The 57,671-nt window shown below is 42.2% G+C and carries 41 protein-coding genes (1 of these 41 cut by a window edge); 17 read left to right on the top strand and 24 right to left on the bottom strand.

The window, feature by feature from the left end; genetic code table 11:
* Positions 1-97: 97 nt before the first annotated feature.
* Entirely contained in the window at positions 98-1,495 is a 1,398-nt protein-coding gene (gene fumC, locus H8B21_RS03750) for a class II fumarate hydratase (RefSeq protein ID WP_190312426.1), read from the top strand.
* A complete protein-coding gene (locus tag H8B21_RS03755; protein WP_190312427.1) occupies positions 1,495-2,028 on the top strand; it encodes a fumarate hydratase in 534 nt (177 codons plus the stop codon). Before fumC ends, H8B21_RS03755 begins: the two co-directional genes overlap by 1 nt.
* A 397-nt stretch (positions 2,029-2,425) precedes the next feature.
* Here H8B21_RS03755 and H8B21_RS03760 read toward each other — a convergent pair whose 3' ends face one another.
* Both H8B21_RS03760 and H8B21_RS03765 read right to left on the bottom strand, forming a co-directional pair.
* Positions 2,426-3,535 carry a toxic anion resistance protein gene (locus H8B21_RS03760; RefSeq protein ID WP_190312428.1) on the bottom strand — a complete coding sequence of 370 codons (1,110 nt, stop codon included), beginning with the start codon at positions 3,533-3,535 and terminating at the stop codon, positions 2,426-2,428.
* Between the two features lie 3 nt (positions 3,536-3,538).
* A complete protein-coding gene (locus H8B21_RS03765; RefSeq protein WP_190312429.1) occupies positions 3,539-4,327 on the bottom strand; it encodes a hypothetical protein in 789 nt (262 codons plus the stop codon).
* Between the two features lie 165 nt (positions 4,328-4,492).
* Here H8B21_RS03765 and H8B21_RS03770 point away from each other — a divergent pair, with 165 nt between their 5' ends.
* Together H8B21_RS03770 and H8B21_RS03775 are read left to right on the top strand one after the other, a co-directional pair.
* Complete coding sequence (locus H8B21_RS03770; RefSeq protein WP_190312430.1) at positions 4,493-4,741, top strand: DUF6364 family protein; 249 nt, start codon at positions 4,493-4,495, stop codon at positions 4,739-4,741.
* Positions 4,741-5,157 carry a PIN domain-containing protein gene (locus tag H8B21_RS03775; RefSeq protein WP_190312431.1) on the top strand — a complete coding sequence of 139 codons (417 nt, stop codon included), beginning with the start codon at positions 4,741-4,743 and terminating at the stop codon, positions 5,155-5,157. The genes H8B21_RS03770 and H8B21_RS03775 overlap by 1 nt, the downstream gene beginning before the upstream one ends.
* Here H8B21_RS03775 and H8B21_RS03780 read toward each other — a convergent pair.
* From H8B21_RS03780 to pepT, 4 genes are all read right to left on the bottom strand, one after another.
* Positions 5,150-6,325 carry an MFS transporter gene (locus tag H8B21_RS03780; RefSeq protein ID WP_223814817.1) on the bottom strand — a complete coding sequence of 392 codons (1,176 nt, stop codon included), beginning with the start codon at positions 6,323-6,325 and terminating at the stop codon, positions 5,150-5,152. The genes H8B21_RS03775 and H8B21_RS03780 overlap by 8 nt on opposite strands.
* Before the next feature lie 98 nt (positions 6,326-6,423).
* Positions 6,424-6,900 carry a copper resistance protein NlpE gene (locus H8B21_RS03785; protein WP_190312433.1) on the bottom strand — a complete coding sequence of 159 codons (477 nt, stop codon included), beginning with the start codon at positions 6,898-6,900 and terminating at the stop codon, positions 6,424-6,426.
* A gap of 65 nt (positions 6,901-6,965) precedes the next feature.
* Positions 6,966-7,544, bottom strand: coding sequence for a nitroreductase family protein (locus H8B21_RS03790; protein WP_190312434.1), 579 nt, complete (start codon positions 7,542-7,544; stop codon positions 6,966-6,968).
* 17 nt (positions 7,545-7,561) lie between these two features.
* Positions 7,562-8,830, bottom strand: a complete 1,269-nt coding sequence (gene pepT, locus H8B21_RS03795; RefSeq protein WP_190312435.1) for a peptidase T — start codon at positions 8,828-8,830, stop codon at positions 7,562-7,564.
* 79 nt (positions 8,831-8,909) lie between these two features.
* Here pepT and H8B21_RS03800 point away from each other — a divergent pair, with 79 nt between their 5' ends.
* Genes H8B21_RS03800 through H8B21_RS03810 form a run of 3 tightly spaced genes read left to right on the top strand, consistent with a single transcriptional unit; the run spans position 8,910 to position 12,750 of the window.
* Positions 8,910-10,373, top strand: a complete 1,464-nt coding sequence (locus tag H8B21_RS03800) for a WG repeat-containing protein (protein WP_190312436.1) — start codon at positions 8,910-8,912, stop codon at positions 10,371-10,373.
* Between the two features lie 14 nt (positions 10,374-10,387).
* Complete coding sequence (locus H8B21_RS03805; protein ID WP_190312437.1) at positions 10,388-10,882, top strand: hypothetical protein; 495 nt, start codon at positions 10,388-10,390, stop codon at positions 10,880-10,882.
* Positions 10,883-10,887: 5 nt separating this feature from the next.
* The gene (locus tag H8B21_RS03810) at positions 10,888-12,750 is read left to right on the top strand and encodes a M1 family metallopeptidase (protein WP_190312438.1); all 1,863 of its coding nucleotides are present in this window, start codon (positions 10,888-10,890) and stop codon (positions 12,748-12,750) included.
* Between the two features lie 55 nt (positions 12,751-12,805).
* On the opposite strand, the gene H8B21_RS03815 is transcribed toward H8B21_RS03810, so the two are convergent.
* Both H8B21_RS03815 and H8B21_RS03820 read right to left on the bottom strand, forming a co-directional pair.
* Positions 12,806-13,711: an endonuclease/exonuclease/phosphatase family protein gene (locus H8B21_RS03815; protein WP_190312439.1), complete on the bottom strand. Its 906-nt coding sequence runs from the start codon at positions 13,709-13,711 to the stop codon at positions 12,806-12,808.
* A 36-nt stretch (positions 13,712-13,747) separates the two neighbouring features.
* Positions 13,748-14,842 carry an IPT/TIG domain-containing protein gene (locus H8B21_RS03820; RefSeq protein ID WP_190312440.1) on the bottom strand — a complete coding sequence of 365 codons (1,095 nt, stop codon included), beginning with the start codon at positions 14,840-14,842 and terminating at the stop codon, positions 13,748-13,750.
* Between the two features lie 638 nt (positions 14,843-15,480).
* Here H8B21_RS03820 and H8B21_RS03825 point away from each other — a divergent pair.
* From H8B21_RS03825 to hemW, 4 genes are all read left to right on the top strand, one after another.
* Positions 15,481-18,561: a SusC/RagA family TonB-linked outer membrane protein gene (locus tag H8B21_RS03825; protein ID WP_190312441.1), complete on the top strand. Its 3,081-nt coding sequence runs from the start codon at positions 15,481-15,483 to the stop codon at positions 18,559-18,561.
* An 11-nt stretch (positions 18,562-18,572) separates the two neighbouring features.
* Positions 18,573-20,246 (top strand): RagB/SusD family nutrient uptake outer membrane protein, encoded by a 1,674-nt coding sequence (locus H8B21_RS03830; protein ID WP_190312442.1) that lies wholly within the window; start codon positions 18,573-18,575, stop codon positions 20,244-20,246.
* Between the two features lie 195 nt (positions 20,247-20,441).
* Positions 20,442-21,467 carry a GntR family transcriptional regulator gene (locus H8B21_RS03835; RefSeq protein ID WP_190312443.1) on the top strand — a complete coding sequence of 342 codons (1,026 nt, stop codon included), beginning with the start codon at positions 20,442-20,444 and terminating at the stop codon, positions 21,465-21,467.
* 10 nt (positions 21,468-21,477) lie between these two features.
* Positions 21,478-22,605 carry a radical SAM family heme chaperone HemW gene (hemW, locus tag H8B21_RS03840; protein WP_190312444.1) on the top strand — a complete coding sequence of 376 codons (1,128 nt, stop codon included), beginning with the start codon at positions 21,478-21,480 and terminating at the stop codon, positions 22,603-22,605.
* Here the strand turns inward: hemW and H8B21_RS03845 are convergent.
* Entirely contained in the window at positions 22,599-23,855 is a 1,257-nt protein-coding gene (locus H8B21_RS03845) for a 3-deoxy-D-manno-octulosonic acid transferase (RefSeq protein ID WP_190312445.1), read from the bottom strand. The two genes, hemW and H8B21_RS03845, sit on opposite strands and share 7 nt — an antisense overlap.
* Before the next feature lie 62 nt (positions 23,856-23,917).
* Here H8B21_RS03845 and H8B21_RS03850 point away from each other — a divergent pair, with 62 nt between their 5' ends.
* Complete coding sequence (locus H8B21_RS03850) at positions 23,918-24,913, top strand: UDP-glucuronic acid decarboxylase family protein (protein WP_190312446.1); 996 nt, start codon at positions 23,918-23,920, stop codon at positions 24,911-24,913.
* Positions 24,910-25,938 (top strand): UDP-glucose 4-epimerase GalE, encoded by a 1,029-nt coding sequence (galE, locus tag H8B21_RS03855; protein WP_190312447.1) that lies wholly within the window; start codon positions 24,910-24,912, stop codon positions 25,936-25,938. The genes H8B21_RS03850 and galE overlap by 4 nt, the downstream gene beginning before the upstream one ends.
* A 279-nt stretch (positions 25,939-26,217) precedes the next feature.
* Here galE and H8B21_RS03860 read toward each other — a convergent pair whose 3' ends face one another.
* The 3 genes from H8B21_RS03860 to H8B21_RS03870 form a co-directional block, all read right to left on the bottom strand.
* Positions 26,218-27,141, bottom strand: a complete 924-nt coding sequence (locus H8B21_RS03860; protein ID WP_190312448.1) for an Rpn family recombination-promoting nuclease/putative transposase — start codon at positions 27,139-27,141, stop codon at positions 26,218-26,220.
* 131 nt (positions 27,142-27,272) lie between these two features.
* A complete protein-coding gene (locus H8B21_RS03865; protein ID WP_317170367.1) occupies positions 27,273-27,569 on the bottom strand; it encodes a DUF983 domain-containing protein in 297 nt (98 codons plus the stop codon).
* Between the two features lie 132 nt (positions 27,570-27,701).
* The gene (locus H8B21_RS03870) at positions 27,702-28,556 is read right to left on the bottom strand and encodes a helix-turn-helix domain-containing protein (RefSeq protein ID WP_190312450.1); all 855 of its coding nucleotides are present in this window, start codon (positions 28,554-28,556) and stop codon (positions 27,702-27,704) included.
* 118 nt (positions 28,557-28,674) lie between these two features.
* Between H8B21_RS03870 and H8B21_RS03875 the strand changes: the two genes are divergently transcribed.
* The 3 genes from H8B21_RS03875 (at position 28,675) to H8B21_RS03885 (ending at position 33,849) form a co-directional block, all read left to right on the top strand.
* Positions 28,675-29,220, top strand: coding sequence for a hypothetical protein (locus H8B21_RS03875; RefSeq protein WP_190312451.1), 546 nt, complete (start codon positions 28,675-28,677; stop codon positions 29,218-29,220).
* A gap of 52 nt (positions 29,221-29,272) precedes the next feature.
* On the top strand, positions 29,273-32,608 hold the full coding sequence (gene mfd, locus H8B21_RS03880; RefSeq protein WP_190312452.1) for a transcription-repair coupling factor: 3,336 nt from the start codon (positions 29,273-29,275) through the stop codon (positions 32,606-32,608).
* Between the two features lie 65 nt (positions 32,609-32,673).
* Positions 32,674-33,849: a trans-sulfuration enzyme family protein gene (locus H8B21_RS03885; RefSeq protein ID WP_190312453.1), complete on the top strand. Its 1,176-nt coding sequence runs from the start codon at positions 32,674-32,676 to the stop codon at positions 33,847-33,849.
* Positions 33,850-33,885: 36 nt separating this feature from the next.
* Here H8B21_RS03885 and H8B21_RS03890 read toward each other — a convergent pair whose 3' ends face one another.
* The 11 genes from H8B21_RS03890 to H8B21_RS03940 all read right to left on the bottom strand — a co-directional run bounded on the left by H8B21_RS03890 (position 33,886) and on the right by H8B21_RS03940 (position 55,999).
* Positions 33,886-36,834, bottom strand: a complete 2,949-nt coding sequence (locus tag H8B21_RS03890) for a glycosyl hydrolase 115 family protein (RefSeq protein WP_190312454.1) — start codon at positions 36,832-36,834, stop codon at positions 33,886-33,888.
* Positions 36,835-36,893: 59 nt separating this feature from the next.
* Entirely contained in the window at positions 36,894-38,678 is a 1,785-nt protein-coding gene (locus H8B21_RS03895) for a RagB/SusD family nutrient uptake outer membrane protein (RefSeq protein ID WP_223814818.1), read from the bottom strand.
* Positions 38,679-38,701: 23 nt separating this feature from the next.
* Positions 38,702-41,803: a SusC/RagA family TonB-linked outer membrane protein gene (locus H8B21_RS03900; protein ID WP_190312456.1), complete on the bottom strand. Its 3,102-nt coding sequence runs from the start codon at positions 41,801-41,803 to the stop codon at positions 38,702-38,704.
* Positions 41,804-41,940: 137 nt separating this feature from the next.
* Complete coding sequence (locus H8B21_RS03905) at positions 41,941-43,416, bottom strand: sulfatase (RefSeq protein ID WP_190312457.1); 1,476 nt, start codon at positions 43,414-43,416, stop codon at positions 41,941-41,943.
* 18 nt (positions 43,417-43,434) lie between these two features.
* Entirely contained in the window at positions 43,435-44,511 is a 1,077-nt protein-coding gene (locus H8B21_RS03910; protein WP_223814819.1) for a glycoside hydrolase family 43 protein, read from the bottom strand.
* A gap of 12 nt (positions 44,512-44,523) precedes the next feature.
* Positions 44,524-45,657: a DUF4998 domain-containing protein gene (locus H8B21_RS03915; RefSeq protein WP_190312458.1), complete on the bottom strand. Its 1,134-nt coding sequence runs from the start codon at positions 45,655-45,657 to the stop codon at positions 44,524-44,526.
* Between the two features lie 12 nt (positions 45,658-45,669).
* Positions 45,670-47,295 carry a DUF4998 domain-containing protein gene (locus H8B21_RS03920; RefSeq protein ID WP_190312459.1) on the bottom strand — a complete coding sequence of 542 codons (1,626 nt, stop codon included), beginning with the start codon at positions 47,293-47,295 and terminating at the stop codon, positions 45,670-45,672.
* A gap of 12 nt (positions 47,296-47,307) precedes the next feature.
* On the bottom strand, positions 47,308-48,495 hold the full coding sequence (locus H8B21_RS03925) for a DUF5000 domain-containing lipoprotein (protein WP_190312460.1): 1,188 nt from the start codon (positions 48,493-48,495) through the stop codon (positions 47,308-47,310).
* 17 nt (positions 48,496-48,512) lie between these two features.
* Entirely contained in the window at positions 48,513-50,420 is a 1,908-nt protein-coding gene (locus H8B21_RS03930; protein ID WP_190312461.1) for a RagB/SusD family nutrient uptake outer membrane protein, read from the bottom strand.
* Positions 50,421-50,429: 9 nt separating this feature from the next.
* The gene (locus H8B21_RS03935; protein ID WP_223814820.1) at positions 50,430-53,636 is read right to left on the bottom strand and encodes a SusC/RagA family TonB-linked outer membrane protein; all 3,207 of its coding nucleotides are present in this window, start codon (positions 53,634-53,636) and stop codon (positions 50,430-50,432) included.
* Between the two features lie 155 nt (positions 53,637-53,791).
* A complete protein-coding gene (locus H8B21_RS03940) occupies positions 53,792-55,999 on the bottom strand; it encodes an alpha-glucuronidase family glycosyl hydrolase (RefSeq protein WP_190312462.1) in 2,208 nt (735 codons plus the stop codon).
* A gap of 210 nt (positions 56,000-56,209) precedes the next feature.
* Between H8B21_RS03940 and H8B21_RS03945 the strand changes: the two genes are divergently transcribed.
* The gene (locus H8B21_RS03945; RefSeq protein WP_190312463.1) at positions 56,210-57,010 is read left to right on the top strand and encodes a response regulator transcription factor; all 801 of its coding nucleotides are present in this window, start codon (positions 56,210-56,212) and stop codon (positions 57,008-57,010) included.
* A 7-nt stretch (positions 57,011-57,017) separates the two neighbouring features.
* Here H8B21_RS03945 and H8B21_RS03950 read toward each other — a convergent pair whose 3' ends face one another.
* Positions 57,018-57,671 carry the 3' portion of a glycoside hydrolase family 43 protein gene (locus H8B21_RS03950; RefSeq protein WP_190312464.1) on the bottom strand. It continues 435 nt past the right edge of the window, so only the last 654 of its 1,089 coding nucleotides appear in the window; the start codon falls outside the window, past its right edge; it ends in the stop codon at positions 57,018-57,020.

A 57,671-nucleotide genomic window follows, 5' to 3' on the forward strand; every position in this document is an offset into this window, starting at 1 on the left:
TCCTATAAGTTTCCTTAACTTTGTGTTGCAATAAGTTAGACAGTTGATTCTAACTGTTTGAATTTTTAATTTTCACTTTTAACTTTCATTTTATACTATGTCATTTAGGATAGAAAAAGATACCATGGGCGAAGTTCAGGTTCCTGCGGATAAATACTGGGGGGCACAAACGGAGCGTTCACGTAACAATTTTAAGATTGGTCCGGCAGCGTCTATGCCGAAAGAGATTATCGAAGGTTTTGCATATCTGAAAAAAGCGGCAGCTTTTGCTAACCATGAGTTAGGTGTTTTATCCATAGAGAAACGTGATGCTATCGGCACTGTCTGCGACGAAATCTTAGCTGGTAAGCTAGACGACCAGTTTCCATTGGTGATTTGGCAAACTGGTTCCGGTACACAATCCAACATGAATGTCAACGAAGTAGTGGCAAATCGCGCGCAGGTATTGGCTGGAGGCAAAATTGGTGAAGGCGAACCCGCCTTAAAAGCTAACGATGACGTCAATAAATCACAATCTTCCAATGATACTTTTCCTACTGGAATGCACATTGCGGCTTATAAAGCAGTAGTAGAAGTAACGATCCCAGGAGTTGAAAAACTACGGGATACACTGCAACGTAAATCCGAAGAATTTATGAACGTAGTCAAGATAGGCCGTACACATTTAATGGATGCTACGCCATTGACACTTGGCCAGGAACTTTCGGGATATGTTGCACAGCTTAATCATGGACTAAAAGCGTTGAAGAACACATTGGCTCATCTGTCCGAATTAGCCTTGGGCGGTACAGCAGTAGGAACGGGGTTGAATACCCCAGAGGGGTATGACGTTGTCGTAGCCAAATACATTGCCGAGTTTACAGGACTACCTTTCGTTACAGCTCCAAATAAGTTCGAAGCATTAGCTGCACACGATGCTATTGTGGAAACACACGGCGCACTTAAGCAACTTGCGGTTTCCTTGAATAAAATTGCAAATGACATCCGTATGCTAGCCTCTGGCCCTCGTTCAGGTATTGGTGAAATTTTAATTCCGGAAAACGAACCGGGTTCTTCTATTATGCCAGGAAAAGTGAACCCGACCCAATGTGAAGCACTCACGATGGTAGCTGCGCAGGTGATGGGAAATGACGTTGCCATTACCATCGGAGGTACACAAGGACATTACGAACTGAATGTATTCAAACCGCTAATGGCAGCCAACTTCTTACAGTCGGCACGCCTTATCGGAGATGCTTGTGTATCTTTTGAGGAACACTGTGCGGTAGGTATTGAGCCTAATTATGCTCGTATCAAAGAACTTGTGGATAATTCCTTGATGCTCGTCACGGCGCTCAACACGAAAATCGGTTATTACAAAGCAGCAGAAATTGCCCAAACAGCCCATAAAAATAACTCCACCCTCAAAGAAACAGCCATTGCTTTAGGCTATGTAACAGCAGAGCAATTTGATGAGTGGGTGAAACCAGAGGATATGGTGGGAAGCTTAAAATAATGAAGATTATACTTTTATTGGTAAAATATCGCCTATTCGCATGCCTATCTACGATGGTAGGCATGCTTTTTTTTGTGAGCAGTTGTGTACGCCATTCGGAAATGCAATCCGAAGGAGCAGATTATCTACAAGGTGTATGGGTACAGGACAGCATCCCCCACCAATCTCAAATGATGGATTATACCCTGCATGAATTTAAATTTATATGTGACTCTGTCTATACCACCATGCGTGTACATGCCAAAATGCAACGGATTCCGGATTCTTGTTACAAAGACGGAGAATGGATGGAATATGCAAGAGGTGTATATGTTATCCGTGGAGATAGCTTAATAGGCGAAGGCATCTATACCCGCCCTAATGGTAAGTACAAAACATCTGGATGTTATAGGACTGGTACATACCTACCCCGCTACCATATAGCCTACCATGATGCTGATTCCCTCGTCCTGGAAAGCCGTTTTGATCAACGGCCTATCGTATTACGGAAAACGCATAGTATTTCTTGTGTTCCTAAGAAGCGATGGGAGTAGTCCTTTTCTTTTTTCCCGTAAAAAAGAAACAAAAACCTCGTCGCTGCGGATATTTGAAATAATGGATAGTGCAAAGGCAGATTTCTACATACTTCAAATATCCGGATGCGACATCAGAGGTTTAGGATGGGATTGTGCAAATGCGTAGATACAAACAATCCATAACGATTCGCGATTAAGCAGGGTAAATGTCTACATTGGCGTTACCTTTCTATGTTACGATTATTAAACACAGAATTAATACACTATAAAAATTGTATTATCCCTTATTAACACAAAATGTCCATCCGAATGTTTGAGGTCGGTAAAAACTCATCCTTAGTACCATCCCTTCCTCTCAAACATTCGAAGGACGAGCTTTTTGCTTCTTTTTCGCGGAGAAAAAGAAGATAAAAAACTAATTTAATAAATTATTCTCATCCGTAGCAGACTTCAATATATGTGTCTTCAGTTCATTTTCTGATTGTAATAATTCCTGCTCTACGACCTTACGTTTCTCTCTGCCTTCGCGTTGTATCTGGAGTACTTGGTCAATCGTTGAAACGATATCCTGGTTCGCTTTTTTGATGGTTTCTATATCGACTATACCGCGCTCGGTTTCTTTCGCAATGTTAATAGTCGATTCTTTCAGCATCTCTGAATTACGTCGAAGCAATTCGTTGGTCGCATCTGTAACCGCTTTTTGAGCTTCCAGCGCACGTTGCGAATGGGCAATGCCTAACGTCAGTACCATCTGATTTTTCCATAACGGAATGGTATTCACAAGAGACGACTGAATCTTTTCCATTAACGCGGAACTGTTGTTTTGTATCAGTCTGATCTGTGGTGCAGTTTGGAGCACGACCATACGCGTAAGTTTTAGGTCGTGGATTTTGCGTTCGAAGCGCACCACGTGCTGTTCCATGTCTTTGTACGCTTGCACTTTATGCTGATCACCCGAAGCTTCCGCTTCAGCTTTTAACGTCGGCAGGGTAACCGCATGAACTTCCTGCAACTTCTCCTCTCCCGCCGCTATGTAAAGTGACAGCTCCTTAAAATAATTTTGGTTCTCTACAAAAAGTTTATCGAATATATTGACATCTTTTGCCAAATTCTTATAATGTCCCTCCAGTTTCAATTCAATCTGGTGAATATTTTTTTCGACCGATTGATATTCGGTGCGCATGCGTTTTACTTTTTTCTTCAGATTGTCAAAAAAAGGAATTAAGGGCTTTTTATTGAGGTTTTCGTCAAAGGATTTTATGTCCGACCGTAGGTTCAACAAGATATCCTCTGCTCCTCCCATATCTTTGGTGCGTACCTGTTTCAGTATTTCATTTGAAAAGTTACTGACTTTCGTTTGGCTCCCGACACCGTACTGGATTACGTCCGTGGTTGACGTTAAGTTGATTTTATCTTTATATTGCTTTATAACGGCCTTATCTTCATCGGAGAAATTTACCGATACGTCTTGGCCTTTTTTGTTTTCTTCGCTATCGTCGTATGTCGTCAAATCTAGATTTGCCATAAGTTAATCTTTTAATAGGTTCCTATTCTTTAATGTCTGTATATATACATCTGTTTCGGCTGATACATCTAAGATGCCCGCTTTAAACTGATTAGTCACTTCCTGTTCGATAGCTATTGCCGCTTTAGCAATCACTTCTTCCAGTTTCTTTTTGGATTCTATCGCCACCTGGTTATTAAGCCTTGAATTTTCAATTTCATCATACTTCATTAATACGTTGACGACCGTGGAATGTCGAACAAGAAATTTCTCTGCTTCGATTTTGTCACGTTGCTCCAAGAGATGAAAGAGGTGGATAATCTTATCGATATTCTGGTGTATTGCCCGATTATTGATTGCTTTGCGCCAGTGCAGTAGTCTCTCTATAAAAAGTTGAGGTGTGTCCAACGTCGCTTGGGGCAATTGTTGTAATCTATTTCGGGACGAAGCCGTCGGAATCCAAGCCAATGGACGCACTTCTGCCAACTCCAAACGCTGTAAATAGGGTTTCGCCCGGTTCAATAGTAAGCCATTTCCGACAATATAGGAAGTTACATACCCCCCGAGTGTTAAGAGCATGCCTTGCGACATTGCACCAAAAAAATAAACGAACGCAGCGAACAACGCCAGTTCCACCATCAATAGTGCAACACCTGTAGCATACCAAGAGCGGATTTTGCTTTTTTGGGCTTGGGATAACATGACGAAAGGAAAGATATGCACTGGAAAAGGAATGAACATAGCAATGGATATGAATGTCCATGTCAACTGTCGCAGTTCCCAGCGTTTTGGTTTCTTCGTTGCAAATCCCATGTTGCAATTTACTTATTTTTCATTAAAAAATTGTTTTTTTCAATGGCAATGAAAGCTTACGTAAATTATTTTTCACCAACAACCAATCTTTAACACACGTGTAAAAACACAAAAACAAACACGTGTCCTTATTTTTTTTGTATCTTTACATTTAAAGAATTGGTTATGAATACAAAACTTACATTAACAATTGAGCAATCTACCATCGAAAAGGCTAAAAAATATGCTCAAAAAAAAGAGAGAAGTCTCTCCGATTTGATTGAGAATTATTTAAAAGCATTGGTAAATGAGGAAATAAATGACGAAGACGAATTAACGCCGTTAGTTAAATCCTTAAGAGGTTCTTTCAAGCTTCCGGAAGATTTTGACTACAAAAAAGAACTTACTGACCGCTTATCAGAAAAATATCTATAATGGATAAGATTTTAATTGATACGGATGTAATTCTTGATTTCTTCTTCGATCGCAAGCCTTTTTCAGAAGATGCTGCTCAAATTTTGAGTTTATGCGAGAGAAAAGAAATAAAAGGCTTTGTAACATCTATAATGTTAAGCAACATCTATTATTTACTAAGAAAAACAGCTAAACACGAAAAGGTAATTGAAAATATAAAAATACTGATGAAAATCATAGATGTTACAATTACTCCTAAAGAGGCCATATTAAATGCCCTCGCGTCAGATTTTAAGGATTTCGAAGATGCGCTTCAAAACTTTTCGGCTTTACAGGAAAAAGGGATTAAGATCATCATAACAAGAAATACCAAAGATTATAAAACGAGTAGTTTGGCGATAATGACTCCTGAAAGCTACTTGAAAACAATCAGATAATACGCTTTTTTCTTCCCCACAGCACATGTGCGCCCAACGCGCAGATGCTAAAGGTTATGCCAACTACACATACCCCCGTCCAACCAGCATATTGCCAACCTACAGCTCCTAGATAGGTTCCTAAAGATCCACCAATAAAATAGCTGACCATGTAAACCGTGTTTAATCGATTCGTAGCATTGGTAGGTAAAGCAAAAAAATCAGACTGATTCATGATGTGCGAGCTCTGCAATCCCAGATCAATCAAAATAATACCTATAATTAACCCCCAATAGGTATATCCTCCAAAATAGATAAACACCCAGCTGAGCAATAATATGAATAGCGCGTAATAAATCAATTGGTATCGGGTAAACCGTTGGGCTAACCTTCCGACAAAAGCCGCTGCCAAAGCGCCTACAGCACCAATCAAACCAAACCCTCCTACTACCGATGAACCCGCATTAAACGGATCCCCTTCCATGTGAAAGACAAGTGTTGTGAAAACTGCAGACATGGCGCCAAAACCCATTGCTCCACGGAACGATGCTAGTTGCAGGACAGGCTGGGTTTTCGCCAGTTGCCATACCGATTGCATCAACGAGCCATAAGACCCCTCGAAATTAGGGCGTAGTTCCGGCAAGTAGCGATAGACCAGCAGCCAGGCAAGTATCATCATACCCGCCGCTATTTCAAACATCGTCCGCCAACCCCACAGCTCACCGACTACGCCGCTGAAAAAACGAGACAACAATATCCCGATCAGCAACCCAGACATGACCATACCAATGTTGACCGATTTTTTATCCGGACTGGAGAGCTCCGCTGCCATCGGCACAAATAGCTGCGGAATTACCGAAGTAACCCCGATAAAAAAACTGGCGACAAAAAGACCCGTTAGCTGTCGGGCAAATGCCATAAACAACAACGCCAGAATAACGAGCGTCAAATCCACCAGAATCAACTTCTTTCGCCATAGTTTATCTCCCAACGGCACGATGAATAGTAATCCACAAGCATATCCTATTTGGGTCAGCACAGCAATTTTACTTACACTACTTTCGCTTACTTGAAAGTCTGCGGCGATCAACCCCAATAGGGGCTGATTATAATAGTTGTTAGCGACAATCAAACCCGACAAAATAGCCATCAGCCACAATATAGTCGGCGTAAGTTGGGGGTTCTTCATATTCTCTTGCATACCATTCATTCGATCGAGGCAAACTTAATCAATAAAAGAAAAGCCCGCAATGTATGCAGGCTCGTCCTTGGTAAATTTGACATTTGTTACATCTGCTTTTTATAAATATAATATTCTGCTAAATCTCCGGTAATTTCATTACCTTCTTGATCTAACTGGAACAAAATATTCTCTCCGACTTTCAGTTTAACGTCTGTATCTTTTCCCTTCAAATGCACAACAGAACCGTTGTTCTGCCATCCAAACGTACCTTTGTCTTCAAACTTCGTATATCTTTCCAGATATTCACTGCTCATTTCAAATGTTTTATCTTCATGGAGAACCAAAACCGTCTTAATACCTGGACAATCTGCACACGGTAAAGTTGCTTCATAAGTGCCCATCCAATCAACCGAGTTTTGAGAATTGTGTGCCGGATCCGGATTTTCCATTTCCAAAGGATTCGAAACGACCTGATCTGCCAAAGAATCTTCTTGTTCTTCCGAGTTTGTTTGTGAGTTATTGGGCGATGTGCAGGCTGAAAAAGCAAATACTGCTAAAGCCACATAAAATAATTTAATCATAGCATTTTTTTTAACAACTACAAATTGCTTGCCATTTCCGATTCGTAAAGGCTTTTAAATAGCACCTACCTTTCCCAACGAATTTTCTCCTCGATGGGAGAACGGACCGGCTCACGCGGTTCACTGTTATGATGTCCCATATAGAAAAGACCGACACATCGTTGATTGTCTTCTAAGTTCAAAAAGGATCCCAAATGATTGATAAGTCCCGGGGAAGCCCAATAGCCCCCAATGTTGAGCGAATGTGCCGCCAACCACATATTTTGCACTGCACAAGCCGTCGCCGCTAGTTCTTCCCACTCGGGAAGCTCTCCCGTGTAATTCACAACAATAGCAATCGCAATATTAGACATCGTCGCTTTCTTTGCCATATTTTGTTCTGCCAGTTCCGTATATTTCTCGGACGGCGTAGTTTCTCTATAAATCCGGCTCAGCTCTGCACCTAAGCGATTCAACCCATCCTTTTGAAATACCACAAAACGCCACGGCTGTGTGCGCTTGTGAGTGGGTGCAGCATTAGCTGCTTCCAAAATAGTTAGGATATCCTCTTTGGAGATATCTTCGCTGGTAAAACTATTCTGGTTTACCGTCCTTCTGCTGTGAATAGCTCTTAATACTTCGTTGTTCATTTTTTCGTTACTCATTACTTTTTATTCATTATTCATTTTCCGCTTCTTTCTTCCCATATACTGGCAATATGCAAAATAGTTAATACCGCTTTTTCCATATCCTGTTTGCTGATCCATTCCATTTTACCATGGAAGGCATGTCCGCCTGCAAATACATTTGGACAAGGTAACCCCATAAACGAAAGCCGCGATCCATCCGTACCACCACGTATACTTCTCCGTTCGGGTGCAAGTCCGACCCGTTTAATAGCTTCCAAACCAACCTCCATAATCTCCGGATACTGATCGAGTACCTCTTTCATATTCCGATACTGCTCTTTAACATCGAACGTATAAGATACTCCGGGATATCGTGCCACCACATGTTCTATGATCCGTTGCAATATGTCTTCATATTCCGCCAATTTGGCCGTATTGTGATCTCTGATGATAAAATTGATTTCTGCTTTATCCACTCCTCCCTTCATTTCGGTTGGATGGATAAATCCTTCTTTCTCCGCCGTTGTTTCCGGCGACAATTTATCTTTTGGTAAATCCGCAATAATATCAGCCGCTACCTTCAGCGCGCTAAACATTTTTCCCTTGGCAAAACCGGGATGCACGGATATTCCTTGAATAACGACACGCACACCATCTGCCGAAAATGTCTCATCTTCGATGGTTCCTGCTTTTTCTCCATCTATCGTATAACCAAACCGCGCACCTAATTTTTTCAAGTCTACATATTCAACACCTTGTCCCACTTCTTCATCAGGTGTAAACAATAATTTGATTTCACCGTGCTTTATCTCGGGATGGCTCATCAACAAACGTGCGGCATCCATAATCTCTGCCACTCCAGCTTTATCATCTGCCCCAAGCAACGTTGTACCGCTGGCTGTGATTATATCATGACCTAATTGATGCTCCAGATCGGGATGTTCGTTATATTTAATAATGACCGACGGGTCATCTGGCAGCACGATATCTTGACCTTGATAATCAGCATGTACCAGCGGTTTAACGTCTTTACCCGAACAATCCGGCGAAGTGTCCACATGGGAGCAGAAACATATAACAGGAACTTCCCTATCTGTATTCGATGGAATAGTTGCATAAACATAGCCATATTCGTCAAGATGGGCATCCGTTAATCCCATTTGTTGCAATTCCGACACTAAAAGCCTACTCAGATCCTTTTGCTTTTCCGTGGAAGGAAAGGAAGTCGCATGGGAATCGGATTCCGTATCAATCTGGACGTAGCGCATAAAACGTTCCGCTACCTGAAAATCGCTTATCTTATTTATATCAAAATAAATCATACAAACTTGTAATTATCGTTCAAAGGTAGAAAGTTTTGCAGTTTTTTTCTCAAATTTGCAGCCTAATTACACAACATCTATGTATCGAAGTATATTGGCTTTACTATTCAGTTTCTCTTTTTTGACTGTCTTTGCACAGGAGAAGCTTTTTAAAATTGACTACAAACTCGCTCTTTCTTCAGAAACACTTACGCAAGCTGACACAGCAGAAGACAGTTCTCTTGCTCTGCTAGCGGCGATGGCAGCAGCATTCGGTGAGGATGACACACCACAGGTAGAAGCTTGGATAAACCAAAATTTTATCCGGGTGGAGACACAGGGTATTATGCAAAACAACCAAATCCAAATTACCAACCGCAATACAAATGATTCGTATACGCTCTACCCCTCTATGCAGGCCTATACTAAAACCATCGATGCGACAGATAAAGTAAATATTCATGAAACTGAAGATGACATGGTCGTCATCAGCACGGCTGATTTGCCTATACGGTTCGTCGCGGACACCAGCAAGACCATCGCCGGCTTGCCTTGCAAGTTAGCCGTTTTGGAGTTTGACTCCGATGAATTTGATGCCTCTCTCACACAAGACACGAGACTGGAAATTTGGTATAATGAAACCCTCCCTTCTTTATACTGGGGAGAATATGCCTATCTTAAAAATATACCCGGAGCAGCACTGTATATTGGTGCTTTTGGAATCGGTATTGAAGCTAGTGCGGTGCATGAAGTCGATTTTGATTCCTCGCTATTCGAAATTCCCGAAGACTATACGTTACAAGAGGATATTTATGCCCTCAGTTTCTTTGATATGCCGCTAGGACATGATTTATATGCATTCCAGGATTCCACAAGCCACCTTATCGGTATCCGAGATGATAATCAACAGGTCATCATGGCTCCAAAATACGCGTCTATCAATGAATTTGTAGGCACACATGCTATTGTCACAAACTCGGACTTCCAATATGGTATTATCGACACGAACGGGCAGGAAGTTATCCCCTGTACATGGGAATACCTCGCCCTGGATCCCGAACTTGAAATTATTTTCTTCTCTACAGATGGAAAAACTGGTGTTATGGATTATAACCAGCAAATTGTTATTCCGGCTCAATATGATCACATTTCGTTCTTTTCAAAAGGACTCGCGTTATTTTCCGAAGATGGTAAAACGGGATTAATTGATCTAAATGGCACTATCGTTTTACCTGCAAATTTTGAATCCATTATGGAATATGACGAAAGCCACATCATTATCATGGAAAACGAGCGTTATTATGTCGTGGATATCCAATCGCAACAAAAAACTACTGCAGGACACGATTACTTGTTGCTGGCAAATGAGGATGACCTGGTAGTAGCGCTTCAAGACAATAAGTATGGCTACATTACCAAAGATGGAAAAATAGCCATTCCCTTTAAATATGAATACGCTACACCATTTTATGATGGTATAGCGGCAATTAATGAAACCGATGATGAAGACGTGTTGTATATCAACACGAAAGGGGAGTATGTGCAGATGAAGGAAACGGAATAGTCCGTAAATAACTCGTGATATTTAACCAAAAGGGCGGCTATATGGCCGCTCTTTCTTATTTTTGGGGCATGACCATCAAGTCTTTCCATATAGCGACACTACATCGCGGACGATATATGCTTCTCCTCTTAGCAGGAGTTTGCCTGGTAACTGCAATCGCTTCCCGACTTCCTATATCCGAAATCGCTAAGATTCTGGTTGTGTTGGTAAGCCTGCCGTTACTAATTTTCTGTAGTACCCGATGGAGTAAGAACGATTCGGTGTGGACCATACAAGACAGAAAGATCATAATACAATTTAAGAATCAACAAGAGGATTCTTTTCCATTGGATGATATTAAATACCTACGCAATGTGCCAAGATCAGGCGGCAACCTTATGTTGTTCTTCTTTAAGAAAAACAAAACACCAAAAAGATATTGGCGCAATAAATTATTTGAAAAAGCCGATGACCTCAATGCGCTCGTCCACGCAATAAGACAAGAGGGCGTCGAATATTATTATATGTAGATGATATGAAGACAAAATTGCTTTTATTTTTTTTAACGCTTTTCCATACTGTCGTATTTGCACAAAGGGCAGGATATTGGCAACAAGCGGTCGATTACAAATTGGATATTGATGTTGATGAAAAGAACTATCAGTATCAAGGAAAAATGACGTTGAAATACACCAATAATTCGAATCAATCGCTTAAAAAGGTATACTTTCATCTGTATTTCAATGCATTCCAACCGGGAAGCATGATGGATTACCGGTTAGCCAACATCGCTGACCCCGATCCGCGGATGACCTCCAATATCGGCACAACAGAAAATCCGAAGATCCAAAGTCGAATTGCGACATTGACACCGGAACAAATCGGTTATCAGCGTATACAATCGCTCACCATGAACGGACAGCCTACGACTTTTAAAGAAGACGGCACCATACTGGAAGTTACTTTACCTACTCCCATTCAACATGGAGAAACAGCCACGTTCGATATGAACTGGGAAGCACAAGTTCCGGAACAAATACGCCGTAGTGGCCGAAATTCCAAAGAAGGCGTAGCTTTATCCATGACACAATGGTATCCGAAGATGGCACACTTCGATGAGTTTGGCTGGCACTTAGATGAATATGTCGCCCGTGAATTTATCGCCCCTTTTGGTAATTTTGATGTAACCTTACACCTTCATAAAGATTATATCGTTGGAAGTTCCGGTGTATTACAAAACCCAACGGAAGTAAAAGGATACGACAAAAAAGCAAAAGTAATTTCTTCCAACGGAAAAGCTACCTGGAACTTCAAAGCCGAGAACATCCATGATTTTGCTTGGGCCGCCGACCCGGAGTTTGTCGTCGACTCCACGAAAAGTAAAGGCGGGGTAACGGTGTATACCGTATATTTGCCGTCTAATAAACAAGTAAAAGAAAACTGGAAAACTGCTCAGGGGCTTGCTGCTGAGTTTTTTGATTTTTGTGCCGAACGTTTTGGAGCCTATCCATGGCCAACCTATACCATTGTCCAAGGCGGCGATGGTGGTATGGAATATGGAACCGCAACCTTAGTGACAGGTGGACGCAACATTAAAAGTTTAGTGGGTGTTATTTTCCATGAAGCTGCCCATTCTTGGTATCAGCATTTATTTGGCATCAATGAAACGGTGGACGAATGGTTTGACGAGGGTTTTACAAGCTATATCGAGGAATTGGGTTTCCAAAGTTTGTTTGAGAAAAGGGGAAGCTTAGATAGTAACCCGGTCATCAACGCTTATCGAGCTTATTACAAACTGGCTTTATCTGGTAAAGAAGAACCCATGAGTTTACTCGCGGATTACTACGACACCAACTACGGCTATAGCCAACAGGCATATAATAAAGGACAGGTTTTCGCACAACAACTCGGTTATATTATCGGCCAGCAAAACTTAGATAAAACGTTTTTGGAGTTTTACGAGCTATGGAAGTTCAAACACCCAACTCCGAATGACTTTAAACGTGTAGCGGAAGAAATCTCCGGCATAAATCTCAAATGGTACTTCAATCTATTTGTGAACACGACACGCAAGATTGATTACGCTATAGAAAATGTTACCGACAAAGAAATTACCTTAGTGAATAAGTCGAATCTTGCCATGCCAATTGATCTGTTAGTGGAATATGAAGACGGTACGAAAGAACTTTTTTATATCCCACTACGCGAAATGCGCGGTGAAAAACCTGCAGAAATCTTTTCTATATACGAGGGCGTAAGGCGTACGGTATCGGAAGATTGGTTCTGGACAAAGCCGACTTATACGCTATCGATAAATAAAAAGCCGGTCAAAGTGCAGATAGATCCATCGTTGCGTTTGGCGGATATTGAATCGGCGGATAATAGTTGGGTGAGATAGAAAATGAGCTGAGGCTAGATTGTCCCCCAGCTCATTTTTGGTAATAGATTAATACTTAAAAAACCACCTCTACTAATACAGGAGAGTGGTCTGACGGTAATATTCCAGAAAAAGAATCCGTAACAATCTGGTATCTGCGAATAGTCGGAGAATTTGTCTCATTGACAAAAATATGGTCGATTCTGCCATATGACGGAGTACCGGGAAATGTTCCTTTATCACCATTAATTTTCCGCTTCGCGATACCATGTGTATCGACAAAGTTTGGAGAACCCACAAGCAACTGATAGTTGGCGCTGTTATGGCCATAATTGAAATCACCCATTAAAAAGTAAGGGTCCCCTTTTGCTATTCTCGGAACTTCCTCCATTAACAAGTTAGTGCTTTCTCTTTGCGCTATACCGCCAATATGGTCAAGATGCACGTTAAATACAAAAAATGTTTCGTTTGCAACTTTATGTTTAACCTTAAGCCAAACGCAAGTCCGCGGATAACGCGCATCCCACCCAATGCTTGGCACAGACTTATCGTCTGCGTCGGTCAGCCAGAACTGTCCCGATTCCAACACTTCAATCGTTTCTTTGTTATAAAAAATTGGTGCGAACTCTCCCGCATCTGCTTTTCCATCTCTGCTAACACCAAAATAGGTGTAATCCGGCAACAAACCTTTTAAATCCTCTAACTGATTAAAAAGAGGTTCTTGCGCACCAAATACATCAAACTTATGTTTTTCTATAAGCTTAGCGACCGCCTGACGTCGGTCCGTCCATCTCTTCCCAGCCCCAGCACCGGGGTTGTCATATCCTATATTGAAAGTTGCAACGATTACCGCTTTGCCATCGGGTTCATTAGGTTCCGGCTCAACATTATTATTCCCTTTGCTGCATGCTACTCCACCCAACACAATAGTCAATATTAGTATGGCTGCAAACAACCTTTCTTTTACGCTTTTTAATTTCATTGTTGTTTTTGATTTAATGATATTATCTATATTCTATTATAGCGAAAATTCGATCTCTATATACGCCGGCTTTCTATCGGATCCCGGCCCTGTTTCAAGTAATTCATACTTGATTATTCTTGCTTCCCTGGCCCAACGGTACGAGATGAAGTCCGCAATAACATCGCGTCTATTAACCCCCGTTCCAGATGCCGAAGTCCATTCGCAGCTGGTACATCCGGGAACAAACCCTTCTTGGTTAAAAATTTTGAACATCGGATCTTCTAATGGTTTTTGGTCTAACATAAAAAGACCTCCTGCTAAAATCGTCGGTATCATGACATCATTCAGTGCATCTATTACTTTTGTAGCTTGACTACTGCGTAGACCCGGACCTCCCGCATTGGTAACATCTTCCATTTGCACACCGGCGAAAGCAATCCGGCTTTGCGGAGTCACTTGCGCATGCAAAACGCTCAGCACACGGTTATTCTCTAAGTGGTGGCTCCATTGGGTTTCTAAAGGATGTTTCGAGTACACCGCCAGCCCAAATGCACCAGTTTGATAATCGGCAGGTATAGCACGAGAGAATTGATAATGCGGCAAACCGGAAAGTTCCGAAAACAACTTAGGACGATCCACCTTTCCCGAACGATTGGTCATACTGTCTAGCTCACGCGCTATAACGAAATCCACATCTCGTGTTTTAGCTAGGTCTGCGTAGTACGGTATTAAACTGTTTGCCGCGGCATTTGCAGTAGCGTGCCCACCAAAAGACAACACCTTCACGACCACCGTTTCCCCTGTCGGCGGAGGTGGTTGTATAAAATGGAACTCCGGCCCCTCCACAGATTTTCCAGCGACCTGAATAGCTACAGGCCCATCCGTACTCCCTTCTGGCGCGTTGACATGAATCGTATTTTCATTGAAGTGAATGATTTTAGCCTCCACACCATTGAATAGAACTTTGTTGTCTACACGTAGACGACTGAAGTTTTCGCCCTCAATAGTCACCACCGTACCTGGGCGGCCTTCAAGCGGATCAATGGAATGTACCAGCGGCGAATCCAAAGCCACCCGCTCTTCATTGTTTTTCGAACAGCTGCTAAACAATAACATGGTCAACAGCATGCAAAAAGTAAAGTGTTTCATGGTCTATTATTTTTAGGTTTCTTTTTTGTACTCAAATACTCAATTTCCTTTTAGCAACTTGCAGATATCGTCTTTTTATTTTTTCTCGCTGCAAAGTAACAAGAACGCATTCATCTTTACATCAAAAATAATATTATTTTTTTATTAAATGTACTTATACATACTGGTACACTTCAATTTTTCATCAACAAATCACTGTACAATAAATTAATTGACTGATTATAAGTGATTTGTGTATAAATATATTTTTTATATTTTTTTGCAATATAATAATATAGTAATTATCTTTGAGTTGAACTAGTTCACACTGGTACATATTAATTTAACAACCAAGTTACGTTTTATTCACATCTGGATTATAGCTTTGCTCCGGATAGATAAAATAAAAACAAAAAGGCAATCCCTACCAATATAGTTTCTTAGAGAAAGTGAAGAAGGGATGAAGTCAAAACAAAAACAAATGAATAAACCAAAATCGAACAATAATTATAAACAAGCGCACACAAAGTAAAAAATCAATATTAATACATATGGAACACAAGATTTACAAACATCCAAACAGGCCTTCCCGGCACTGTAAAGAAAAGTGTAATTTTAAAGGAATCATTCCTTTATATACACTTCTCTTCTTAATAGGCATGTCTTTGACCCATGCCTCCGCCCGTACAGGATTAAGAAAGAACATCCCCATCCAACAGGACACCACACTGACTATAATAGGCCGTGTAACCAACAATGACACACCTCCAACACCAATTAGCAATGTAAGCATTAGTATCAAAGGTAGTACTGCAGGCGTAACAACAGATGAAGAGGGTCGTTATTCCATAAAAGCGAAACAGGGTGATGTGCTCGTATTCAGCTATGTAGGCTATGAACATCAAGAATACACCGCTACCCGCAGCACAACCGGCCAGAACATTGTGCTTATAGCACAAAAGGGCATGTTGGATGAAGTCGTCGTGGTTGGGTATGGAACACAGCGGAAAGCGCACATGACCGGATCCGTTAGCACCGTAACTGCCAGTGATTTAGAAGGACGTCCTATTCCTTCGGTAGGCACAGGGCTACAAGGACTTGTACCCGGACTAACCGTCGTCAACGCTACAGCAGCTCCAGGACAACATTCCAATGCGTTAAACATCCGCGGCATAAGTACTTGGGGAAGCGCCAGCCCGCTGATCGTTATTGACGGAGTGCCTAGTGGCAATATTAACATCTTGAATCCAGACGACATCGAAAGCATATCCGTACTTAAAGATGCGGCCGCTGCTTCTATATATGGTGTACGAGGTAGCAATGGAGTTATCTTGATCACTACCAAAAAAGGTCGCGGAGGCAGTCCTTCCATTTCCTATACCGGGTATGTAGGTATGGTAACACCTACGGCACTACCCCAGATGGTCAACAGTCTCGATTACTTAACTTTATTAACCGAGGCACAGCGGAATGTAGGCATGACACCCGACTACGACCCCGAGGGCCCTGTCGATTACTTTGAAATGGTCAGAAATGGTAGTGATCCAAATTTCTTTGCTAACACCAACTGGATCGATGAGGTATATCGCAAAAGTGCCGAGCGCAATGCACACAATGTGAGTGTAAATGGGGGAACAGAATCAACCAATTACTATTTATCGTATGGCAACCTAAACGAAGGAGGTTTGCTCACCGGTGAAAACTTTCAAGGAAAGCGCCACAATATACGAGCACGTTTAAACATGACTTTGCTGGATCGATTAAACATAGACGCCAATATGGGTTACGTAGATCGTAACTATACAGGCACGGGAAATGATGCAAGCAATGGTACCGGCCCATTGTATTGGGCCATGCAAATGAGTCCGCTTGTTCCCGTCCGGTTTACTACAGGCAATTGGGCGACCGGCAACGATATGCCCAATCCAGTGGCAGTCGCGACAGACGGCGGTACCAACCATTTTCAATCACAGGAATTTACGGGTAATTTCTCAGCGTCACTGGAAGTGTTTAATGGACTAACACTAAAAGGGCAATATGGACTTGTACGATCCAATTCCAGACGTGATATCCTGCGAAGAACGCTTACATATTATCATCCAGACGACAACCGCGTAATGTTTGAAACCAATGCACCGAATTTTGCGTCAGCCACAGATTATACAGGCAATTACCAAACGTTTATTGGGACAGCAGAGTATAAACGTACACTAGGCGAAGCTCATAACATCACTGGGTTATTGGGTTATTCTTTGGAGAAAACTATTGGAACGCAGTTCGTTGCTTCCCGTGATGACATTCCTATCGACATGCCTGCATTCAACCTCGGCCTCTCCAACACAAAGAATGATGCCTCGGGCAATCAAAACGCTCTCATGTCACTCTTTGGACGAGCCAATTATGCGTATAAAGACCGATACCTGGCCGAAGTCAACTTCCGCCGTGACGGGTCTTCCAGATTTGCACCGGAGCATCGCTGGGACACTTTTGCCTCTATCTCATTGGGCTGGGCATTCAGTGAGGAAAAATTCTTTGATGGTCTACGCGACGTTGTCCAACTAGCTAAAATTCGGGCATCCTATGGTACACAAGGGAATGACAATACGGGACAGGACTTCCCATATCTTTCTCAATTGGCTGCCGTACAACCCAGCAGCATGATGCCTATAGGTAATCTACCCATCACCGGATTTCGCCACACGGTCGCGGCAAATTATTACGTGACCTGGGAATCTGCCTCCAAACGAAATCTTGGGTTAGACCTAACCATGTTGAATCATCGGTTTACCTTTACTGGCGAAATCTTTGTCAACCAGACAAATGACCTGCTAATCAATCCCGTGCTCCCTTCCGTATTCGGATACCGCACAAATTTTCCTCCCGAGAATCAGGGGAAGATCGAGAACAAGGGATGGGAAATCCAACTCGGATGGCGTGATAATATCAATGACTTCCGTTATGGAATTAATGCAAACCTCTCCGATGTAAGAAACAAAGTACTCCAAATGGGGAACCATGCGGCAAACCTTGGTACGCAAGTACGTTTAGAAGGATATCCACTTAATTCGTTCTACGGTTTAATCGACGAGGGACTAGCACAGGAAGCTGACTTTGAATACATTAAGGAAACCGGACGATTCACGCCATTTTTTCCCATATTTACGGGTGACCAAGTTGCACCGGGTGACATCCGGTATCGAGATGTGGATGGGAACGGCACAATATCGAATGACGATCGGGAAGTTATCGGGAGCAATATCCCACGTTATACATTCGGTTTTCGTGGTGATATGGCATACAAAAATTTTGACCTCAGCTTCTTTTTACAAGGAGTAGGTAAAGCCGATGGCTATATCTCTGGTCCCGGACGCCATGCATTCATGGACGTGTCTACCCGAATTCCACAGAACATACACTTAGACAGATGGACACCTGACAATCCCAATGCCAGCTATCCTAGGCTAGCCTACATGTTAAACCATAATACCCGTTTTTCCACCTATTGGCTCGAAGACGCATCTTATTTACGATTGAAAAATCTACAAATCGGCTACACGCTCCCCGAAAGCTTAACAAGTCGGGCACGTATCAGCCGGGCGCGTCTTTATCTTTCGGCAGACAACTTGTTCACCGTAACTGACTATTTCTACGGCTATGATCCCGAAGTAACGGTGAGTAGCGGAGGATATTACCCGCAGGTAAAAACTTTTACGTTTGGAATTAATGTGAACCTTCAGTAATTTTTATCATAATGAAAAAGTATCTAATATATATCGCCATTGCCTCATCCACCTTAGCAACTTCGTGTAAGGATTTTTTGGATCTGGTCCCCTCGCATACAATCGTAGACAACAACTTTTGGCAAACGGAATCCCAACTGCGCGCAGCTGCCGACGCTATATACGGTAGGATAGACAACAAGACTACCGTTGATATGGAGCAGATGGCCGACAACACACAATGGCATCAGCTCGCCAACTGGGGGCGTATCGGAGCAGGTATCATTCCCAACGATTTTTCAACCGTGGAAGGTACATGGACAAACAACTATGGAAACATCGGAGAATGCAACCGTTTCTTGGCCAATTATGATCGAGCCAAAGAAACCGCACCGGGAAATAAGGAGCGCATGGCCGCTGAGGTGAAAGTGCTTCGCGCATTCTTCTATTATCAACTAGCCTTTTTGTTTGGAGATGTACCGTTAATTACGACACCGTTAGAGTCTGATGATCCAAAAGTATATGGGAAACGCGACCCAAAAGAGCAGGTTATTGACTTTATACTGGAAGACCTGGATGATGCCATCGCCTTATTACCGGCAGAAATCCCGGAGGGAAAAGCCACAGGACGTATTGCAAAAGGCGCGGCACTTGCGATAAAGGCGCGTATAGCTTTATACAATGAACGCTGGAGCGTCGCCGAAAAAGCAGCTAAAGATTTGATGGATTTGAACTTGTATCAATTGTATACAGCCGGAGGGGCAGATAACGCCTACAGAGATCTATTCACACATGCCGGCAAACTTATAAAGGGCAACAACAAAGAGACCATCCTTGCCCGCATGAATCTGCACGGGACATCGGTGCATAATCTTAGTCGCGAGATCCAAGTACAAGAACACTGCAGATGGAATGCAACGGCATCCTTAGCAGAGGCTTATCTATGTTCGGACGGTCTGCCAATTGACATCTCAGACCTATACAATGACGCCAATTACAATACGATATGGGAAAACCGCGACCCGCGCATGGAACAAACTCTGCTCCGCCCTGGCCACAAGTGGGGTGGAGGTTGGGACGGTAGTCCGGCTACGACAGACCCGACCGTCTTTACAGCGCCCAAGTTCACACAACTTCAGCCGAACGGGAACAGAACAGGCAGCCGTACCATTACCGGTTATTACTTTACGAAATATGTAGAGATACCGGAAGTAGCTCGTGTAGGTCAGGACGAAAACGATATCCACCTTATCCGGTTAGCAGAAGTATACCTTACCTATGCCGAAGCAAAAATGAAACAGGGGACACTAACACAAGATGATCTCGATATATCAATCAACAAACTGCGCGACCGTGTAGGCATGCGACATATGCGACTTGACGAAATCTCTGCAAATAGCCTTGATTTAGAAACGGAAATTCGAAGAGAAAGACGCGTAGAACTCGCTTTAGAAGGTCAACGCTACTTTGATATCTTGCGATGGAGAGAAGGTGAGCTTTTAGGAAAAGATATGAGAGGTATTAAGGCGACATGGGCGCCAGTTCCGGCTCATTTGGGAAGCCTACCCGTAGACGCAGATGGCTATATCGTTGTCCGTCCGGGCGAAAGGGTGTTCAATCCTGCAAAACACTATCTATGGCCCATACCCGCACAACAAATCCAATATAACCCGAATCTGGAACAAAATCCGAATTGGGAAGAATAAATACATACTAGAATCATAACGACCGGGACAAACGATTTCAGATGACCCCGGTCGTTTTTTTAACATAACCACATATATTCCTTCTATCTCTGCGTAGCATACGCCAAGACTAGCAGATTTTAACACTCTTTTTTTTCTCCATCCATATGATATAGTTAATAATAATTATTTAATTTGCAGATAGATTAATATCGCATGAGTACAGGAAAGAAAGAAACCGAAATCATCCACATCGACGTCGGGAAATCTACACCCATTTACAGGCAAATTGTGGAATCTATCCAACAAGCAATTGCCAGCGGAATCTTACGAGAGGACGACCCACTTCCATCGGTCAACGCCACGGCCGCCCAGTTCTCCATTGCCCGGGGTTCTATATTTAAGGCTTACAACGAACTTCGTTCTGCCGGAACGATTGATTCCATTCCCGGCAAAGGTTACTTTGTTATCAATACCCGTGAAAGCAAGAAAAAGCATATTTTTCTATTGATGAGTACCTATAATTCTTATCGGGAAGTTTTTTATAATGCTTTTATCCGCACGCTGAAAAACAAGGCTTCTGTCGATATGTATTTCCACCACCATAACATTGGGGTTTTCGAGACGTTGATCCAGAACCATTCATCGCATTACAATACCTTTGTGATTATGCCCGAAATCCACAAAAAAACGGATGAAATATTGAAAAAGCTTGATCAACGGAATCTATTTATATTAGACACAGGTTTAACAGAATTCGGTAAGAATAGTGCAGGTGTGTGCCAAAACTACCGCAGAGACATCTACGATTTTTTGGAGTCTGTTAGGGGACGCTTAGCGACTTACAAAAGGGTTGTGCTATTATTTTCCAGCAATATGCGCAACTATGATGTAATAACAGGGTTCAAGGCCTTTTTTCGTACCCACAAACAATTTGAATCAAAAGTCTTTCGAAAGACAGACGCTTTCACTCCCTCTTTGGGCGATCTGTGTATTGTCATGGACGACAACGACTTGGTAAAGATTATCCTGAGTAGCAAAGAAAACGGATGGGTATTGGGAAAGGACCTGGGCATTATCTCTTACAATGAAACACCACTAAAAAGTGTAATAGGAGACGGTGTAACGACCATTAGCCCGGATTTTGAACAAATGGGGATTACTATGGCAGAATTGATATTAAGCAATCGACGGAAACTCATCGAAAATCCATTTCTTATGCTTGATAGGGAATCGTTTTGATATTTACAGCATGATCTACTTTCATATCCCGTTCTGTAAACAAGCCTGTCATTATTGTGACTTCCACTTCAGCACGTCGTTGAAATATAAAGAAGAGTTGCTGCAAGCTCTACAAAAGGAAGTAGCGTTACGTTCGCATTATCTGGCGGACAAGACCATACAATCCATTTATTTTGGTGGCGGCACCCCTTCTTTGCTAACAGCAGAAGAAATCCAACGTCTTATAGACCGGGTTGCAGCACACTTTGAGATCGCTAACGACGCTGAAATCACTTTGGAGGCGAACCCCGACGATCTGGATAAAGCAAAAGTACAAGCGCTCCGACACACCTACATTAACCGTTTTAGCATCGGCATACAATCTTTCTATGAAGAAGATTTACGTTGGATGAATAGGGCACACAATGCGTCAGAAGCCGAGTCATCTATTAAACGGGTGCAGGATGTGGGTTTTGAAAATATCACCGCCGATCTTATCTATGGCTATCCCTTACTGACAAATGCCAAATGGAGATCCAACATGGAAAAGCTGTTGGCATTTGATATCCCGCATATCTCTTCGTATGCAATGACCGTAGAACAGAAAACGGCTCTCTCGCATTTCATCCGTAGTGGAAAAACGCCTCCCATGCAGGAACCGCAAAGTGCCGAACAAATGAATATGCTTATAGAGACCTTAACTCAAAATGGATTTGCACATTATGAAATATCGAACTTTGCTAAAAACGGACAATACGCCAAACATAATACCGCGTATTGGCAAGGCAAACATTATCTTGGCATCGGCCCATCAGCACATTCGTTTGATGGAAAATCGAGAAGTTGGAACGTCGCGAACAATGCACACTACATCGAAGGTATAACAACAGAAAAACCAGCTTATGAAACAGAGAACCTATCTCGTGAAGATCAATTTAATGAGTATGTCATGACTTCCTTGCGAACGATGTGGGGCATTGACCTGGAGAAAATAATGCTTGTCTTTGGTGCGGACACCAAGCAACATCTGCTGTCGAATATTCAGCCTTTTATCGCCCAACAAAAAATCGAATTGGTGGATGAACGCTACCTTACATTGACGATGAAAGGAAAACTACTTGCTGATTATATTGCGTCAGAGTTGTTTTTGATTCATTGATCAGCCCCCACTAGCCCTTCCGTCTCCAAATACTTCATGATAATCTGTGTAGCTCCTGCTTTTTCTTGTACATACTTTTGTGCATTTCCACCGGCTATAGTTCTCTTCTCTTTATTAGACAGCGCTTGCACAATACGCTGCAGTTCTTTCGCATTTCCCACACTAAAACCGCTTCCAACCGATATAAGATCCACTGCTTCCTGGAAGCGCACATAATTAGGTCCGAAGATAACGGGGATACCATAAGTTGCTGCTTCCAATGTATTATGGATTCCGACACCAAAACCTCCTCCTATATAGGCGAGCTCGCCATAACCATATAGCGATGAGAGCATGCCTATATTGTCAATAATCAACACCGAAGCCTTTTCTACACCAACTGTCGGGTATTCGGCAAAACGAGAGAAAAACAAAGCATCGGGAAACAGCTTTTCAATCTCCCTTAAATGGGCTTCGTGTATCTCATGCGGAGCGAGCACCATTTTCCAATCCTTTTGGACAGCCAATAATTCCATCAATAACTGCTCGTCAGGCGTCCATGTGCTTCCCGCCACCAATACTTGTGCGTGTCCTGCCAGGAACTGATCTACCTCGGGTATGGCACGACGTTGCCTAGGCAATTCCACTACCCTATCGAATCGGGTATCCCCCGCAAGTCCGGCTTGTCTGATACGAATAGCCCTCAACCATAGCACGGAATCTGTATTCTGGGCAAAGAAAAAAGTAACGTGCTTCAAAATCTTACGAAAGAACCCGCCATACCATTTAAAAAACACTTGCTCTTCCCGAAAAATAGCGGAGATAACGAATAAAGGGATATGACGCTTTTTAAGCTCTCGAAAATAATGGTACCAGTATTCATATTTTGTAAAAACAGCAAATTTAGGTTGTACAATATCCAAAAACTTTCGGGCATGAGCCGCCGTATCCGTAGGTAGATAAAACACATAATCTGCTAAAGGTGTATTTTTTTGTATTTCATATCCCGATGGTGAAAAAAAAGTAATCACTATTTTTTCTTCTGGATATTTTTTTTTGATGGCTTCCATTACAGATCTTCCTTGTTCAAATTCGCCCAACGAAGCAAAATGGAACCATATCGGTTTAGTGTCCTTTTCAATCGTTTGTCCGATGCGGTCGAACAGCCTTTTATGCCCTTTCACCCACAATCTGGCTTTCTTATGAAATGGCGAGAGCAAGCGTAACAGTATGGTGTAAAGGCCTATTCCTATGTCGTAGAGAAGACGCATGTTGATAAAATATGCTTATATTCGTCTCAAAGATATTAAAACTTTATTCATTATAATGGTTCGTGGATAAACAGAAGAAGAAACGTATACTCATAACGGGTGCAGCGGGTTTTTTGGGCTCGCATCTATGTGATCGCTTTATTGCCGAAGACTTTCATGTCATTGGTATGGACAATATGATTACAGGTGATCTCCGCAATATAGAACATCTATTCAAGTTGCCCAATTTTGAGTTTTACCATCATGACGTTTCTAAATTTGTACATGTTCCCGGACAATTAGATTATATCCTACACTTTGCATCTCCGGCAAGTCCGGTGGATTATTTACGTATTCCTATCCAGACTTTAAAGGTAGGTTCGTTAGGCACCCACAATCTTTTAGGATTAGCCAAGAGCAAACGTGCCCGTATTTTGGTTGCTTCGACCTCGGAGGTGTATGGAGATCCAGTAGTTTCACCACAATCGGAAGAATACTGGGGGAACGTCAATCCCGTAGGACCTCGGGGCGTATATGATGAAGCGAAGCGCTTTCAGGAAGCGATGACGATGGCTTATCACAATTTTCATGGTCTAGACACACGTATCGTCCGAATTTTTAATACGTATGGCCCCCGCATGCGCCTAAATGATGGACGCGCATTACCGACTTTTATCGCGCAAGCCTTACGGGGTGAAGACCTCACCGTTTTTGGAGATGGGAATCAGACGCGTTCTTTTTGCTACGTGTCAGACCAAATTGAAGGCATATTCCGGCTATTGCTCTCGGATTACGCACAACCCATGAACATTGGAAATCCGGATGAACTTACCATAAACGATATGGCAAACGAAATCATCAGCTTAACAGGAAACCAATCTAAAATCCTTTATGTACCGTTGCCGATAGATGATCCGAAGCAGCGGCGTCCGGATATTCGTAAAGCAAATCAGATTTTGAGCTGGCTTCCCGCAGTAAATCGTAAAGAAGGTCTGCTTCAGACTATAAATTACTATAAGCAATTGCCTCCGGAAGAGTTAAAACAAAAAAAATTTACATATTATAATCAAGAACAATGAGCAAAATCTTAGTAACTGGCGGAACCGGTTATATTGGTTCCCACACGGTAGTAGAATTACACAATGCTGGTTATACACCGGTTATTATTGACAACTTATCTAACTCGAATATCCAAATTTTGGATCAGATAGAGAAGATTATTGGTGTCCGACCGGAGTTCCATCAGTTTGATTTATGTGATGACACTAAAGTAAAAAGCTTTGTTCAAGAAAACCCAGATATTACAGGCATTATTCATTTTGCGGCCTCTAAAGCCGTTGGAGAATCGGTACAGAAACCGCTCAAATATTACCACAACAACTTCTTCTCGTTGATCAATCTCTTGAATGCCTATCAAGGTAAGAACATCAACTTTGTATTTTCTTCCAGCTGTACGGTTTATGGTGAACCGGATATCTTACCGGTAACCGAATCCGCTCCAGTGAAAAAAGCAGCTTCACCTTATGGCAATACAAAGCAAATTGCCGAGGAAATATTGGAAGAAACGGCAGGCGCTTATGATAATTATAATATTATTGCATTGCGCTATTTCAATCCAGTTGGGGCGCATACATCGGCATTGATCGGCGAACTTCCCATTGGTGTTCCACAGAATCTCCTGCCTTTCATTACACAGACAGCGATCGGCAAACGGGAAAAATTAACTGTATTCGGCGGCGACTACGACACACCTGACGGTTCTTGTGTTCGCGATTATATCCATGTAGTGGATTTAGCAAAAGCGCACGTAGCTGCCATCCGTTTATTGGAAAAAGGAAATCCTAACGGTAACTACGATGTATTCAATGTGGGCACTGGAAATGGCTATTCTGTATTGGAAGCTATTGCAGCTTTTGAAAAAGCGTCGGGACAGAAGCTTAACTACGTCGTAGGCCCTCGCCGCGAAGGAGATATCATTAAAGTTTGGGGAGATGTGACAAAGTCCGCTAACCAATTAGGTTGGAAAGCTGAGTTGGGTATTGACGAGATGATGGCATCGGCATGGGCATGGGAAAAGTACTTACAGGAGAGTCCGATTGGATAGTAGCTCCCCGATAATAGCAGTTGCTATTTATTTTGTATTAACTGCTATATTTAAATTAGCAACTCATATTCATAAAATAGCAATTGATAATCTGTCTTCTTGCAGAATTGTTATTATATTAAGGCGTTGTCTGAAGTTTGATCCTTGTGGTTGAAATGATTTCGATGTATCAACGATTGTAAAAGTAAAGAAATAACAATCGTACAATTTATAAAAGCAAGAAAGCCGAACAAAATAAAATGCTCGGCTTCCTTTGTTATTAGCTTTTTTTAGCAAAGGCTATTTCAGTTTTTCGACTTGCTCAACAGTAAGTCCTAAATCTTCGGCTATATCTTCTACTGGAAGCCCCCTCTTCTTTAAATTCAACGCATATTTGAGTTTTTCCGTCTCGGCTTTCGCACGTTCTTCCAAACGACCTTTCTCCATTCCTTTTTCCATTCCTTTCTCCATGCCTTCTCGAAGTCCCTCCTTAATTGCGGTAAGGCGGACACTTTCCGCATCCCGTTTGTTCTTTAGACTTGACTCGTATAATTTCATGTCCGATTCCTTTAAATTTGCTACCTTTCCGATATCAAATATAAGCCCAAATACCCGATTATCCAAAAATTTCGGCATTTCATCCAATTCCTCCATGTGTCTGAATATATACAGCCACATATCCATATAGCTCTTGATATCAGTCTGTTTTTTGTTAAAATTCGGCAGTACTAGCATCTTGTAACCGAGCTTCTCGTAAAATACTGATCCGTAACGCTTATCGCACAATGCCACGTCATAATAATATTGATCAGAAACTGAGCCTTCCAGAACAAAATTCAATATTCCGATGAAATAAACTTCCGGCAACTCATATGTATTGCCTTTGTGGCCACGCGGAACGAGCTTGTTGATCAGGCGGGAGGTATAATACACAGTCCGGTCCTTGAAAAATTCCTGTGACAACTGTTGCATCTCGATAATGAAGTGGCTGCCGTCTTCGCTGGTACAATACAGATCGAAAACAACCTTGCGATCGGCCTCTTGCGGACCATTGTGCTCAGCAGCACGATATTCAAGATCTTTGATGACCTTCTCCCCTTCAAAAAGGCCGTTGAGAAAATTGATGAGATTTGGCTTTCCGCCATCCGGGCCGAAATATAGCTTCATACCGAAGTCGGTACACATATCTACATATTTACCCAAAAAATTTTTGTTCTTTTTCATAACACTTACAATTGGATTCTGCTGTAAAGATAAAAAAGAATCCAACAAAAAAACTAAAAATATTAGCTTTTAATGCGTTAAGTGTAAACTCACACGGAAATGCGACATGATCTCAGATGTTCAGAGCAACATCACTTCTTATAGGCCTCTCCGTAGTATTTTTTATTGAAACGTAAATTTGGTGCGAGCCAATACAATTGTATGACACGGGAATACCTAAAATTAAATCCAGCTAATATAACTGCTGTTAACAAACAAGCCGTCAAATAAAGCCAAGGCGACTCCGATCCTCCTGATAGTACTGACACCGCAATACAAACCGCCACAAACTGAGCGACACTCAACGCATAGCTAACAAACATAGCAACATAGAAAAATCCGGGTTCCATTTCAAACTTCAATCCGCAATGAGGACAGTTCTTATTCATTTTTTGTCCTTTCAGACGAAATACACTCCCTTCAAAAATTTTTCCCGTTCGACACCGTGGACATTTACATTGCGTGGCTGCTTTAAACTTGCTAATGGTATACGTATCGTTATTTTCCATTTATTATACTATTTAAATATGTTGTTTTCTAAATTCTTCCGGCGTTAACCCTTCACCCTTTTTAAAGAATTTTGTAAAGTATGAATTGTCGTTGAAATTGAGTTCGTAAGCAATCTCCGATATCGTATAATCCTTAATCACCAACAAACGTTTTGCCTCCAGTAGCACCCGGTTTCGGATGATCTCACCAGCAGACGAACCTAACACTTCCTGGCACAGCGCATTGAGGTGATTCGGCGTGATATACAATAATGCGGCGTAATCTTTTGGCAATCGCAGTGATTTATAATTCACCTCTATCAAATTTAAGAAGTTACGCAACAACGTATGATTGTATATATCGTCTGGTAATGTGGTCGGCATATCGCGTTGCTTTTCCAATAGATGAAAAATATACAACAGCGAAATACGGGCAAAATCCACATCGCGTATATATGTTTGCAGACGCTGAAATGTATCTACAATCAATTCTCGTTCTGCGTCCTTCACCATAAATACCTCATCCCTTACCAATCCCGAGAAAAAAGAAAACGATCCAATATAATCTGGGCGTAACAAAAAGGTTCTAAACAAATTCTTATCAAAGTTAACCACATAGCCATCCATCTCTCCTTCGAAAGACCACGTATGTATTTGACCAGGTGACATAAAATAAATCTGCCAAGGGACAATCTCAAATGTTTCAAAATCGATGGTATGCCTCCCGCCCCCTTTTGTGAAGAGCAACAAATGGTAAAAATTATGGCGATGCGGAAAAACCAAGTTTTTATTTCGGGCTAAATATCCCGCTAAATCCTCTACCATAATACCTTGTTGGACATTTTCCGAAACGGTACATTGCTCTATGATAGGCACTTTTGAAACCATACACAAAGATATGGTGATATTCCCACAAACAATGGTATAATTACAGGTTTTAATGGTATTTTTTACTTAACGTAAGACAGAAGATTAAAGAGTTAAAAATTATTTTTAATTTCACATCATGTCCTTACATAAGCAGCCCGAATTGAAGGAAGCCGTATTAAATCTTCCACAAAAGGAGAAAGATAAACTGCTTGTTCGTCTTGTCGGCAAAGACAAGATGTTGATGAAGCAGCTCCATTTTCAACTGTTGGAAGACCAAATCGATCTGGAAGATCGCATCGAGAAACTCAAAGAAAGATTAACCTTTCTCTTTGGAGAAGGCAGAAATTCTGTCAAGAATATTCCGGTATATAGCAACTACAAAGAGCTTCAAAGTCTTATCCGACAAGCCAGTGGAATAATCAATGAACACGAGAAAATCACAAAAGACAAATACAGCGAGACCGATTGCCGCATCTATATCTTAAACGAAGCTTTTCGGCGATTTCCACGCCTCTTTGAAAAATCGGCAGTACATAGTGCCTTCAAGCTGCATGATTATGTGAAAGCACGTATTAAAACGACCACCAATAAATTTGAGAAACTGCACGAGGACTTGCAGTTTGATTTACAAGAATCCATGGAGGAGATGATAAGTTTTGCGATGGGGCATGGTTTGGCGTAATGGAGGTAGGAGAAAATTTATGTAAATTTGCAAAAACAAGATTTGGCATTACGTGGGTATACAGGAAATTCTCGATAAATACGCGAAAAGCGAAAAGGTAAAATCACTGGTAAAAAATATACAGGCAAAAAATCCTAAAATTCATCTTAAAGGACTTATTGGCTCGTCTGATGCGATGATAGCCGCGGCAGCTTATACATTGCAGGAAAGACCTTTCATCTTTATTTTACCTACGCACGAAGAGGCTTCCTATTTCTTAAGTGACCTAGAAAGCATATTGGATAAACAGGTTCTGTTCTTTCCTGCATCATTCCGTAAGGCTTATGAATTTACACAAACAGACGCCTCCCACGTACTGCAACGTGCCGAGGCATTAAGTGCCCTAAACCATACTTCTGAACTGCCCAAAATGCTGGTAACCTATCCGGAAGCCATTGCCGAAAAGGTCATTAATCGAGATGATTTAGAAAAAAATACACTGAGCATTACGCAGCAAAGCAAGCTCAGCATCGATTTTATTAACGAATTTCTTTATGAATACGATTTTGAGCGCGTTGATTTCGTATACGAACCGGGGCAATTTGCCATTCGTGGGGGGATCGTCGATATTTTTTCTTTTTCCAATGACCTCCCCTACCGGATTGAGTTTTTTGGTGACGATATAGAAAGTATACGGACATTTGACGTGGAAACACAACTTTCCGTCAGCAAGATACATACAGTCACCATTGTGCCTAATGTACAGGCAAAATTCCTATCCAATAACCATATCTCTTTATTGGAATATATCGACCGGAATAGTGCCATCTGGCTAAAAGATGTGCAGTTCACGCTAGATGTTTTGAAAGATGGTTACAAAAAAGCATCCGAATTCTGGAAGGCTCTTCCCGAGAAAGATATTCAGGCCAACAGCGAATGGGTAGATCCGAGGGTCACATTTACGACCGACCGGGCCTTCGGGGAGATGTTATTTGACTTTCCCAACATAGAATTTGGAAAGCAATTTTTCTACAAAGCTGATGAAACCATTTCTTTTGACACACACCCGCAACCCTCATTCAATAAGGATTTTAATCTACTGATCCATAATTTCAAGGAGAATGAAAAGAACCAGATACAAAATCTCATTTTTTCAGATTCTACGAAACAAATCGAACGAATTTTTACCATTTTAGAAGACATCGACAAAACGGTGACGTTTATTCCGGTACACCGGGCTCTTCGCGAAGGTTTCCGTGATGACGAGCAAAAGTTCGCCTGTTACACGGATCACCAGATCTTTGATCGTTACTATAAATACAAACGTAAAAAAGGTTATGAACGTTCACAGGCGATTACGCTAAAAGAATTGCGTGATCTAAAACCGGGCGATTACATCACCCACATCGACCACGGCGTTGGGAAATATGCAGGACTGGAAAAAGTGGAAGTCAATGGTAAGACACAGGAGATGATTCGTCTGGTCTATGCAGACAACGACTTGCTCTATGTCAATATCAACTCCTTAAACCGTATCTCCAAATATTCGGGCAAGGAAGGTACCGTTCCTAAAATGAATAAGCTGGGAACGGATGCTTGGGACAAGTTGAAGAAGACAACCAAGAAAAAGGTCAAAGACATTGCGCGTGACCTCATTAAATTGTACGCCAAGCGAAAAGCCCAAACCGGAAATGCATTCAGTCCGGACACTTACTTACAAAACGAACTAGAAGCGTCCTTTATCTATGAGGATACACCGGATCAAGAGAAAGCGACCAACGATGTCAAACGGGACATGGAATCGCCCCACCCGATGGATCGATTGGTTTGTGGAGACGTAGGTTTCGGAAAAACGGAAGTCGCTATCCGGGCAGCTTTCAAAGCTGTGGCAGACAGCAAGCAGGTAGCGGTGTTAGTTCCAACTACAATATTAGCGCTGCAACATTACCGTACGTTCAGCGATCGTCTGAAAGGATTACCGGCGAATATAGACTACATCAACCGATTCAAATCCTCGAAACAAATTAAAGATACATTAGCTCGCCTAGCAGAAGGCAAAATAGATATTATCATCGGCACGCACCGATTGGTCAGTAAAGACGTCAAATTTAAAGACTTGGGATTGATGATTATTGATGAAGAACAAAAGTTTGGTGTCTCCGTTAAAGAGAAGCTCAAAGTGATGCGGGCAAATGTAGATTCATTAACCTTAACCGCAACTCCTATTCCGCGTACCCTGCATTTTTCGCTGATGGGCGCGCGCGATTTAAGTATCATCTCCACACCACCTCCTAATAGGCAACCGGTACAAACGGAACTGCACGTATTTAACGAAACGCTTATACAGGACGCGGTTTCATACGAACTCGAAAGAAACGGACAAGTATTTTTCATTCACAACCGAGTGGCCGATTTACCTCAATTAGGGGCAATGATTCAAAAATTGGTACCTGGCGCCCGCGTGGGTATCGCTCATGGACAATTGGAGGGGGATGAACTAGAAGACGTCATGCTAAAATTCATTAACCATGAGTTTGATGTATTAGTCGCTACGACGATTATCGAAGCAGGTCTAGATATTCCGAATGCCAATACCATCATTATCAACCACGCGCACATGTTTGGTCTGAGTGATCTCCACCAGATGCGTGGTCGTGTAGGACGTTCCAATAAAAAAGCGTTCTGTTATCTATTAAGCCCACCGTTATCGACATTAACGAACGAGGCTTATAAACGTCTGTCTGCATTGGAGGAATTTTCTGAACTGGGCTCTGGATTTAATGTCGCCATGCGTGATTTAGATATACGCGGCTCCGGAAACCTGTTGGGTGCTGAACAATCTGGCTTTATCGCCGAAATTGGGTTCGAGATGTATAACAAGATTCTCGACGAAGCCGTTCAGGAACTAAAGGAAGATGAATTTGGAGAACTATTTGCCGATGAAAAGGACAAAAAGTATGTCTCTTTTACCCAAATAGATACCGATCTCGAGGTCATGATACCAGATGAATATGTCACTAATATCGGGGAACGATACAACCTGTATAACGAAATCGGAAAATTGGAAAACGAACAACAGCTAGCGACATTCGAAAAAGAACTGGAGGATCGCTTCGGCACTATACCCAAGCCTGTTTATGAGCTATTCAATACCTTACGTTTGCAATGGTTGGGCAAACAGATTGGTTTCGAGAAAATTTCTTTTAAAAAGAATACCCTCAAAGGATACTTTGTTAACAATCCAAAATCCAGTTATTTTGAATCTGATCAATTCGGGAAAGTACTGGCATTCGTGCAGGCACATCCGGCGATATCGAATTTAAAGGAGGTAAAAGGGCAACTTAGGCTGGCGCTAAGCAATGTCAATAGCATTGATTATGCATTGCATTTATTGAGCGAAATGATTTGATGTTATCTATCTAGTACTACCTTTTAAGTAGATTATTTACTAGCTTTGCGCTATAATTACTCGTTATGGCAAAGCTAGAAACCTCTTTAATTCACGAAGGTGAACATTTCAATACTACGAAATCGGTTGTGACGCCGATCTTCCAAACATCCACGTATCTTGCTGATGATATAGATTCTTTTGCACATGCGGCGGCGGCAACGAAATCGCCCGAGTTTTATCATCGTCATGGCAATCCTAATAGTAGTCAGGCTGCGGCGCTTATAGCGAAATTAGAGAAGAAAGAGGATGCACTGGTATTAGCAACCGGGATGGCGGCGATCAGTACGGCTATCCTCGCTGTGGTAAAAAGTGGTGACCATATTATTGCCCAGAACGCGCATTATGCCGCTTCATTAACATTTATGCGGGATTTTCTGTTACAATATGGTATCGAAGTAACGCAAGTAGACCAAACCGACAACCAAGCTTTCGAAGCAGCCATACAGTCCAATACAAAACTCATTTTTGTGGAGACACCTTCTAATCCAAACCTCGATATTACCGATTTGGAATATATTGGTAAACTCGGCAAGGAACACGGTATTTTGACCATGATAGACAATACCTTTGCGTCCCCAATCAACCAAGTACCTGCTGATTTTGGTATTGACATTATTGTCCATAGTGCTACGAAATATCTTGGTGGACATAGCGACCTTACAGCGGGTGCGGTATGCGGTTCGGCAGCATATATCGAGAAAGTTTGGCGTAGATCGCTTTTGCTAGGCGCGTCATTGAGTCCTTTTGATTCTTGGTTGCTGTTGCGTGGATTAAAAACATTGGCATTACGTGTTCGTCAAATTAATGAAAACGCGCTTGCCTTAGCGCAGTGGCTGGAGAAACAACCTACGATAAAGAAAGTTGCTTATGTCGGACTCAGCGATCATCCGCAACATGCGTTAGCAAAAAAACAGATGAAAGGATTCACGGGTATGCTCGCCATTGAGGTTAACGGCAAAGACGACGCTGAACAGTTCCAAAGAGCGCAAACAATATTAAATAGGTTAAAATTTTTCCACAATGCCGTAAGTTTAGGTGGCGTGGAGTCCTTGATAACCCATCCGGCAAGCATGTGGGGTGCGCATCAGGCAGAAAAAAAAGGAAACCAATTGTCTTTCAGCAAAGGGCTGCTGCGCATTTCGGTCGGCATCGAGCATATCGATGATCTTATTAGTGATTTTGAGGAGGCGTTGGCCTAAGCCAACGCTCCGTTTTTCAATTTTATTTTTACTTTCTCATTCTACTTTCGTAACCGTTGGCCCCGTATACGATTTTTTCATCCCACCAAAGTCTAGAACAATCTTTTGGATAACCATACCCGGATCGCCACATTTAATATGGAGCGTATGTTTACCGGGTTTATCAATATAAAATGTTGATTTGTTAATCGCTGCGTTGCGGAGTACATTATCAGACCAAGCTTGTGTATATTCCGGTGCGGAGGAAGAAGGTAGCGCCACAGGTCCGTCATCGATGCACACTGCATATCGCGTTTGTCCCGTTCCCTGTTCGTGGAAACCAAAATCACGATCCGAGCTCAAAGGAAATACCGGTAATACATACGTATAGACATCGACTGGCCCGTGATGAAACGTATAAAAATCATACTCCACACCGGGAGATTTTGGATCGCGGGGATTATGCACTTTCGCAGTAGGGTTACCGATCATTACACTTTGATCTTCAATTCCCAGATTATCGATAACGTGCATTTTGATATCATCCGTTTCTCGCTTTCGATGAAAGTCGGCACCCGCGATCGAAATCACACCATTATCTTCGATATATAATCCTTTAACATCACGTACAGCAACGTTTGCAGGGTTAAAAAGCGATATACCAATAATTTCCTGCATATCTCCATTTCTAAACACCATTTCTCCCCCGATACGTTCCCCTTTTGGTGCCTTTTCCCAATCGACCGATACCCATATTCTTTCTTCGTGTGTTACCTGTCCGGCAGATTTACTCACCTTAATCCAGTCATCCGATGGATGCGCAGACCAATCAAAAGTACCCTCTCCGGTATTGAAGACATCGATGAAATAGCTTTTATCCGTATAGGGATTAAATGCGGGTAACGTGTAAAAGCTACTTACACCTTTTAACGGCTCCTGTCCTTCCACAACCAACCCCATGCCCGCCTGTGTTGAAACCTGCACAGAATCCAATTTAGGAAGTTCAAAATATGAAGCAGTCACACCCTGACGCAAGGACATGATACGTTTCCATTTACCATCCATTAAATCGTTGTATTCGTATGATATTTTATACAACGTATCATAATAATGCTTCACCTCGTCCCGTAATATATTCGCATTCGATCGTCCCTGCGCAATGTGGAGCCTATTCTTTTGGGCTGTAAGCCACTTTTTATTCATAAGCTCAGCTCCCTTTACAGGATAGTACAATAACTGGAAAAAAGAGGGTTCAGCTTCTTTTGGAATCTCTTGGCGTATGCGTTCAACCGCCGCGCCAATTCGCGTATAATCTGCTATTCTCTTATCGGCTTCTTTATAATTCGTAAACGAAAAATCCGTGTCCGTTGGACGTTCCCGTCCATGGCTGAAGGTATTCCACTCATATCCCCACCCCATAAATTCAGGCTTGCGGGTGAATGCCAAACGATTGTATTCGCGTGTTATTTCTTTAAAGTCATCCAGATATTGCTCGCCATAAATTGAACTTAGCCAATTAGCTTGATAATTTGGTACATTTTCAAAAGTAAATTGATTAATATCATAAGCCATATCGAGAAACAGTGTAACAGGAAACTCGCAAGACTTAATGTCTCCTGCATTTAATAACCACAGACGGTCAGCTCCTGTATTGTATGCTTTATGCAGTTCTTCATACATCAAAGCGGGCGGTGTTGAAGAAAGCCACAGATAATCGTGTGGTATTCCTAAATAGGAAGCATGGTAATATACCCCCGAACCACCTGATCGCTTGCGCTCCTGTTCATTGCTCAACTGCTTCATATAACCGTAATTATCATCGGGCCAAACTAATATTACATCATCGGGCAGCTCCAGTCCTGCAAGATAAAGATCAAGCACCTCTTTATACGGCGTAAACGCCTGTGGAATTTCTTCGATCGGTTTGTCTATATATTTTTTCAAGATGTTCCGTTGATCCTTTAACGCTTCACTGACCAGCGCTACACGTTGTTCGAGGCTATAACCACCCGTCATTGCTTTGTCGTGTAGACCCCGTAAAGCCAATGTATACACATTTTCATAAGGCGAATTTTCTTTTACTCGCTGATCCAGTACTTTTAAAATTCCTTCTTTGTTCGTCATGTAATTCCATTCGCCCATCGTTTTTTTATCCCACTCACTGGCGTTGTTAAAGAGTAGCGGTTCGGGGTGTACAGATCCCATAACAATACCGAATGAATCCGCTACTACCTTGTTTTCCGAATATTTATTAAATGCCCCACTCGCTTCGTGCATGGCGGGACATAGATAGTTCGCTTTCAGGCGCAGCAAAAGCTCAAAAACTTTAGCATAAGTTTTGGGACCAATATCTTTCAGTTCGGGATCAAATGTGTGTTTCGCCCAAGGCAACAGCCCCCAATCCTCATCATTGATAAAAACACCTCGATATTTTACGGTTGGCGCAGGAGAAGAGAATGTCTTCACGTCCAGAAAGATATTATCGCTATGTTTTATAGGCACATCTGCCCACCAATACCAGGGAGATACGCCTATCGTTTCGGATATAGAAAAAAGACCGTAAGCCGTGCCTCGTCTATCGCTACCGGTGATTACCAACGCCTGATCTACGCCTTTAAGAGGGTTTTTCACCGTCTGTATGGCATATCTTTCCCATTGCCCTTTTATTTTACCAACATCTAGCTTGTTTTGACGAATCAATTGATCGATTATATTACTTTTTCCAATTGTTCCGACGATGATGAGATTACGTTCTTTACCGGATTCCGTTATTAGTGCGGGTTTTTTTCCCGAAACTCTTTCAACGTCCTCGGTGAAAAGTTTCAGTGCCGTTTTCACCGAAAGTTCATCATTATCATCATATAATATCGGCGTTGTTCTATTTTCATTTGTTATGACAAAGCTGTTTTTCTGATTTTTGGCAAGTCTAGTCTGTCCTTGTGAAAACGTACAACATAATATAACTAAAAAAGAAAGCACTAGGCATCTAGCAATATTCATCATCATCAATCGATTTATTTATTTCGTAATTTGTTTTATTCTATTTTCTGTAATATAAACGCACTTTATTCTACTGGTATATTAGTTTCTGCTCCGGGGTAACCTTTATTTTGATTTATATGTCCTTGGCTATTTGAGGTGATAGCGGTTAGCGGTACAGGATATAATACATGATATGGTCGCATGATAAAAGCATTTGTAGAATAAAAATATTGCTCCTGAAAAAAATTATTCTTTTCCATAATGCGATCATAATACCAATTTTTCTCGCTGAAATTGGCCATGGTATAGCCATCTCTATTCAATTGTGCCATCGTAAAAGCGATTCTCGTCAGTTCTACTTTACGATGTTCCTCCAGAAACAGTTCTCTTGCACGTTCATCTAAAATATCGTCCAAGGTGACCGTAGCCAATAGTGGAGCAGATGCTCTTTCACGTATTGCATTAACGTCTTCTGTCGCATTTCCAAATTGATTGAGCCACCAATATGCCTCTGCTCTCATCAGATACGTTTCTGCTAGTCGGAATACATATTGATCTGTAAACCCACCCGAAGGTGTTCTCCCTTGATTGATATCATCCTTGTGTACCAATACTTTAACAATTGGGAAAGAAAAGTAGCAACGCATGGTATCTTGTACATATTGCGCTTGGATCGGCTTACCAAACCATTCATCACTTCCTCCTTTAGATACTGGTCTGTTGTACCACAATCTTGATTTGTCATACCAGTTATTTTCGTTATAACGGATATCTGTTCCTGCGTCTGCCCAGACTTCATACTGGTAATAGTTTGTCGGCCGAATTTTTGCGATACCCCGACCTAGCGAATCAAGTAGCTCGTAACCGTCGTATGGACCGGCATCATAGGTAGTACCGGATTTACCATCCGGAGTACGTACAACAGCGCCATTACTCCAGTAAGGAACAAAGTTACGCAACCTCGCAGAACCATTTCCGGCAACATTTCCCGGAATACCAAACCTTTCTTGCACCACGAAAATCGCCTCTTTATTTGTGGATGCGCTTATATTTTCTTCTTTAAACAGATCGTTAAATACATCCAGTTGTGCATTTCCGGCGTTGACACCAAAACGGGTATCCATGAGTTGCAACCCATAGTTATTAATACAACGTGTGGCAGACTCAATGGCATTTTCAAATTCGCCGAGCGCCATGTATATTTTTGTAAGTAGATGTTCTCCCGCTGCTCTATTCACCGCACCTGGAGGCGCTGTTAATGGAAGCCATTGTGCGGAAAACTCCATATCTGCTTTCATTTGTGCCAACACGGTATTCCGGGCGCTACTTACAAAATCAAGCTTCGGTCCGGTGATTTCTTCCAAAATAAGCGGAACATCTCCCCATTGGTTTGTCAGCAGGTAATACCAGTATGCACGATGGAAATATCCCTCCGCCAAAATGGCATTTCGCTCTTCCTCCGTATCGAACGTGGCGTTATCTATTCTACTAATAACCGTATTGGCGTATTTTATGCCGTTCCAACCCAACTCCCAATATGTCAAATGTAACCTTTGGTTAGTGGTAGGCGTTAGCTGCGTTTCCAAGTTGTGAATTTCCTTGGCTTCCGGTGCGCCCATGACGTGCATATCCGAAAAGGCGTATTCATATACGAGCGGTGTCTCACAAACACCAGCGTTAAATGCATCACCAAACCATTCCCATTTAATCTGTTTTCGGGAGGTAACCAATAAAGCTTCCAGTCCGGCTTTGTCGGTCAATGTATTTTCAGGCGCAAAAAAAGATAATGGCTGTGGATCCAATTTTACACAGGAAACGAGCCCTGAAAATGATAACAGTATCGAAAATAAAACAATATTCTTCTTCATCTTTCTATTCTTAAATGAAACCATTATAAGGTAATATCAAGCCCCAGCGTGAATATTCGTGGTGCCCGACCCCGGTTTTCCGGATCGAAATATGTCCAGTTGGTGATCACAAAACCATTGTCTACATTCGCACTGATGCGTAAGCTTTCAATAGACAATTTAGTAAGGTACGATTTAGGCACCCGATAGGAGATCGACGCGTTCTGTAAGCGGAGATAATCTCTTCTTTTGTAGATATTCACAGTGGGGTTGGATGAATTTGCGCCCAATTTTGCAAATTCATTCGAAGGGTTGTCCGGCATCCAATATTCCGTGAGAATAGAATTCGATCGGTCAAAAAACCGATTATCTTCATTTCTCGCCATATTATCGACTGCCCAATAATTAAAATCACCTCTCAAAACAAACGAAAAATCCAACGCACCCCATAATGTCAAATCGCTTCGGAATGATGCCCTGAATCGTGGTGTAGCAGAACCCAGCCATTGCTTGTCCTCTTGATTCAATACCCCGTCGTCGTTTACATCCAATAGGCGGGGGTCTCCGGGTGTTTTCCCGTATCTCCTAGCTTGTTCCTCTTCTCCGAGTTGCCATATGCCGATCATTTTATAATCAAATATATCATTGATACCGTGTCCGATATACCAGTTATTCTGTATGTCATCATCCTCCCGTTGTCCGATTACGTTTCCGTCTTCATCCCGAATATCAACCATTTCACCGTAGAGGTGTTTAATCGTGTTTTTATTGCTACTAAATATAAATGATGTACGCCATGTAACATCTTGCTTATCGACGTTAACACTTGTCAAGGTTGCTTCAAACCCCTTATTATCCACCTGCCCCAAGTTGGTTATGATATCGCTAAACCCTGTGATTGTCGGTAACGAACGCATAAGGATCAAATCGGTGGTTTTATTATAATACGCGTCGAGTACGCCCTGTAGACGGTTGTTAAAAACCGCAAAATCTAAACCGACGTTCAACGCTTTGGTACGCTCCCATTTCAGATTAGGATTAGAAAGATTGTCTGTCCATATACCTTTTATATTTTCTCCGTCGATAATATTATCTGTAACGTTCAATCTTGACAATGCAGCATAACGTCCGATATCCCTGTTCCCGCTTTCCCCCCATGACAAGCGCAGTTTGAGGTCGGAGAAGGGAGTACGTTTCATAAATTTCTCCTCGGAAATTCGCCATGCAGCTGCAAAAGCAGGATACGTACCATAAGGATTGTTCACCCCAAAAGCCGAAAAACCGTCCCGCCTCAAAGAAACGGTTAATAAATACCTATCCAGCAAACCATAATTTATCCTACCTAAAATAGCATTACCCGTCTGCATCTGATCGTCCGACCGGACAATAGGATTGATGCCGGCATTTATATTGTGGTAGGTGAGGTTGCTGTTCGGGATAAAACCCTCATTTTCACCCGTGCTTCTCCAAAATTGATATTTCTCTGAGTTTACAACAAATGTTGCATCGAAATTATGTACATTTCCTATCCTATAGTTCCAATTGAGGATGTTATCGACAATCCACTCATAGTCGGAATAATCTTCTCTGCTTGCACTACCTCCTGCCGTTACATTTGGCTTTTCATCCGAATGAAAGTAATAATCCTTACGCCATCCGAAGCGGTTGCTGTAATTGGTCTGGAAACTAAACCCATAAGGAAGTGTCAGTTTAGCAAATAAGGTGGAATTCAGTGTTTGCACACGATAGAAATAGTCATCTACTCCCGCCGCCAATAGCGGATTAGCAATCCTCGCATCTCCTGTAGGGTATCTATTAATGCTTCCATCCTCATTATATAGACTACCGAATGGACTCATTACGTCCGCATTGGCTTCATTGACCGTAATATCATCATCTGCCCGGTTGGAAAATTGGGTATTGGTACCCACCTTGAGCCAGTTCGTGATATTGGTTTCCAGATTCACACGGGCCCTAGTTGCGGTAAAGTTGTCTCCTTTGGTAAATCCTTCATTCTTTAAATGCCCAATAGAAGCATAATAGTCGGTAGCAGCAGAACGTCCAGAAAAAGAAACATTATTATCTAACCGTATACCGGTACGATAAACCTCATCTCGCCAGTCTACTGTTCGTCCTGCCATATAGTTCTCAATCTCTATTGGGGCAAATTGCAGCCGGTTCAACCAAGTATCTATATAATCCCCCGAAAAAGAATTGTCATAATTCGCCCATTGTTCGCGAGTAACACCCTCCGGAAGATTATCTGGATTATCATAATATCCTTTGCCTTTTTGTTGGTTCTCGGGATTGAAAAAGTCAATTGTTTTCCAATAGTCAGCTCTCCGCTGGACGTATTGTTCGGGTGTGGGCAACGGAGGTATGGACAGTAGATTTGAAAAACCTAATTTAGAATTGTAGGTAACCACCGGTTTTTCCGTTTTACCTCTTTTCGTGGTAATCATAATAACACCTGCCGAGCCCTTCGAGCCAAAAATTGCTGTGGAACTTGCATCTTTTAAAACATCGATACTTTCAATATCGTTGGGATTGATATCACTCATAGATCCATAATATATAGCTCCGTCCAGCACAATCAGCGGCGAGCTGGATGCCTGCAATGAGGCGGGACCTCTAACCTGTATATCACCCCCGCCAGATGCATTATTATTTATACCAATATTAACACCCGCAATACTCCCTTTTAAGTAATCTGTTACGGATGTTGCGACGCGGGTCTCCATAACCTCCTGTCCGATATGGGACACTGAGCCGGTAAGATCTTTTTTTCGTACTGATCCATATCCGATAACAACTACCTCTTCCAAATCGGTATAATCTCCTTTTCCCAATTGTATGCTTAATTGTCTATTTCCACCCAACACTTCCGTATATTCGGCATACCCGACCATCGTAACGATAAGATGATTACCTTCCCGTGATTCGATTGTAAAAGCCCCAAGCGAATCAGTGAGTGTTCCCCTTCCTGATTCCTGAATCCGTACAGAAACATTTGGCAATGGCTGGTTCTCCCGATCTACAACAGTTCCGCTATAAACAGAAGTCTCTTGCGCTTTTGATGCCATCGACGAAAAAACGAAAAGCAATAGAAAAGCTACGCTATAGTTCATGATTTGTCTGTAATTCATAGATTTATATTCCGTTTGCTAACCTGATGTCAAGTTCCTAATTCAGGAAAAGAATATTTCGACATCTTGTGTCAATATTTCCTTATTTTGTCTTTTACAGCGTAAAATAAGTACTAAATATGGTGAACGCAATGAGATTATCGAAATAACCCAGTATTTCCTTGTTCCCATAATGGATTCAGCTCCTGAATAATGTGTTCGTTTCCCTCCGCTATATTTTTTGTTTCCAAGGTATCTACAGCATGGTCATAAAGCTCCGTGGCCGGAGTTTCTTTTCTAAAATAACGTGTCAGTCGATATTGAGGAGTAACCATAGAAATCCCTTCCTTAAAATAACTATACGCTACGTCTTTCCACGATGTATCCCTTATATTTTGCAGCAAAGGTTTCACCGAATAACCATCTGCATAAGACAGTGCAGGAACGTCACATAGATCTAATAAAGTAGGCGCAATATCGATCGTACTTACTACGCGATCAATTTGCTTTCCTCCGGTCATATCAGGTGTTTTCAGCATCAATACGCTGCGAAGTGACCGGTCAAATAGGGTGTGCTTGCCCCACACGTGGTAGTCACCCAGATGCCAGCCATGGTCACTCCATAGCACCACAATCGTATTCTTATCCAGACCCGTTTCTTTCAATGCTGATACCACCTTACCAACCTGCTCATCCACATAGCTTACACAGGCATAATAGCCATGTATTAATTTACGGGAATATGCGTCTGATAACGGTTCATCCAGTGATGCTTTTTCTTCTCCCAATTTGTATTGGTTAAACTCCGCGCTATTATGTAAACTTGCCCGGTGTATATTTTTGGGAATATCAGGTGCGCTAGTCAACGATAATCGATCTTCATCGTACAAATCCCAATATTTCTTTGGGGCATTAAACGGTAGATGGGGTTTAAAGAAGCCTACTCCCAAAACAAAAGGTTGCTTTTGGTGAGCGAGCATCTTGAGCTTATTAACAGCCGTCCGAGCTATCAGTCCGTCGGGATAACCTTCATCGCCAACATCAGCTGCTTCGTAAGGAGGTACATCTCCCTTTTTAGTGGTACGGCTTTCACCGTTGGCATAAGCGAAAAAAGCATCCCAACCTTGTCCCCAGTTGCCATAGTCTAACAACATCTCATCCCAGCTATTCGGTAGTTCCCGGCGGTCACTTTTGGATCCTGAATAAGGATAGATATAGCCATCAGGATGATGGCTTATTTTTCCAATCCCAACCGTGTAATAACCGTTTCTGCGGAATTGCTCGATAAAGGTTTCCGGTTCCGTCGATTTCTCTTGTTTAGCGGCAGACAGTCTATTTGCAATTGTATTCGATAATTCGGCTGTTGTTCGGGGTAACGAGCTCCGCAACAGGCTATAACGAGACGCACCACAGGTAGGTACGGTGACATAATGCCTAGAAAACACAGCCGATTGCGCGGCCAATGCATCCATGTGAGGCGATTTCACCTCGTCATTACCGTAACTGCCTAAGGCCGGCAAAAGATCGTCTACACAGATTAGCAAAACATTTGGTTGGTTTTTTTCCTGTGGAATTGCTTTACTATTTACAATCCATAAAGTGCAGGTTATAAATATCCATTTTAACTTTGCCATTTGCATCATACATTCATCCTATTCTCCCGAAGGTCTCTTAATTTTCTCCCCTATTTTTACCGGAATACCGAAATTCGGACTGCCATCGCTATTCCATGTAAATTTTTGAATTCTCGCGTTACGATAATTCGTGTTTCCGCCATCCGGTAAATTCCGGGCGTGATAGATAATCCAGTCTTCTGTACCATCCGGCGACTTAAAAAAACCATTATGACCAGGGCCAAAAGCTCCACTTTCGGCATTCATGGAAAAGACAGGTTCAGCGTGCTTCGTCCAGTCTTCCGGATTCATGGGGTCACCCCCATCTTTAAGTGACAATAAACCCAATGCGTACCGATCAGAAGAGAAACTGCTGGCTGAATAGACTACAAACACGCTCCCTTCTGGGTTAATCAGTACTTGCGGTCCTTCGTTAATTGCTCCATTATGTTTCTCCCAATCATAAATAGGAGCGGCTATCTCCGTCCGGTCGCCCTCTATGGTCCAAGGATTGGTCATTTTTGCAATATAAATCTTTTGAGGCGAGGCTCCTCTATTTGATCCCGACCACAAAAAATACAATTGCTCCTTATGTGTCATGATCGTTCCATCAATTGCCCATTCGTCATTCGGAACAGCTATTTTTCCTTTAAACTCCCAAGACCCTCTCACGGGGCTAGACGATTTATTTTCGACCACATACATGCGATGGTTGGCATTGCTGCCGTTATCGGCAGCGAAATACATATACCATTTTCCATCGATTTCATGCAGTTCCGGAGCCCATATATTTTGTGAATACATGGTTCCAGGAGGCGGTACCCAAGCGTTAATTGGTGTTACGTTTGCCAATTCACTAATTTTTTTGGTGACGTATAGCACCAGCTTACTTCCCTGGGTATACGTGTAATAATATGTTCCATCCTTTTGTGTTACCCATGGATCAGCACCTCTAGGCAATAAGGGATTCGTAAAAAAGTCGTCTACATTTGTTGGCTCTTCTTCATCTGGATCGGGAGGTATGATCTCGTCATTGCCTGTACCCTTCCCACAAGCCCCAACAATGCTTAGCAGAGCAAGCATCAGTGCAATAACATATCTTTTCTTTGCCTTCATTATTTACATCATTTACCTGTAATACATACCAATTTCTGCTAATGCGATATTTTTTTCATTATTATCAATCGGTTCTATCCCTATCAATCTAAAATACTGCGCCTGCACAGATTCCGTTAAGGCAATCCATTGTTTTTCAGGAGAATTAGCCAATGTATGTGTTCCATGTGCTGTCCAATTATTTCCGTCTACACTCGTATATAATTCTATTACCTTAGGACGGGCACCTGGATTTAATCGAGTTATAATAGCAAAACCTTCTAAATTTTCATGTAACACGCCCATATCTACGGTAATAGTATGATTTGGATAGGTAACGGTTCCTCCGATCTGACTTACCCACAATGTAGACGGATTTTCGTCAATCGCGTGGGATGCACGCCGATTACCACTAACATCCTCGCTCGATGCTACTGCCGTCCAACCCGCTTTGGACAGTTCTATCGGCTCTCCTTTGATCCGTAGAGATTCATATTCCGTATAAAATGTATCTATCGCCAGTGAAGTAGGTAAATACGACGTTCGGTGTTTGATGGTTTGTGCAGAAAAGTTTTCGATATATGTGACGTTATCATTTTTTGACACGAACAAGGTTTGCGTATCGCCGTTTTCATCCTCATATATAAACTCTGAACCATGTACAGATACGTCTGGTAACGCGCCCCAGTTTATTCTTAACGTATCTCCATTGCCAATCTCGTAGCTGTCTATCGGGCGGCTTAGCAGGGTACTGTTATAACGGTCTCCATATACCCTCGATACAACTTCTTTTTTCAAAGATTGATGTCCTTCATTGTCGAAGGTGAAAACCTCAAATACATACGTTTCTTCCGCAAAGTCATCAAGCATGACCTTAATCGTGTCTCTGTTTTCAGTTCGCGTAATAGGTACATCGATAGAGTCCGTCCGGTTATTCCAATATACTCTGGTGAACGTCGCTTTGGGGTCTGACGGTGGTAACCACCCTAATTGAATACGATGATTGCCAGGATACACAAATACCGAATCGACCATGCCGATATATACTTTCATACCGCCTTCGAGAAACTGTTTATACGTATCGTCCATCTTCGAGCACGCCTGAATAAGGATACTCAAAAATAAACAGGCAAAGCCTATTCTTATTCCGTTAGTTAATAATTTCATAACCATCTATTTTTAATTTTTCAATTCAACATTTAGCGTAAAGACCTCGCCTTTGCTCCCTGCAATCAGTGCATCATCCATCGGCATCCATCGGTGTTCTTTCTTACCTCCATACTCTATCTGTATCAAATAATTGTACACATTATTGGCAATATTGCCATCTATAGCATACGGATTATCTGGAAATATATATTGTCCATTCGCAGACGTCGTAGCGCGATATTTAACAACATCTGTACTCCTGACTGCATTACTATTTCCAAACACCGGATAAAAATTCAATTTTGCTTCTGCAGCCGGTGCCCCATTTTTTTGTATTACATTCACCTGAAAAGAAGACGGAAAATAATTCCAATAAGGCGTTGCAACTTTATCAGCCCCCGATGCATTAATAATAAAACGTGAAAACTCGGACCATACAGTTTCTCCGTAAGGATAATTCATGATACATCGTTTTGACTCGAATGGTTCACCATTTATGGGATTATTCGCACCATTTGGTACCTCACCGAGATAGAGATCATACATTCCTCTCGCATGCCCGAATTCATGAAGCAACGCGTCGATGGCGCGTTCTCCGAATAGCCCGTCGTAATCGTGTCCCAAAGTGAGATAAGGTGTTCTCAACCAGCCCCAAGACAGGTCATCAGCTGCAGCATTGCCATTCACAATCAATAGGATATCCATATCCGGATCGTCCACTCCACGCAAATACCTAAACTGTCCTGATGTACCTTCAAATGGAATCATCTCCGTCATGTAAAAGTGTATTTCGTTATTTCCGGCATCATTTAAACCGGGTACCTGAAATTTTTTTCCTGACCGTATTAATCCATCATCCATTTTTGCTTTGAACGCTAATGGGCCACCATGATCAGCGATAGTCTTCGCTTCTGCCATAACTTTGCATCGAAATTTCCATCCAGGAAGATTATCAAAGAAAGCTTTTCTATTCACATATTCCGCGGGCGTATACTCTCCAAATAGTGTGTCGATACTTGTTGTATCCGGCAAATAAGCTGTCCGGTACTGAATCTCTCCCGTTGCCGTGACAGGCAGATTACTTAATTCCCCTGTCAGCTTAGCCTGTGGGAAGAATTGACGTTGTACTTTGCCATTCACGTCGGTATACATCACTTCGGATCCTATTATATAGGCGTTGTTATTTTCCTCCCATACAAGTGAAAGGGTATTCGCGCTGTACTGGTAATTCATATCATACAACGTACGCCTATCCAAATCCTGTACATACGAGTCCCCGTATACTAATCCTTTCACCAGAACTTTTCCCGAGCTCTTCCCTTCTCTGTTAAATGTCAACACTTCTATCGCATATTCCCCTTCTTCCAAGTCATCAATAGGTATTTTAAGCGTGTCTAACGGGTTATTTAATTCGTATGTCACCGAGTCTTGTTGACGGTTCCAATATAATTTCACTTTGTTCACTTTGGGGTCAGGGTTTGGCCACACAAACAGCAGTCTATGGTAACCCGAATATATTTTCCCTGTTCGTGCCTGCGTAACAATTTCCCGTTTGTTATCCATCGATGTTGGGTCTTCTCCCCTATCTTTTGAGCAAGCTGTGATAAGCAATAAAGCCATCAATAAATCGAGACATATATATCTATACTTTTTCACGATTTGTCAGTTTTATTGCAATTGCCCCCAAAACGTTAGCTCTTGGATATAAATATAGTCCAGAAAGCCCCAGGTTTCGAGCATTTTGAAGCGCAAGTACCGAACCGGTGGTGTTCCATCGGGAAACACAAAATCTTCTCCCGCATTGGTTGCATAGAACGCATCATCGCTGGTCACAGGACCGTCCCCAGATGGCTTATATGAGTCGCATTCCATCAACAAGGTCCATCCGTCCCAGCTACCGTCTGGATTGGGTGTTTGAGCAGTACCATAGACCTCCCATTTCTTTGGCGATGCCAATTGATAAGCCCATTGCGTGCCTGGTCCTCGGTGCCAAAGTTTATACCGGCTCAGTAGTGCTGTCCTGCCCATATCAAAGGTAAACCATTGTGGCATTCCCGATCCCGGTTTTGTGTGGAACACGCCAATTCCACCGTTAGGTGCTATCCGCCCGTCCCAAATCTCAAACATATCACCTTGCGGTATATGTTTTTCCCATGTATCGGTGGGGAGGTGGTATTCAACAAATCTATCTTTCGGAATCTGCTCCTCAAATATCGGGGTACGCTCTGCATAAATCGTATCCGAAAAGTTGCTCCACCGATCCCGGATGACGGCACCAAATAGACGGGGTTCAGCAGCAAATCCACGAACTGAATGCCGTCCAAGCTTACTTTTGGTATAATAAGTCTCCACCTCTGTCATCTTATTTTCTTCCATTGTTAACACGGTGACTGCTAGACTGGCTTCTCCCGAATTTTCAAATTCAATCGTTACCCCGCCAAAAGTCTCTTCGAAGGTCAGGGAATTATATGCTTCCAATAGTGGTGGAGTCAACGGACTAACTTTGACTGTCACAGGTGTGGATTCCTTTTCCCCTTTGCTGACTGCATATAACGTAACCTCATATTCACTTTCCGACGGGAAACCATCTACCACTAAATTATCCGTGTATAAAGACGATTTCGCTTCCCGTATTACACCAGGTCGGATAGCATATACCGCCTTCACGTAGCGAAGATTCTCGTTGTTAGGCAAGATATAAGATATTCGAGCGGCTCCAGGTAAATTTTCTATCTGAACTTCTTTTATCGGATCGGGTGCTCCATCGTCATCTATCGGTGACGTATATTTCTCTTCTGAACAGCTAACTATTAGCCACAGACCAAAAATTATATATAAAAACTGTATACTTTTCATCGTATTCTCGTTAAAGTTTACCAACCTGGATTTTGTACCGTATTTCTATTTGCCAAAATTTCAACTTCCCGAATAGGCCAGAGGTAGTCTCGTGTGGTAAAGGCTTGGTTATACAATGTGCGTTCTCGGTAGTATCCTTCAGGTGTTCGCTGTTCGATATCCCAGCCAGTAATCGGTGCATTCAAAACTTCAATTGATTTTTTCCAACGTCTTAGATCCCAAAATCGTTGTCCTTCCAGCGCTAGTTCGATCAATCGCTCCTGGTGGATAATCTCTCGCAAACCTTCTTTACTCTGGGGTTTGCTGGGATTTCTGGAATGAAGCCGCCAAGCCTCCTCCACACCGGGTAAGCCAGCTCGTTCTCGAATCATATCTAAAAACTCAAAGACTTCAGGAGATGGACCATTGACTTCGTTCAATGCTTCCGCATATAATAAATATATGTTGGCTAAGCGATAAATTGGCCATGGGTATTGCTCGATAGTATAACTAGTTTCCCCTATGGAGTTTTGGTAATTCACCAGTTTTTTACCCCATATCCCTGTAAAGTTAGATTTATCCCGCGCGACATTGGAAGCTGGGTCGCCTTTTTTGGCAGATACAAACCAGGTATTGTTATCGTCAAATTTACCCATGCCATACCAAATTCCACCGTCAAAGCCTAAATTTGCGTAATATCTCGGTTCCCGGTCAAAGTTGAATTTAGCGGTAGTATATCCTTGTCGGATATAATATTTTTCAGCTTCCGTACCTACCTTTAAATTAAATCTACCGTTATAATCCCAACCGAGATCTTCCTCGATCGGCACTCCATTTTTTGTATAAAATTGGGCAGCCACTTTGAGTGGTATGGCGGCATTTCCGTGCACATTGGAATTGGCTCGCGTAGCGGGGTCCACGCCCCGAGGAGTAGACTGCCGCTGCATATTCCCCGTCATACTGTTGGTATGTCCCCAAACAATCTCATTGTTCCATTTCTCGGTTACGGCGTTCCGTATATTCATTTCTGTACGTATCTCCGGAGATACATTATATTGCAAACCACTTTGGCTGTAATAATACAGTCTGTTACCAGCCTGCTCACAAGCCTCAATTGCTTCTTTGCAGGCTGCTTTCGCCTCCTCCCATTTTTCCATCGAAAACGTGGGATTGAACAATAATTTACCTTGTTTATCCGTAAAGTTCGCATAGTCTGGATTCCCGTTGAAAAGCGGGCTCGCAGCCGTTACCAATGCGTTAGCTTTCAGCGACAAGGCAATAGGTTGCGTGATGCGACCCAATTCGGATGCCTCCGAACTGATATATAAAGGTAAATCAGGAGTCGCCTCATCTAAAAGCTCAACTACATAGCCGAAACAATCATCGACCGGATCGCGTGGTACTTTCACTTCTTCTACACCGGCGTTTATCGGTAAGTTTTCCTTTTTCAATGGAATGGGTCCATAAGCCTGAATTAAGAAAAAATGAAAATAAGCTTTCAAAAATTTAACTTCTGCAACCCATCTCCTTCTTTCACCTTCACTCAAGTCGGGAACCGTTCCGACATTTTCCAGAAAAATATTGCAGTCCCGGATAGCCTGGTACAAATCCTTTGTGCGATTACTTCCTTGACCCGTGGTTCCCTGCCAATAGTTCAAGTAAGGATTTGTTATATTTTGAAAGCCCCGGGCGATCTCCCAACCCGGCATGCGATAAAATTCGTGTAACCAAAATTCATCTCCTGCCGTCAATGCCGGATTATGTTCTATATTACTCAGCTGTGGGAGATAGCTATAGCAACTGAATAAAAATCGTTCCGCCGATACACGCATGTTAAACGCATTTTCGATAGTCGCGATATTATCGGGAACAATATCCAGATAACTTTGGCATCCCCCTAATAAAGTAAGGGCGAGACCATATATATATGTTAATAATCTTTTCATAACCAATAATTATAATGAAACTTGTAACCCTATATTGAACACTCTTTGTAATGGATACTGCAATCCGTTTCCTGCCATCTCTACATCCCACAACTTAAATTGACTGAAAGAGAACAGGTTTGTACCATTCACATACAACCGAACATTGTCCATATGCAGCCGGTCTGTCCAGTTTTTGGGAAGAGAATACCCTAGTTCGACTTGCTTAAGTCTCAAAAATGCACCGTTTCTCATAAACCAAGTACTACTCTGTGTATTATTACTGATCTGATTAACGCTAAACCGTGGAAACAAGGCATAAGCGTTTCTATTATCTTCCGACCAGTGGTCATCTGCATAAGCTTGCAACAATTGATTTGTAAATTGCGTTCCCGAATTACGTTCCGCATCACTATAATAATATGATGCGAAGGGAGCCGTAGCCTGTGGATTGATCCAGAAAGATTCTCTTGCTGCTCCTTGGAAGAAAGAGGATATATCAAAATTCTTATACCCAAAAGAAAAACCAAATCCGTAGACAATTTCGGGCATAGTCGGATATCCTATCGGTACCTGATCTAACTCGGTAATTTGTCCGTCTCCATTGATATCCCTGTACTTGATATCCCCTGCGGTATATTCTCCAAAATTCTGTCGCGGCGAATTTGCTACCTCTGCATCGTCTACGAATAAACTTTCTGCGATATAACCCCACTGTTGATTCATCGGATAGCCTACCTTGGACTTCCACCATTCGTTCTCATAATCGTATTCCTCAAATACTTTAAATGCACTGGTTGCATACGTAAAATTGGCCCGTGCCTGAATCCACATGCTATTGGAGAAATGTTGGTTATAATCCAGCGACATATCTACACCCTGACCGGTTGCTTCCCCGATATTGGCTGCCGGTGTTTGCCATAAGCCCATGGAAGCTGGAGAGGAAGCTCGTTGCTGTAAGATATTCGTCCGGTGTTCTCTAAAGTATTCACCAATAAAATTCCAACGATTCCACAATCCCAATTCGACAGCGAAATTAGTCTTTGCAGCGGTTTCCCAGGTAATATTTAGATCAGAATAGCGGCTGATAGATACCCCATTCCGGCTTTCTCCGTTATTTCTTCCAAAAACCGCACTCATGGAGGGGTCGTTGACATTCACTTCGGAGAGGTACAAAAATCTTCCAGCTCCAATGGCATCGTTACCCACTAACCCATAGGTACCTCGTAATCTCAGGTTTGTCACCACATCCTTGAGTGGTTCCCAGAATTTCTCATTGGAAACTGTCCAGGCGACACCTGCTGATGGGAAAAATCCAAACCGTTGTGCTTTATAGAACCGCTCGGTTCCGTTATATCCAAAATTAAACTCGGCATAATATCGATCATCATAAGCGTAGGTAGCGCGCCCTGACAAACCAAGGTTACGGTAGGGGAGCGATTCCTGCAATGTGGACGTGTTAGCGTCCAATGATTCCCGTAAGATATAGACCAACATCCCACTCAGGTTATGTTTGTCCGCAAAGGTGCGGTTATAATTTACGGCTGTTTCCAGATAAACAGTTGAATTAATTAACTTTTGTCCAGGCTCATAGGTTAGATAGTCTGTCCCCCTTTCTTCGTTTATTATATTCACTTGATAGGTATTTTCCCGAATATTGTATCCTCCGCGGGCATAATAGAAAGGAGAGTATTGTCGAACCAGATCAAAAAATGATATCCTCGCGGTATTGATCAAAGCACGCGCGCTCAGCCCCGGGGTTATAAAATTAAAGTTCTGACTGATCTGAAATTGCGCATTCATATTCGATCGAGCATAATCCTTATACCCTTTCACCATATCGGCATACGGATTTAAGTAATTTCCTTCCGCCGTGTTACCAAACATTATGTGTTTAACGTGCGTGTGATCATCATCGACAGGATAATAGGCGGGAAACTTGGCTGGGTTGGCCCGCATCACACGGGTATAAAAGCCACCTCCCGAGTAAATGGGACCCGTGTAGTCATCAAAAGTTCCCGAAAGTCGCGTTATTAATTCCGTGGTTGGCGTTAGATTGATGTTGACATTCGCCCGTAACGAAGAAGTCCGTAAATCAATATTATTATTAAAGTTATTCCTTGGATCGACTTTTAGGACGCCATTATCCCGGGCAAAAGTACCCGCGACATAATATCGTGCAACTTTTCCCCCTCCGCTTACGCTCAAGTTGGCTCGCTGGTTCATCGTATAGTCTTTAAACAGCTCTTTCCGCCAGTCTACGGTGGGAAAAATATAAGATCCAGATCCGGGGACAGTATTATTGATTTCCTCTTCGGTATACATCAGCTCACCAAGCGGATCCCTTGTTAAAATCGCCTCATTATTCAACCGCATGTAGGTTAGCGGATCTGCCAGTTCGATATTCCTGGTAGGCATCGATAATGAATTTTCCAACCTGAAATTAACTCTTGCTTTGCCTTCTTTTCCTTCTTTAGTAGTCACCAGAATAACACCGTTTGCACCACGGGCGCCATATAATGCGGTTGCAGTTGCATCTTTCATGATGGAGAAACTGGCGATATCATCTGGATTCAACCTAGCTAAATCAGTGCTTGAAAGTTCTATATTATCGATCAAGATGAGCGGGTCTTTCTTATACCCAAATGTGGTCACACCACGAATGAAAAACTCTGCATTATCTGCTCCTGGTTCCCCACTCCGCTGATAAGCAATGATTCCGGCGAGCCTACCTGCCAATGCGGTGGTCAGATTACTCGATGGTACTTTCAATTCTCCAGGATTGATCGATGTCACCGAGCCAATCAAATCTGTCCTTTTCTGTTTACCAAACGCCACGACAACGGCTTCCTCTATCTGAGATGTGGAGGGATGGAGTTCTACGTTGATAACAGAACGTCCGTTAACCGACACGACCTGGCTCTCATATCCCACGAGACTGAAAACCAATACAGCTTCGTCATTGGGTACATCCAGGATGTATTTGCCATCAACATCGGTAGATACAACTTTATTAAAGTTTCGAACGGAAATTGTAACGCCGGGCAAGGCGCCACCTGTCGAGTCTGTAACCGTTCCACGCACTTCTCTGATCTGCAGATCCACCTCAGCGAAAGAGTCGTAAAGTATTCGTTTTGTGTCACCACTCTTGTTTTCTCCTCCTAATGTATCAGACAGTGCCAACATACCAACAAAGAAGAGTATGAGCTTAATAGGAATATGTAACAATTTGTTCATGATATATTTAAGTTTATTGACTAGCGTACTATACTCCCGAGTAATACAGGAAATATTTTCCCTGCTTTATTCGATGATTTTTACTTCTTTAATTTAGTGTATGCAAATACGCAATTTCTTGATAAAGAAATTCGACATTTTGTTTCATTATATAGTTAGTTTGTCTTTTGTGGCATTACGTACGGTCGTGCCACACTGTAATGTTTTAGATTTTGACTTTGCTTCTCTTTCTTCTTTAGATCTTCTTCTTTGTATCGCGGCGCTTCATATTCAGTCGGAATAGCTAATTTAGAAATCTGACTAAAATACTCGAGGCAGGCATCTCTCCACCAAACAGCTTCATCTTCTTGCTCTGCCAGCAAGCGATCAACTTGCTCAAATGTTGCCGTGTCTATCTGATGGTGTATAGCGCGCCATTGCTGTTGCATTTGGCGAACACCGTCCACACCGTCATTGTACTTAAAACACAGCTCTTCCCAAAGTGTACGCCCTGACCGCATGTGATAGGACCAAGGTACATGATGGAACCACAATAATAAGCTCTCGGGACAAGTTTCGACTTGCTCAAATTTTCTCCGCAAGGGCTCTGTATATTGCGCTACCGCATTGCTGCCGGTCGACGTACGGTTGTAACCTATTCCGTCTTTATTCGCATTATGGAAACCAGCTCTCTGCCAGGGTTGAGGACCGTAATGATGTCCTCCACTGCTCAATACTGTTAACCCCAGCGGCATCATGTAGTTCACCATGTGTTCATACGAACTTTCCATGATAGCCATGATTGTCTCCACGGCTTTCGGTTCATGGGTTAGTGTCATCTCTATCCATTCCTTAGCTATCTGTTTGCTACTCAGCTCATGATCCCATGCTAAACGTCCAAAAGTATACCAGTTGGCTTGCGCGAAAGGATGACCTGTCCAATTTTGGACATCGCCAATATTTGAAACTCCAGCCATTCCTGTCATCGATTGTCCTTGCAGGGTACCATCTACAATTTGTGCCACGGGAGCATGTTGTCCATCAGTGTAAGTATCACTGTCCAGTACTTCTTTATATAGTTTCGCAAGATATACGAGATGCGTGCTAAATCCAGTATACTCTTGCGTAATCTGGAATTCCATCATTTGTGGAGTGGAAGGCAGCGCGCCGAATAAAGGAGAATAAGGCTCTCTTGGTTGAAAGTCTAACGGTCCATTCTTTGTTTGTACAAAAACATTTGGAAGAAACTGTCCATCTAAAGAGACAAATTCATCATACGGATCTTTAACTCTATCATTCCCCTTGTTCTCATATACAAATGCTCGCCAGATCAATATACCATTATGGCGGGCTAAAGATCTAGCTAAAACATTAGCACCATCAACGTGGCTCCTTCCGTAATCCTGTGGTCCCGGCTGCCCTTCTGAATTTGCTTTAACTAAAAAACCGGCGAAATCGGGTATTATACTATAAATTTCGTCTACCTTGTTGTCCCACCAACGCTGCACCTCAGGCTCAAAGGGATCTGCAGTAGGCAGTCCACTTAATGCTTTGGGCGACGCGAAGTTGATGGATATGAATAAACGAATACCGTAAGGTCTGAATACCTCTGTCAGAGCAGCCAGTTTTTCAAGATATTCTTGTGTTAATATATTGGGAGATGCATTTACATTGTTAACTGCCACCGCGTTAATTCCAATAGAGCTGTTTGCCCGAGCATAATCTACATAACGTTCATCAATCTTATTTGGCAGTTCATCCCACTTCCATATCGACAATCCGGCATAACCTCGCTCTACGGTTCGGTTCAAGTTATCCCAATGATTCAACATTCTCCATTGTACTTTGGGGGCATTTCTTATGGATAGCCCCTCTAACCTACCTCTTGTCTGCACAGTCCTTAAGAAATGGAAAGTACCGTAGAGTACACCAATATCTTCCTGCCCTACAATAAAAATTTTCCTCTTACCCTTTTCCTCGATATCCCTGATAAAATATCCTTCCTCATGGGAAGAGTTATCCTGCCGGAATTGTTTCTTTAAGCGTACGGGCAAATCCTTGTATTTAGTTAAGATCAGTTGTCCATCACGAAAACTGACTTCCTTTATATCCGTTGCCAACATCCCGCCAAGCCCTTTCTTTATTTCCTTTGCGGCAGCCTCTAATGTTTTTGAGGAACCGACAATAGTAAACGATTGCAAATGTTGTTGGCATACACGATAGTAAGCGGTATCCGTTATTTTATCATATTTAAGCCATAACCGATATCCATCATCTCCCCGACTCAGGAAAGGTAAAATTGTAAAGAGAAAAAGTATTACCGGGAAACACAAACTTCTTTTACTGCAGATCGTGTTAATTATCCATTTTTCCGTGGGTATCATATTGTTTATAAATCTGTTTACATGGTTAATATGCTAGGCATGTTAATAATAACGAGTGCAAGTAAGCAAATATGTGATGTTTAAATTCCACCTTTTGTTTCAAAAACTCATTATTTTGTCTTTCCTCTTTTAAACTTTACCCTCCCCCTTTCCAAACGAAAAACTTATGTGTAGTTTTGATGGTAACTATATATAAACGACAAAACAATCATGGAGGAGATAGTAGACCGCCCCTATAAACCTGAAATCCTTATTGTCGACGACAATATCGAGATTTTAGATTTTCTTGAAGATGATTTGAGTGATCAGTTCGAAATTATTCGAGCTCTGGACGGCGTGGAGGCATTGGAGGTTGTGAACAGAACGCTTATCCAGTTAATTGTCTGCGATGTGATGATGCCAGAAATGGATGGTTTCGAAGTTTGCAAAATTATCAAATCGACACCCAAACATGCGCACATTCCCATCATTTTGCTGACCGCAAAGAACACGCTAAATGCTAAAATTGAAGGGCTGGAAATCGGTGCCGATGCTTATATTGAAAAACCTTTTTCACCCGAATATCTTCGTGCTCAAATCCATAGTTTACTGCTTAATCGAAACAAGATAAAAGAGTTTTTCATTTCGTCTCCTTTCGTACATGTCAACACGACTAATATTCATAAAAGTGAAGAAACCTTTTTAGAAAAGATATATGAAGTTATCCAACAACACTTAGCGGATCCCAATTTGGATGTAGAAAAACTAGCCGATTTAATGAACATGAGCAGACCGACTTTATACAGGAAAATTAAATCTATATCGGACGTTTCACCTAATGAGCTTATCAATATGGCGCGATTGAAAAAAGCGACCGAACTGCTACTCCATCATGATTATAAAATATTTGAAGTTTCTTTTCTAGTCGGATTTAGTTCGCAAACCCATTTTGGCCGCAATTTCCAAAAATATTATGGGATGTCGCCCAGCGAATATGTGCATGAGGTCAATAGCAAGAAGACCAATATGTAATTTACGCCTATTTATTATCTTCTTTATGTGTGGGCCCTTGTACCTCCAGCGTTCCATCATCCAGAATCTTCATTTCATCTATAAATACCATACGCTGTTGACCTGTCCTATCTGTTCTTCCGTGATACACACACCACATCTTACCATCTTTTGTTATTAAGACACTATTATGTCCTGTGCCTGAAACCAATCCACCTTTGTGGGTATTCTTTTCCAAGACCGGGTTATTAGTCGCTTTCGTATAGGGACCTAAAGGTTGATCTGCTGTTGCATAGCCTACTGCGTAGTTCTCTCCGGCGAAATGGTTTGCAGAATACATCATATAGTAGCGTCCGCCATGCTTAAAGGTATATGATCCTTCGGTCCATCTACGATTTATTTCCTTGCTTGTCACCGATCTACTTTCCCATTCCGCTTGCATATCATTCCTTTTTACAGGTGGGCGGAGCAAAAGTACCGGTTCTCCAATGACACCCGTTAGATCAGGTTTAAGTTCCACGCCATACACCCAACTTTCTTCTATTTCATCGTATAAGCCTTTTTTCTTTGCCCAATCAGCGATTTCGGATTTGACGGGATGTTTATAGCAACAGCGGGAGTAATACAGATACTTACGCCCATCGTCAGCCACGTATACATTGGCATCGATGATAGGATAACC

It is taken from the genome of Sphingobacterium chuzhouense (genome assembly GCF_014692525.1).
GTDB classification, from domain to species: domain Bacteria; phylum Bacteroidota; class Bacteroidia; order Sphingobacteriales; family Sphingobacteriaceae; genus Sphingobacterium; species Sphingobacterium chuzhouense.

What these genes read in the sequence shown, in the direction of transcription:
- hemW (WP_190312444.1), top strand. Translation starts at nt 21,478, where the DNA reads ATGATCTACTTTCATATCCCGTTCTGTAAACAAGCCTGTCATTATTGT.
- H8B21_RS03935 (WP_223814820.1), bottom strand. Translation starts at nt 53,636, where the DNA reads ATGAACAAATTGTTACATATTCCTATTAAGCTCATACTCTTCTTTGTT.
- H8B21_RS03915 (WP_190312458.1), bottom strand. Translation starts at nt 45,657, where the DNA reads ATGAAATTATTAACTAACGGAATAAGAATAGGCTTTGCCTGTTTATTT.
- H8B21_RS03755 (WP_190312427.1), top strand. Translation starts at nt 1,495, where the DNA reads ATGAAGATTATACTTTTATTGGTAAAATATCGCCTATTCGCATGCCTA.
- H8B21_RS03870 (WP_190312450.1), bottom strand. Translation starts at nt 28,556, where the DNA reads ATGGTTTCAAAAGTGCCTATCATAGAGCAATGTACCGTTTCGGAAAAT.
- H8B21_RS03900 (WP_190312456.1), bottom strand. Translation starts at nt 41,803, where the DNA reads ATGAATTACAGACAAATCATGAACTATAGCGTAGCTTTTCTATTGCTT.
- H8B21_RS03775 (WP_190312431.1), top strand. Translation starts at nt 4,741, where the DNA reads ATGGATAAGATTTTAATTGATACGGATGTAATTCTTGATTTCTTCTTC.
- H8B21_RS03930 (WP_190312461.1), bottom strand. Translation starts at nt 50,420, where the DNA reads ATGAAAAGATTATTAACATATATATATGGTCTCGCCCTTACTTTATTA.
- H8B21_RS03835 (WP_190312443.1), top strand. Translation starts at nt 20,442, where the DNA reads ATGAGTACAGGAAAGAAAGAAACCGAAATCATCCACATCGACGTCGGG.
- H8B21_RS03830 (WP_190312442.1), top strand. Translation starts at nt 18,573, where the DNA reads ATGAAAAAGTATCTAATATATATCGCCATTGCCTCATCCACCTTAGCA.
- H8B21_RS03910 (WP_223814819.1), bottom strand. Translation starts at nt 44,511, where the DNA reads ATGAAGGCAAAGAAAAGATATGTTATTGCACTGATGCTTGCTCTGCTA.
- H8B21_RS03770 (WP_190312430.1), top strand. Translation starts at nt 4,493, where the DNA reads ATGAATACAAAACTTACATTAACAATTGAGCAATCTACCATCGAAAAG.
- H8B21_RS03865 (WP_317170367.1), bottom strand. Translation starts at nt 27,569, where the DNA reads ATGAATAAGAACTGTCCTCATTGCGGATTGAAGTTTGAAATGGAACCC.
- H8B21_RS03780 (WP_223814817.1), bottom strand. Translation starts at nt 6,325, where the DNA reads ATGAAGAACCCCCAACTTACGCCGACTATATTGTGGCTGATGGCTATT.
- H8B21_RS03785 (WP_190312433.1), bottom strand. Translation starts at nt 6,900, where the DNA reads ATGATTAAATTATTTTATGTGGCTTTAGCAGTATTTGCTTTTTCAGCC.
- H8B21_RS03810 (WP_190312438.1), top strand. Translation starts at nt 10,888, where the DNA reads ATGAAGACAAAATTGCTTTTATTTTTTTTAACGCTTTTCCATACTGTC.
- H8B21_RS03845 (WP_190312445.1), bottom strand. Translation starts at nt 23,855, where the DNA reads ATGCGTCTTCTCTACGACATAGGAATAGGCCTTTACACCATACTGTTA.
- H8B21_RS03825 (WP_190312441.1), top strand. Translation starts at nt 15,481, where the DNA reads ATGTCTTTGACCCATGCCTCCGCCCGTACAGGATTAAGAAAGAACATC.
- H8B21_RS03790 (WP_190312434.1), bottom strand. Translation starts at nt 7,544, where the DNA reads ATGAGTAACGAAAAAATGAACAACGAAGTATTAAGAGCTATTCACAGC.
- H8B21_RS03860 (WP_190312448.1), bottom strand. Translation starts at nt 27,141, where the DNA reads ATGAAAAAGAACAAAAATTTTTTGGGTAAATATGTAGATATGTGTACC.
- H8B21_RS03885 (WP_190312453.1), top strand. Translation starts at nt 32,674, where the DNA reads ATGGCAAAGCTAGAAACCTCTTTAATTCACGAAGGTGAACATTTCAAT.
- H8B21_RS03925 (WP_190312460.1), bottom strand. Translation starts at nt 48,495, where the DNA reads ATGAAAAGTATACAGTTTTTATATATAATTTTTGGTCTGTGGCTAATA.
- H8B21_RS03760 (WP_190312428.1), bottom strand. Translation starts at nt 3,535, where the DNA reads ATGGCAAATCTAGATTTGACGACATACGACGATAGCGAAGAAAACAAA.
- H8B21_RS03945 (WP_190312463.1), top strand. Translation starts at nt 56,210, where the DNA reads ATGGAGGAGATAGTAGACCGCCCCTATAAACCTGAAATCCTTATTGTC.
- H8B21_RS03820 (WP_190312440.1), bottom strand. Translation starts at nt 14,842, where the DNA reads ATGAAACACTTTACTTTTTGCATGCTGTTGACCATGTTATTGTTTAGC.
- H8B21_RS03940 (WP_190312462.1), bottom strand. Translation starts at nt 55,999, where the DNA reads ATGATACCCACGGAAAAATGGATAATTAACACGATCTGCAGTAAAAGA.
- H8B21_RS03800 (WP_190312436.1), top strand. Translation starts at nt 8,910, where the DNA reads ATGTATCGAAGTATATTGGCTTTACTATTCAGTTTCTCTTTTTTGACT.
- H8B21_RS03765 (WP_190312429.1), bottom strand. Translation starts at nt 4,327, where the DNA reads ATGGGATTTGCAACGAAGAAACCAAAACGCTGGGAACTGCGACAGTTG.
- H8B21_RS03815 (WP_190312439.1), bottom strand. Translation starts at nt 13,711, where the DNA reads ATGAAATTAAAAAGCGTAAAAGAAAGGTTGTTTGCAGCCATACTAATA.
- H8B21_RS03895 (WP_223814818.1), bottom strand. Translation starts at nt 38,678, where the DNA reads ATGAAGAAGAATATTGTTTTATTTTCGATACTGTTATCATTTTCAGGG.
- H8B21_RS03890 (WP_190312454.1), bottom strand. Translation starts at nt 36,834, where the DNA reads ATGATGATGAATATTGCTAGATGCCTAGTGCTTTCTTTTTTAGTTATA.
- fumC (WP_190312426.1), top strand. Translation starts at nt 98, where the DNA reads ATGTCATTTAGGATAGAAAAAGATACCATGGGCGAAGTTCAGGTTCCT.
- galE (WP_190312447.1), top strand. Translation starts at nt 24,910, where the DNA reads ATGAGCAAAATCTTAGTAACTGGCGGAACCGGTTATATTGGTTCCCAC.
- H8B21_RS03875 (WP_190312451.1), top strand. Translation starts at nt 28,675, where the DNA reads ATGTCCTTACATAAGCAGCCCGAATTGAAGGAAGCCGTATTAAATCTT.
- H8B21_RS03905 (WP_190312457.1), bottom strand. Translation starts at nt 43,416, where the DNA reads ATGGCAAAGTTAAAATGGATATTTATAACCTGCACTTTATGGATTGTA.
- pepT (WP_190312435.1), bottom strand. Translation starts at nt 8,830, where the DNA reads ATGATTTATTTTGATATAAATAAGATAAGCGATTTTCAGGTAGCGGAA.